We start from the raw sequence: 57,671 nt of genomic DNA on the forward strand, positions 1-57,671 counted from the left end.
CGGAAGAGCCCGCTCGAGTCCACGGTGACCTGTGGTCCGGGAATCTGCTGTGGACGGCGGACGGCGCCACCCTCATCGACCCGGCCGCGCACGGCGGGCACCGCCTCGAGGACCTCGCGATGCTGTCCCTGTTCGGGGCGCCCTTCCTCGAGGAGATCTTCGAGGGATACGAGGCCGAGCACCCGATGCCGGGCGACTGGGAGCAGGACCTCTGCGCGCACCTGTTCTTCGGCCTGCTCGCGCACGTCCACCTGTTCGGCGAGGCCTATGTGGACCAGGCCATCGCCACGGCCGAGGCGATCACCGCCCGTGCCGACCAGCTGGGCTTCTGAACCAGCTGGGCTCCTGAACCAGTGGGATTACCGAGTCAGCTGGGCTTCTGAGCGCCGCATTCTCGTCAGCGTGCAGGATCGGTGCGCGCATCGTGCAGATCCGTCCCGGCTGAGCGTGGGCGCCGGCCCGCTCGACTAGATTTCGAGCGTGCCCAGCCCCACCCCGCCCCGCCGCGCCCTCGCCGTTCTGCGGCCGGCGCCCTGGGCCATCGCGCTCACCCTGTGCGTCGGTGCGCTGGCGGTGCTGATCTGCGTGGGCCTCTGGGCGAGTCGCCTCGGCGATCCTCCGGCGTGGGCGTTCGACTGCGATGACACCACCTGCACCGACCTCTGGATCGACGCCCGACGCTACTACCTCGGCGTCTCCGCAGGGGCCGGTGTCGCCGCGGTCCTCGGCTGGCTGCTCGGAGGATTCGCCGTGCCCGCTCGTCCGGTGCCTGCTGCCCCCTCCGTCGCTGCCCCCGAGCCGGTGCTCCGCGCCGACGACGCCCCGGCGTCGGCTCCCGCTCCGGCACCGGCACCGGCACCGGCACCGCCATCTCCCGCGCCGCGCGGGCGCCGTGCGACCGAGGTCTGGCGACTGCTCGGCGTGATGCTCCTGGCCGGAGCGCTGCTCGTCGGTGCCGGATGGCTGGCGATCTCTGTGTCGCGGCCGATGGGCCTCGCGGGGGCCGGCGTCGCAGTCGCCGTGGCCGCGGGCGGCGCCTGGCGCTGGATGCGGCCCGGCGCAGCGTCCGATCGGACGGCGTACTGGATGGCGGGCGCCGGGACGGGCGTCCCGCTGCTCGTGCTGGGGCTGGTGTGCCTGCACCCGGTGGCGTTCGTGGTGACGATGCTGGTGGTGGCCGCCCCGCTGCGCGGGATCCCGATGCTCAGCGCACTGCTGCTCGCCGGGGCGGTCGTGACGGGCCGGCTGCTCCCCCGGCAGGCAGCCGTGGAGAGCAGGGCGTCCGGCGGTGCTGCCCGGCCGGTGCCCGCACGACCCGACGCCGGCAGGCTCGTCACGGCGTTCGCCGTCGTCGCACTGCTGGCGCTCGGGGTGCGGGCGGCCTGGCCGGTCGACGCACCTGCCGACGATGCCTGGGTCGACGCGGCGAGGTCCGAGGCCCCCGAGGGGGCGGGCACGGAGGTGGGCCCCGGCGGGCGATCGGACAGCGACGGATCGGCCGACGGCGGCAGCACGTCAGGCGACGGCTCGACCGGTTCGGGCGAGGGAACGGCGGACGGGACGCTTGCGGGCCGGCCCCGGGATCCCGAGTCCTCCCCTCCCATGGACGCCTCTGACCTGCCCGAATGCGCCGCCGGGAACCTGGCGATCAGCGCCGGCGGCTGGGATTGGTGGACCGGCAACTCGGCCGGCGCCCTCACCGCGACGAACGACGGCGAGGAGGCGTGTGCTGTGCGCGGCACCCCGGAGCTGACCCTCACGCAGGGCGGCGAGGAGATCGCCCTGCGTCCGGAGCCCCTCACGCACCTCGAGGCCACGGAGCAGCCGGAGGACGGCATCGGACTCCGCCCCGGCGACTCCGCGCGATCGCTGCTGTACTGGCCCGGGTATCGCACCGCCGCCGATCAGGAGACCCCGCAGACCCTGACCCTGCGCCTCGCGCCCGGGGGCGCGCCCCAGTCCGTCGACCTCTCCGGCTCCGGGAGCGATGATCCGGAGACTCCTGGATCGGGCGACGACGCCCCGGCCGCTGCCGCCCGTGATGAGGTCGGGCCCGGGGAAGCGCCTTTCGATCTCGTGTCCGGGGTGCCCGGAGGAGCCGTGATCGAGGTCGGCCCCTGGGAACGCGTGCCTGCCCCGGCAGGCTGAGAGGCTCAGTCCGGCGGGGCAGGCATGCGGCGACGTCAGTGGTCGTGGCCCTCGTGGCCTCCGCCATCGCTGGTCTCGTCGTGGGCGTGGTCGGCGTCCTCGTCGTGGTCGGCGTCCTCGTCATGGTCGTCGTGGTCATCCGCGCCCGGCGTGATCTCGTACTCGCCCGAGGCGGTGCCGGTGGCGACCTGGATCTCGTGCGGGACCACGGGCAGGTCCAGCTCGCGGTAGACCTCGCCGCTGGCGATGTCGACCATCGTGAGCTTCTTGGCCTCGGGGTCGACCACGAAGGCGGTGCCGTCGGCCACCGACATCATCGGGCCGGCCTCCTGCCAGTTGTCCGGCTCGCTCCACTCCTCGGTCACCGGGACCTCGTGGAGGATGTCGCCGGACTCGGGGTCCAGGATGTTCAGCTCGCCGTCGGTGGTGAGCACGAGGGCCTCGCCATCCGGTCCGCGATCCAGCGACCGGAACCAGTACTCGGATCCGAGGTCGACGATCTGCTCGGTGTCGTCACGGGTGTCGATCAGGGCGATCTCGGTGGGGCGCTCGATGCCGCCCTCGGGGTCGGCCTCGACCTTTCGGTCGGCCAGCACGATCGGGGAGTCCTCATGGCCCTTCTGATTGCCGGAGCGCTCGTAGTCGCCCTCGATGTCGACCTTGTGGAACTCACCGTCGCGGTAGATCACCGCACCGTTCTCACAGCCCAGGCTGATGACGTCGCCGGACTCGGTGGGCTGGGCGGCGGCCTCGCCGTGCACGCCCGGGCAGTCGTCGGTCTCGGCGGTGACCTCGCCGTCGGCGTCGAGCACCTGGACGGTGTGGCGCTCGTCCTCGGTGCCCTCGGTGCGCAGCAGCCCACCATCGGACAGCGGCACCGCGACCCCGTGGTGAGGATCGGCTGCGGCGGTCTCCTCGACCACGCCGAGGTCGCCGTCGGCGAGCTTGCTCGGGTCGATCACGGTGATGCCGCCGGTGCCGTCGGCGAACAGAGCGGTGCGATCGCCTTGGGGGACGACGTGCCCGGGCATGGGGGCGTCGAGCGACAGCTCGGTGAGCGCCGGATCCTGCGTGTAGTAGTGGAAGTGGTCGCCGTGGGCCTGGGAGATCAGGCCGGTGTCGTACATGGTGATCGCGTCCGACGCGCTGACTGCGACATGGCGGCCGTCCCCGGCGGGATTCAGGCGCACGAAGCCGTCGACGTCAGCCGTGCCGAGGGTGCTGCCGTCGGAGGAGTCGAGGGTGGTCACGCCGCCGTCGTGGGCGAGCACGATCCGCGGGGACAGCGCGCCCACCTCGGTGCGGTCCGAGGCCGGAGCCGCCTCGCCGCCGCCGTCGGAGGCACCCTCGTCGGCGGCGCCCCCGCTCGGGCCGCCGCACGCGGACAGCGCGAGCACGCCCGCGCCGAGCAGGGCGACAGCACGTCGTTTCATGACAATGGTTCTCATCTGATGCATGAAAGGAACACTAACAGTTCCTGAGAACCATTCTCAGCGAGAGGGTGGTGTTCCAGGTCACAGAATGCACAGGCGCACGCACGAGGGCCCTCCCGTGCCGCCGACCTGCACACGCGCAGGGAACGGCACGGAAGGGCCCGTCATCGGTCGACCGCCGGACGGACCGGCGGCGCGACCAGGAGGTGTCGGCTCAGATGACGCCGAAGGCGATCATGGCGTCGGCGACCTTGCGGAAGCCGGCCACGTTCGCGCCGACCACGTAGTCGCCGGGGCGGCCGAGCTCGTCGGCGGTCTCCACGCACGTCGTGTGGATGCCCTTCATGATCTGGGTGAGGCGCTCCTCGGTGTGCTCGAAGCTCCAGGCGTCACGGCTCGCGTTCTGCTGCATCTCCAGCGCGCTGGTCGCGACGCCGCCGGCGTTCGCGGCCTTGCCGGGCCCGAAGGCGACGCCCGCCTCGCGGAACACCGAGACGGCCTCGGGGGTGCAGGGCATGTTCGCGCCCTCGGAGACCGCGCGCACACCATTCTTGACCAGGGTGCGAGCGGCGTCGACGCCGAGCTCGTTCTGGGTGGCGCTGGGCAGCGCGATGTCGACGGGGACGTCCCAGACGCTGCCGCCGGCCACGAAGCGGGCACTGTCGCCACGACGCTCCGCGTACTCGGCGATGCGGCCGCGCTCGACCTCCTTGATCTGCTGGAGCAGCTTGAAGTCGATGCCCTTCTCGTCGACCACGTAGCCGGAGGAGTCCGAGGCGGTCACGGGAGTGCCGCCGAGCTGCCTGATCTTCTCGATCGCGTAGATCGCGACGTTGCCGGAGCCGGAGACGGAGACCCGACGCCCGTCGACTGCGGCGCCGTGGACCTTGAGCATCTCGTCGGCGAAGATGGCGGCGCCGTAGCCGGTGGCCTCCTTGCGCACGAGGGAGCCGCCCCAGTCCAGGCCCTTGCCGGTGAGCACGCCGGCCTCGTAGCGGTTGGTGAGGCGCTTGTACTGGCCGAAGAGGTAGCCGATCTCGCGGGCGCCCACACCGATGTCACCGGCGGGAACATCGGTGTACTCGCCCATGTGGCGGTGCAGCTCGGTCATGAAGGACTGGCAGAAGCGCATGACCTCGCCGTCGGAGCGGCCGTGCGGGTCGAAGTCGGAGCCGCCCTTGCCGCCGCCGATGGGCAGGCCGGTCAGGGAGTTCTTGAAGATCTGCTCGAAGCCGAGGAACTTCACGATGCCGAGGTTCACCGAGGGGTGGAAGCGCAGGCCGCCCTTGTAGGGGCCGAGGGCGGAGTTGTACTCGACGCGGAAGCCGCGGTTGATCTGCACGGTCCCCTCGTCGTCGACCCACGGGACGCGGAAGATGATCTGACGCTCCGGCTCGCACAGGCGCATGATGATGCCCTCATCGTTGTACTCCGGGTGGCGACCCTGGATGTACTCGAGCGACTCGAAGACCTCACGCACTGCCTGGTGGAACTCGGGTTCACCCGGGTTGCGGTGCAGCACCTGGTCATACGTGTTCTGGAGCATCGAATCGATCATCGCGGTCCTTTCAGGGTCCTCTGGAGAGGAGCGTCTGCGGCGACTGCAGGCGTGGCACGCCCGCGGCGCCCTGCGGTCAGAGCCGTTCCAGAGTACGCAGTCATCCCAGATGTTGGAATACGGAGTCCGAGCGGTGGGCAGGCGCCGGGAGTACTTCTGGTCCAGATCAGCAGAAGTCCCTGCTCGGCCGGGTTTTCTGCTGGCCGGACGCTTTCGCGGCGAAGAGAGTCGAGGATCACTGTCGACATCCCGCAGCGCCGCTGCGTACGCTCGTACGCATGACTGCTGTCCTCCCCGAGGTGCGTCGTGCCCGGGGGGCCGTCGCCGCCATGTTCCTCACCAACGGCGCCCTGATCGCGAACATCCTGCCCCGGTATCCGGAGATCAAGGGCGAGCTGGGTCTGGCGAACTCCACCTATGGCCTGGTGCTCGCCGCGTTCCCGGCCGGCGCGATCCTCGCCGGGCTGGGAGCCGGAGCCCTGATCCGCCGATTCGGCTCGGCCCCGCTCGCAGTCGTCGGCACGATCCTCACGGCGCTCGGGCTCATCGCCGCCTCCTGGGCCCCGGTGGCCGCCGCCCTCGCCCTCGCCCTGCTGGTCGCCGGCGCCTGCGACGCGATCACCGACGTCGCGCAGAACGCCCACGGCCTGAGGGTGCAGCGCGGCTATGGACGCTCGATCATCAACTCGTTCCACGCCGTGTGGTCCATCGGCGCGGTGCTCGGCGGCTCGATGGCCGCCGCGGCGATCGCGCTCGAGGTGCCGCTGCGGGCGCACCTGGCGGTCTCCGGCACCCTGTTCGCCGCGACCGCCCTGGTGGCGCTCCGCTTCGCCCTGCCGGGCAAGGATCCGGAGAACCCCGCCTCCGCGGTGGGAGCCGACGGCGCGCCGGGAGCAGCGGACGCAGCGAGCGCCGCGGAGGCAGCGGGCACCGCGGGAGCAGCCACGTCGGCCCCCGTGATGCGCCCCGGCCGCGGCCGCACCGCGTTCCTGCTGGGCGCGCTGGTCGTGATCGCCATCGGCGGCACGCTCGTCGAGGACTCCGGGAACTCCTGGGCCACGCTCTACCTCTCGCGGGATCTCGGCGCCCCGGCGGCGATCGCGGCGACGGGCTTCATCGCCCTGGTCGGAGCACAGTTCGTGGGCCGGCTGCTCGGGGACACGCTGGTGGACCGCTTCGGGCAGCGCACCGTCGCCCGGGCCGGCGGCGGGATCATCGCCGTCGGCATGGCCACGGCCCTCGCAGTCCCCTCCGTGCCCGGAACCATCGCCGGCTTCGCCCTGGCCGGGCTCGGCAGCGCGACCCTCGTGCCGGCCGCGATGCAGGAGGCGGACGACCTCCCCGGCCTCCGTCACGGCACCGGTCTCACCGTGGTGTCCTGGTTGATGCGGCTGGGGTTCCTGGTCTCGCCACCGCTGGTCGGGTTGATCGCGGACCACGCCGGCCTGCGCACCGGTCTGCTGGTGCTTCCCGTCGCCGGGATCCTGGTCCTCGTGTTCTCCGGGGTGCTGAGCGGCCGGCGCCGAGGCGCTCACCAGAAATCCGAGCAGATCTCTGCGGCGGTGTGAGGCCCGCGCGCGATCAGTCGGGGCGGGCCAGGCGCCCCAGCGCCCCGCGGATGAGGGCGGCGGCCGAGGGATCGGTGTGCAGCGCGCGATGCAGGGCGAGGCCCTCGTTCAGCGCGTCGAGCATGACCGCGGTGTCGGCGTCGACGAAGGCGGCCAGCGTCGCCCGCGTGCGCGCCATCCAGCCGCTGGTGATGTCCCGGAACTCCGGCCGACGGGCCGCCAGGGTGTAGAGCTCCTGGCTGATGACCAGATCGCGCTGGGTCCCGAAGACGTCCTCGTCGATGTTCACGGCGAACGCGTCCAGCGCCTCATCGAGCGTCGTGGCGGAGGCCATGCGGCGCTCCACCACGGCGGCACCCTGGTCCGCGTACCGCAGGAAGGCCTCGCGCAGGAGGTCGTCCATCCCGTCGAAGTGATAGGTCATCGACCCCAGCGGCACATCCGCCCTCGCCGCGACCCGACGATGCGAGGTGCCCGCGACGCCGTGGTCCGCGATCACGTCGAGACAGGCGTCGATGATGCGATCGCGGCGCTGCGGATCGTGGCGACGGGGGCGGGCTGGCATGCACCGACCCTAGCGGGAGCCCGGAGGCACGCACGTCAGGACGACGGCGCGGTCTCCGCCAGGCCGAACTCGCGGATCTGCACCCACTGACCGCTCGGATTCTTCCCGGTCACGCGGAGTCGGCCGAACCGGGCGTCGACCGGTTCGTCCAGCGCCACCTCGAGCACGGGGGTGCCGTCGGTCGCCCCGACCTCCTCCCAGCTCTCCCCGTCGGCCGAGAGCTCGAGGACGCCCTCGTGGATCTGATCGCCCGCGGTCGTGTCGCTCCCGGCCATCTGCACCTTCACGGCCCGGATCGGATGGGACCCGTCGAGCTCGACCTGCACCACGTCGTCCACCTTCGGGGCCCTGCTGGACCAGAACATGGTCGCCAGGTCCCCGTCGACGATCCGCTCGACGGCGTAGTCCTGGTAGGTGTCCAGCGTCGTCGTCGCCGTGCCCGGCAGGCCGCGGAAGGGCAGGGAGGGGTCCTCGGGGAGCACCTCGCGCAGCTCCTCCCAGGCACGGGCGAGGAAGCCCTCGAACACGCCGTCGCCCACGCTCGGGACGATCTGATCCTCCTTGTAGACGCCGTCCTCGCGCTGGTCGGGGACGGTCGCCTCGCCGGCGGCGGCCACATGCTGCGCCACCTCCGCCGCCGCATCCGAGGCGTCCTCGAGCCGGTCCTCGAGCAGCGCCAGGAGCATCTCGTGCTGGGCGAGGAGGGCGCGGGCCCAGTGACCGCCGGCGACGATCCACGGCAGGGTGTCCTCGTAGAAGCCGGCCGAGGCCATCGGCGCGAGCGAACTCTCCAGGTCGACGATCGCCTCCAGCCGGGCGACCAGGGCGGAGTCGTCCTCGCCCTCGTCGTACGCGGCCCAGAAGGACTCGACGTCAGCCGTGAGCGCGGGGGCTGATGGAGACCCCTCGCGGTACGGCCAGTTCTGGTGGAGATCCGTGAACACGCGCAGGGCCTCGCGCACCTCCGGCGCGGATCCTGCGAGCTCGTCCACTGCCGCCTCCCAGGAGTCCTCGGCGTCGTAGACCGGCGGGTTCCAGCAGTAGTCGGCGTAGTTCGCCAGCGAGATCAGCGAGGCGTAGGGCTCGATCATCGGGTTGGCGGTGAAACCGGCCAGATGCTCGTGCAGGGTCGGGGCCCGGCCCTCGAGGGGGTTGAGGAACAGTCGGTCGCGGCGGCCGTCGTTGACCGGGAAGTTGTCCCAGATGTACAGGTGCTCCGTGTGGTACGACGCCACCGCGGTGACCACGGACTCCTCCGTGATCGACGGCGAGAAGACGCCCTCCCCGGTCCATTGGATGCGGATCTCCGGGTGGGCGCTGGTGCCGAACTCCGTCTTGTAGTCGCTCGGGTCGGATCCCGAGTAATGGGTGGGGACGGTCTGGAGCGGGGCGAGGTCATGGGCCTCGACATAGTCCGTCTGCACACGGTTGAGGTAGTGGATCTGGGCTTCGGCGAGGGAGCTGAACTGCGCGGCGTCGTCCTCGCCGAGCTCGGTGGGGATGTCGTCCAGGGCGATGTAGAAGCTGGAGACGCCCAGTTCGCGCAGCTGCTCGAACTTCGTGACGGTGGCCTCGAAGTCCTCGTCGCTGCCGTAGGTGATGTCGTTGCCGGGCGAGAGGGCGAAGGTGAAGTCCACGTGATGGGCGTTCGCGGCCTCGACCAGCTCGGCGAGCTGGTCGAGATCCTCGCCGGCGTAGAGCTCGCGCCACTTCGAACGCAGCAGCAGGTCGTCCTTCGGCGTATAGATGTAGGTGTTCAGCTTGTGGGCGCCGTAGAAGGCGAAGTGGTCCAGACGCGACTGATGGGACCACGGGATCCCGTAGAAGCCCTCGATCGCTCCGCGGATCTCCATGAGCGGCTCGTCGCGCACCTGCACGGCGGGCAGACGGGTGCCGCCGGCCAGGAGCTGACGCAGGGTCTGGACGGCGTAGTAGGTGCCCCGGGCGTCGTGCCCGGCGAGGACCACCACGGCACCCTTGTCCTTCGCCGCGGCCAGCACGTAGCCGTCGGCCGCGAGATCCTCCGGGCCCGGCACGCCGACGACCTCCAGGGCGGCGGGGAGCGTGGGATTGTCCTCCGGGCTGCCGAGGTGGATGCGGGTGCCGGAGGCGGTGGTGCCCGCGTCGTCGGCGAGGACGGTCGCGACCGTGCAGCCGTTGGCCTCGAGCAGCTCCGTGAGGTCCTGCAGGGCGACCTCGTCGGTGTCCTCGCCGACGATCACGGAGACCGTGCGGCCGAGCGCCACCTCGCGCTCGGTGCGCTCGAGGGCGCTGGGCTGCGGGCGCACCACGCGGTCGCCGGGGCGGGAGCCCTCGCCGGCGGCGAGCGCACCGCTCATCGGGAGCGCGATCGCGCCTCCGGCGGCGAGGCCGAGTCCGAGAGCGGCACGGCGGGTGAAGGAGGCGGGCAGGAGCTGATGACCGGCAGTGTATCGATTCACAACAGGGACCTTCCGAGGCCTCGCAGCAGGAGGCGCGGGGTGGGGGACGCGGGACGACGCACACCACGATGCTGTGACGTGCGCCATAGGGTCCCGCCCAACGTACCAGGAAGGAGGGCACGGGTCTCGGGTTCTCAGCGCCGGGCCCGAACAGGGTCGTCGGCGCCGCCGCGAATTCTTGACCACCCTCGCGGCCGGAGGTACCTTGCGGAAACCGTTCTCGACCTCGCGACGGCACTGTGGCAGGCGCCCCCGGAGATGGAGTGAGTGCATCGCATGGAAAGGTCAGACTCCGAGAAATCCCCCCGACCCCGAGGCCCCGCACCGGAGATCACCGAGGCGTTCCGCGCACTGAGCTCCGAGCTGTTCGGCAGGGTCGTCGACTCGGGACCCCGCACCATCACCGAGCTCTCGGAAGGGCTCTCCGCGAGCCGGCCCACCGTGCGCCGCGCCCTGGACGGACTCGAATCCCACTCGTTGATCCGCGCCGCCGGACTGCGCGCCTCCGATGCAGGGCGTCCGGCGGTGCAGTACGAACGCGGCCCGGGCACCCCCGGACTCGTCGGCATCGATGTGCGCCCCCTCTCGACCCACATCATCTGCACGAGCACGACCGGTCGAGTGCACGGCCGCCAGGATCTGCCCCATGAGCACGTCGACGACGACATCCGCCTGGAGCAGGTGTTCCGATCCGTCGAGGCGCTCATGGACGAGGTCGCGAACGATTGCGGCACCGGTGGACCGCTGGCCGTCGTGCTCGGGGTGCCGGGCATCGTCGACCCCTCGGGGACCGTCCGACTCTCGCGGATCATCCCCTCCTGGACCGGTCTCCCCCTGCGCGACATCGTGTCCGCACGGTTCCCCACGGCGCAGGTTCGAGTGGAGAACGACATGAACCTGCGCGCCCTCGCGGCGATGCACGACGGCTCCGCCCAGGGGCTGCACGACTTCGTCTACCTCACCGACAACGGCCATCTGCGCCCGGCCGTCGTCCTCGGCGGCCATCTGCGCCGGGGCGCCCACCTCACGCTCGGCGAGGACAACAGCTTCACCCACGTCGGACTCGTGCCCAGCACCCTCCGCCATGACGGGCTGGAGGTCGAGTTCCGACGCATCGCCCTCGGACTCGAGGACGGCACGCTCGATGCCGGCTGGCTGGCCGTCCTCCAGGACGCCCTGGTCGACATCCTGCTCGCCATGCGCTACATGCTGGATCCCCAAGCGTTCATCATCGACGGACCGCCTGCGACGACCGGGCCGGCCGAACTCGAGAGCCTGCGCGAGCGACTGGCCGAGCGCACCACCATCGGCGACGCCCCGCTCATCCTCACCGATCAACGGGGGCAGGACGCGACGCTGCACGGTGCGCTCACCCTTGCGCTGCGCGACGTCCTCACCACGACACTGCAGGTCGACGACCCTCCGATTCCTCAGATCCTCGACCCGCGCGCGCCGCTGGCCTAGTCCGACCGGCCGCCCCGACGTCCGAGCCCGCCGCCCCCGCGTCTTGCATTACGTAAGTCATTTGCATATCGTGTGTGCGAAATCACCCCTGGGTGCTGCTGCCCGTCCGGTCACCGCAGCCCGGAGGGGTCGCAGCACACCGACTCCGGTGCGCGCCGAGCGGAAGAAGGTCGATCGATGAACAGCGTCATCGCGCCGGGCCGGACCGTCGGCACGCAGCCGGCGCAGGCTCTCCCTCGGCGCGGCGGACGCTTCCGTCGCCGGGTCCGCAACTCATGGCAGCTGTGGATCCTGGTCCTGCCCGCCGTCGTCTTCTTCTTCGTCTTCAAGTACGTCCCCATGTACGGCGTCCAGATCGCGTTCAAGGACTTCATCGCCTCGAAGGGCATCTGGGGCAGCGAGTGGGTAGGCCTCGAACACTTCCAGCGCTTCTTCAGCTCGTTCTACTTCTGGCGGCTGCTGCGCAACACCCTCGGCCTGAGCCTGTACCAGCTGCTCCTCTTCCCGCTGCCGATCATCCTCGCGCTGTCGTTGAACGAGGTGAAGAACCGCTTCTTCAAGCGCTTCGCCCAGACCCTGACCTACGCCCCCCACTTCGTGTCCGTCGTCGTGGTCGTGGGAATGATGGTCGCCTTCCTCGATCCACGCATCGGGATCGCCAATCATTTCCTCGGGCTCATCGGGATCGACTCGATCCCCTTCATGCAGGAGGCCGGATGGTTCCGCCACCTGTTCGTCTGGTCGGGCGTATGGCAGTCGCTCGGGTGGGGGACGATCATCTACCTCGCGGCCCTCGCGGGGGTGAACCCGGAGCTCCACCAGGCCGCAGAGGTCGACGGGGCGACCAGGCTGCAACGCATCCGCCACGTGAACATCCCCGCGATCCTGCCGACCGTCGTCATCCTGTTCATCCTCGACTTCGGCTCGTTCATGTCAGTCGGCTTCGAGAAGGTCCTGCTCATGTCGAACTCGCTGAACGCCGAGACCTCGGACATCATCCAGACCTTCGTCTACAAGTCCGGTCTGCTGCAGGGGCAGTACAGCTACGCCGCCGCGGTGGGGCTTTTCGACTCGGTCATCAACATCCTCATGATCGTCGGCGTGAACCACCTGGCTCGCCGTATCTCCGATACCAGTCTGTGGTGATGCCATGAGCCTCCCGACCCGACAGAACCCTGCTGCGAAAGCGCCGCTCGACGGGAGCGCGATCCTGCACCGGCCCGTCCGACGGATCAGCGATCGTCGCTTCGACCGCGTGAACATCGTCTTCCTGATCGTCGTGATCCTCGTGATCGGCTACCCGCTGTGGTTCGTCATGATCGCGTCGATCTCCGACCCGCAGGCGGTGGACACCGGGCGCGTGTGGCTGTGGCCCGTGGACATGACGCTCGACGGGTACCGACGCGTCTTCGCGGAGTCCTCCATCTGGATCGGCTATCGCAACACGATCGTGTACACGCTCGTCGGCGTCGCCGTGCATCTCGCGATCGTCCTGCCGTGCTCCTACGCGCTGTCGCGCACCCAGTTCGTGGGCCGCAAGCTCGTGACCTGGTACATCCTGTTCACGATGCTGTTCTCCGGCGGTCTCATCCCCACCTACCTGCTGGTCAAGGACCTCGGGATGCTGGACACCCTGTGGGCGGTGATCCTTCCGGGAGCGGCCGGTGCCTGGGCGATCCTCGTGGGCCGAGCCTTCTTCACCCAGACCGTGCCGGAGGAGCTGAACGAGTCCGCGAAGGTCGACGGCGCGAGCGACTTCCAGGTGTTCTTCCGGATCGCGATCCCACTGTCCGCGCCGATCATCGCGACCCTGGCACTTTTCCACGGCGTAGGCCTGTGGAACGAGTACTTCAACGCGCTCATCTATCTCTCCGATCGCGACAAATATCCCCTGCAGCTCGTCCTGCGCGAGCTGCTCGTCGTCTCCCAGGACGCCTCGCAGGGCGGTGGCGACGGCGACTCCGCGGAGTCGCTCACTGAACAGCTGCGACTGGCGTCCCTGATCAAATACGCGGTCATGATCGTCTCGTCTCTGCCGCTGCTCGTGATCTACCCGTTCCTGCAGCGCTTCTTCACCCAGGGCGTGCTGATCGGATCGGTCAAGGAATGAACACGGCCTCTCGCACCACGTGGACCGCGCCCCGCTCCGGCGGCCTGCTCGCGGGCATCGATCTGCTGCTGGGCTGGGTGGTGCGGCTCGTCTGGCTGAACTTCTGGTGGCTGCTGCTGAGCCTTGCAGGCGGCATCCTCCTCGGGATCGGCCCCGCGACCGTCGCCGCGCATCAGGTCGCCGCCACGTGGGCACGGGGGCAGGAGGTCCACTCCGTCCCCCACGTCATGACGTCCATCTGGCGACGCTGCTGGTGGCCCGCCAACCGGGTCGCCCTCCTGGCCGGCGCTCTGGTCGGGGCGCTGGCCCTGACATGGCTGCTCTCACGCAGCGGGCCCCCGTTGCTCGCCGCCGGGGCCCAGGGCGCATGTCTGGTCGGCCTGCTGGTCATGGCCGCGATCATCCCGCACCTGATCTGGCTGAGCGCGGCGGAGCTGCGCGAGCGCGAGAGCGGACGCGCACCAGGCGTCGCCCGCGTCTTCACCGCTGCGCTCGCCGTGGCCGTCTCCCGGCCCGTGCTCACCGTGCTGATGGCCGCGACATGGATCGTCTGGCCCGTCGCCCTGGTGCTGGCGAGGTGGCCGGGTCTGCTGCCCGTGTGCGGGGCATCGGTCCCGCTGCTCGTCGGCGCCTGGTGCTTGGCCCGGGTATCCGTCGCCCCCGATGACGACCCGCCTCCTTCCTCCTCGCCCCCGCGCCCGCTGACGGGCACGACTGGCACGACTGGCACGACTGGCACGACCATCCCCGAAAGGATCTGACCCATGCGTCCCATCACCCGACGTTCAGCCCTCGCCGGAGGCGCCGCCCTGGCCTCGACCCTCGCCCTCACCTCGTGCGGCGGCGGAGACGACGAGATCGACACCGAAGGAGCCATCGAATCCCCCGACGAGAACGTCATCACCGACACCGACGATCCGAAGATCGTCAAGGAGAAGACGACGATCTCGCTGATGTCCGGCCGCCCGCCGACGACGGCGGAGGACTGGGACGACGTCGCCTGCGTGAAGCTCGCCGAGGAGACCACCAACCTCCACATCGATTTCGGTCTCGTCCCCCTGGACGGCGTCGGGGAGAAGCAGAACCTCTCGCTGGCGAGCGGCGAGTACCCCGAGGCCTTCTACCGCACCAGCATCAGCAACGGTGACCTGGCCAAGTACTCCTCGCAGGGCACGTTCATCGCGTTGGACGACCTCATCGAGAAGTACATGCCGAACCTCTCCGGCATCATGACGGAGAATCCGACCATCCGCGACGGGCTGACGCAGCCCGACGGCCACATCTACTCCCTGCCGCAGATCTACGACCCCGAGTTCCTCGGCATGAGGTACATGTTCAAGCTGTGGGTCCGGCAGGACTGGCTCGACCGCTTCGGCATGGATACGCCCGATTCGCTCGACGCCTACGAGGCCTACCTCGAGGAGTCCGTCAAGAACGGCCCGAAGGAGGCCGGGGCCGGGAACGGTTTCGTCGCCGACGGGATCAACACCCTCATCGAAGCGCTGCTGGGGACCTTCGAGATCGGCAACCAGGGGACCGACGTCGGGACCATCGACGAGGATCCCGATTCCCCGGGGACCGTCCGCTTCTACCCGGTCACCGACGGATACCGCGACCTCCTCACCTACCTGAACAAGCTGTACTCCAACGGCCTGATCATGAAGGACATCTTCAGCACCGACGCCCAGAAGGTGAACGCTCTGGGGTCCGACGGGCTGGTCGGCAGCACCTACACGCAGACGCCCGCCGGGTTCTTCGGGAAGGAGGGCGAGGCGTACACCGCTCTCGCTCCGCTCACGCGCGAGGGCAATCCTGACCCTGCCTGGCACGCAGTGCGCTCGGAGGTCGCCTCGATCGGGCAGTTCGCGATGACCGATCGCTGCTCGCATCCGGTCGAGCTCGCACGCTGGATGGACTGGTGGTTCTCCGACGAGGGCGCCAAGGCGTTCTTCATGGGGATCGAGGGAGAGAGCTACGAAGAGGTCGACGGCCGCTACGAGCTGCTGCCGGAGATCACCGAGGCGGGCTCCATCGACGAGGGTCTCGAGCCCTACGCCCTCTACCTCGGCGGCCGCTATCCCGGTCTCGCCAACGACACCTGGTTCCGCGGTGTCGAGACGACGGATCAGGCCGTCGCCGGCTCCGAGCTCGTCGAGCCGTACGCCCTCGAGGAGGTCTGGCCGAAGTTCACCTTCACCGAGGAGGAGTCGCTGATGCTCAGCTCGGTCGGCAACGACCTGACCAAGCATCTGGAGGAGTCCCGGTCGGCCTTCATCACCGGGAAGAAGCCCCTGTCCGAGTGGGACGACTACGTGGCCCAGTTCGAGAACATGGGGCTCGAGGAGTACGTCCAGGCGCACCAGGCGTCCCACGACAGGAGGAACGGCTGAGCCCCTTCCCGCACGAAGGGCGAGGGCGCCGACGATCAGCAGGATCGGCGCCCTCGCCTTCGGGGCCGGTGGGGCAGGGCCCCTGGGCGTGCTCCGCCTCAGCGGCCCCGCACGTCCAGCTCGTGCTGCACCCATGCCGGGTCATCGGTGGTCACCGACGCGACGCCGCAGGCGAGGGCGACGTCAAGCTGCTCGGGCGAGTTGATCGTCCACGGGTTCACCGCCAGCCCCGCCTCGCGCGCGGCCGCGGCGGCGCGCAGCGAGAGCCCCTTGACCGAGGGGCCGATCCCGGCGGCACCGAGCTCTCTGGCAGTGGCCAGCTCCTTCTCCCCGACCTGCTCCACGAGATAGGAGACGGGGGTGTCGGTGGTGCGGCGGATCTCGGCGAGTGCGTCGGCGTGGAAGGAGATCACCGTGGAGGCGGCCGCCGGGGAGCCGGCGGGCAGCGCGCGCAGCTGCTCGGCCACGGCCTTCGCGGCGGCGGCGATCTTGACCTCGATGAAGACCGGCACGGTCGTCATCTCCAGCAGCTCCTTCAGCGACGGGACCTTCTCGCCATCCTCCAGCAGCACGGTGTCCAGCTCGGCCCGGGTGAGGTCACCGATCGCGCCCGTGCGCAGCGGGGAGTCCGCAGCAGCGGTGCGGTCGATCGTCTCGTCGTGCATGACCACCACCTGGCCGTCCGCGCTCAGGTGGACGTCGCACTCCAGCAGCTGGGCGCCGTCCTCGATGCCGCGGCGGAAGGCCGCCAGGGTGTTCTCGGGCGCGTGCGCGGAGGCTCCGCGGTGCCCGACGATCGCGGGGCGCTGCGCGGACGAGGTGGGCTGCTCAGACATGACTCTCCTGGTGAGGGGCGGATCTCCGGCCGCTGGTGCTGCGGCCGGTGCTCACGGCGGACCGTGGGAGTTGTTGCACCCTATCGGTGCTATGGGTCACACCGGGCGCAGCGCTCCGACGCGCGCCGCGCCTGTTCGCGGCATCGGCTGACGTGCCGGAGCAAGGAGGGTTCCCGAGGCGCGGAGGGCTCTCGAGATTCGGGCGGAGGGCTCACTGCCCGTCCAGGTGCTCCTCGACCACCCGTCGGGCGCGGGCCGGATCATCGGCGCCGATCTCGGGGACGCCGAGGTCGATCGCCTGGCGGATCTCCTCGTCGCTGCGCGCGGCCCAGGCCGACGGGGTCAGGCCCACCCCGCGGATCCGCTCGAAATCTCCGTCCCGCACGTCGGACAGACGGATGCCGAGGATCTCGGCCTTCGTCTCCATCGCGGCATCGAGCACCTCGTCCGAGAGCTCCCTGGCGAGCAGCCCGCGCGGCACGTCGGGCGCCTTCTCGAGCGCGATGCGCAGGGCATCGGCGTGGAAGGAGATGATCCGGGCCGGGGCCGGCTGATCCGAGGACCACGCCGCGGCCTCGAAGGTGTCGGTGAGGATCCGGGCGGCGAGCGCTGCGGCGGCCGGGGCCTTGATCTCCACCAGCACCGGGGCGCGGGTGCCATCCTCGCGCACCGCGGCATCGAGCACCTGGCGGAGTGTGGGGATGTGCTCGCCCTCCCCCACCAGCACCTCGTCGAGCTCGGCCCGGGTGAGGTCCGCGACCGTTCCGGTGCGCCGCGGGGAGTCCTCCTGCGCGGTGCGGTCGATGGTCGCATCGTGGATGATCACGTCGCGCCGGTCGCGGCTGAGGTGCACATCGCATTCGAGCTGGTCGGCCCCGTCGGCGACACCGCGGCGGAAACCCGTGACGGTGTTCTCCGGGGCGACGGCCGCCGCACCGCGATGACCGGTGATCAGCGGGGCGTGGGGTCGACGTCGGGTCATGGCTGCACCAGCTCCTCCAGTCGGGCGGACGCCCAGGCGGGGTCGTCCACGGTGAGCGAGTCGCAGCCGAGCTCGAGGGCCCGCGCCAGCTCCTCCTCGGAGCGAGCGGTCCACAGGTTCAGCCGCACGCCGAGGTCCCGCGCCCGCTCGACATCGGCCTGACGGGCGTCCGCGATCCGCACCCCGACCTGGGAGACCCCGAGCTCGCGCGCCGTCTCGAAGAACTCGGGCGAGGTGGCGGTGGTCGTCAGCAGCAGCGGGATGCGGGGGTTCTCCTCCGCGGCGGTCCGCAGCGCCTCGGGATGGAAGGAGATCACGTGGGCGGGGGCCGATGTGGCGCTCGCATCCTTCCAGGCCTGCGCGTTCCAGGTCTCCTCGCCGAAGTACTCGGTGAGGATCCGGGCGACCGGGCGGGCCGCTGCCGGGGCCTTGATCTCCACCAGCAGCGGCACCCGGGCGCCGTCCTCGCGCACTGCGGCGTCGAGCACCTGGCGGAGGGTGGGGATGTGCTGCCCCTCCCCCACCAGCACTCGGTCCAGCTGCGCGCGGGTGAGGTCCGCGACGGCGCCGGTGCGCAGCGGGGAGTCCTCCTGCGCGGTGCGATCGATGGTCGCGTCATGGATCACGGCGTCCACGCCGTCGCTGCTGAGGTGCACATCGCACTCCAGCAGCCGGGAGCCCTCGGCGATGCCGCGCACGAAGGACGCCACGGTGTTCTCCGGGGACACCTCGGCGGCGCCGCGGTGACCCACCAGTGCAGGCAGGTCGAGGCGCACCTGCGGGGTCCCGGTCGGGCCCGGCGTGCGCGCGGGGGCGGTCACTTCCAGCCCTCGAACGCGATGGACTCGTAGTCCTCACGGTTGTCGTCGAGGACTTCCTGCAGGGTCGGGGCCAGGGCGTCCAGGGCCTCCTTCGCCGGGGTGCCGTCGCCGTAGACCGCCGCCTGGGCGGCCGAGATCTCGGTGACCGCACCCTGGTTCCAGTTGGTGTAGTCCGCAGTGCGGGCATTGGCGAGCTGGTCCAGGGCGACCCCGTAGTTCGGGTTGCTCGCCACCTGCTCCTTGACCTGCGAGGTCTCCGCGGCCTCCTTGACGATCGGCACATAGCCGGTGCCGAGGTGCCAGGTCGCGGACTGCTCGGCGCCGCCGAGGAACCGGAACAGCTCCGCGCAGGCGTCCTGGCGCTCCTTCGACTCGCTGCGCACGATCGACAGGCCGGAGCCGCCGGTCGGGACCGCCTTGTCCTCGCCCTCCTTGGAGAGCATGAACGCGGTGCCGAGCTCGAACACACCCTCCGTGGCGGCGGTCGTGCCGGTCAGGCCGGCGGTCGATCCGCGCATGCCCGCGGCGATGCCGGAGGAGAAGTCGGTGCTCGCATCCTTGGCGAGGTAGCCGAACCCGTCGCTGATGAACTGGCGCTGCCACTCCAGCCATTCGATGCCTGCGTCGCCGTTGATCGTGACCTCGAAGCCGTCGGTCGAGTTCGCGCCGCCGAAGCCCCAGATGTCGGCCTGGCCGTGCCAGGCGTCCCCGGAGAGGGCGAGCGCGGACAGCGGGCGGCCGTCCACGTCGAACGTGGCCAGTTCGGGGGCGAACTCGGCGAGCTCCTCCCAGGTGGAGGGCCCTTCCTCGGGCAGCCCGGCCTCGATGTAACGGGACTTGTTGTAGTAGAACAGCGGCGTGGACCGGGCGAAGGGCACCACGTAGGTCTTTCCAGCGGCCTTGCCCTCGGCGATGTAGTTGGGCAGGAAGCTGTCCAGGCTCCAGGTGTCGTCGAAGTAGTCGTCCAACGGGGCGAGCGCGTCGGAGAAGTAGAACTGGAGCCACTGCATCTCGGGGAAGCAGACGATGTCGGGCACGGCGCGCGCCTGGAGCGCCGCGGTGAACTTCTGGTTCAGGTCCGCGTAGCTGCCGACGGACTCCGCGATCGCGACGATCTCGTCCTGCGACTCGTTGAAGTCCTGGAACAGCTGGGCGAGCACCGCGTAGGTGTCGCCGGTGAACGGTGCCCAGAACAGGATCGGCGTGCGGCCCTCGTACTCGCCGGGCACGGTGAGGTCCGCCTGGGTGAAGCCGTCGCGCACGGGGCCGGAGGCCTCGTCGCCACCGGCAGGTGCACCGCAGGCGGCGAGCCCCGCGGCACCGGCGCCGAGGCCCATGGCGGCCAGCAGGTGCCGACGGGAGGGGGTGTGGAGGGTGCGAGACATGCGGGTGGCTCCTTGGTGACGGATCGAGCGGGAGGAACGGGAGGGGCTGGAGGTGCGGGACAGATCGCGAGTGCCGGCGGGATCGGGCATGCGGGAGGGGTTCACTTCAGGGCGCCCGCGGTGAGCCCGCCGATGATCCGCTTCTGGGCGAGGAAGAAGAGGATGAGCATCGGCAGGGAGACGAACACGGCGCCGGCCATGATCACGCCCCAGTTGCTGTAGCCCTCCTGGCTGCGCAGGAACAGCAGGCCGACGGGCAGGGTGCGCATGCTGGCCGTGCTCGTCACGATCAGCGGCCACACGTACTCGTTCCACTTCCCGACCATCACGATCAGGGTCGCGGTGAGGATCATGGGGCTGGTCAGCGGCACCACGATCGTGAGCATCCGCCGCAGGTGGCCGGCCCCGTCGATCTCGGCGGCCTGCAGGATGTCCCGGTCGATCGTGCGCATGAACTGGTAGAGCAGGAACATCGCGAAGGCGCTGGCGACCCCGGGCAGGACGAGCCCGGCATAGGAGTTCAGCCAGCCCAGGTTCGCCACGGTGATGTAGTTGACGATCAGGGTGACGTGGCCCGGAAGCATCATCGAGGCGATGATCAGGCCGAAGGCGATCTTCTTGTACCGGAAGTCGACGAACACGAACGCGTACGCGCACAGGATCGCGAGCGAGATCTCCAGGAACGTCCCCGCCCCGGTGGTCACGATCGAGTTGAGGAAGAACCGGTCGAAGGGCGCGGAGCTCCAGGCCTCGGTGAAGTTGTCGAACGTCAGCGACCCGGGGATCCAGTGCAGCGGCCAGGAGTAGATGTCCTGGTGGGGCTTCAGCGACGAGGAGAACAGCCAGTACAGCGGCACCAGGAACAGGGCGATGGTGCCGAGCACTCCGGCGGTGAGCAGGATCGTCGCCCACAGGGGACGGCGCGGGCCACGGCTGCGGCCCCGGTTGCGCGGTGTCGGGGCGCCCGTCCTGGGGGCGGCATCGGCGGTCAGGGTGCTCATGATGCGTAGTTCACCTTCTTCTCGCCGTAGCGGACCTGCACGAAGGTGATCACCAGGAGGAGCACCAGCAGCACGGTGGCGGCCGCCGAGGCGGAGCCGATGTCGAACTTCTTGAAGGCCTCCTCGTAGATCATCCAGCTGAGCGTGGTCGAGGAGACTCCCGGGCCGCCGTCGGTCATGATCGAGATGATGTCGAAGGCCTGGGCGGCGGAGATGATGCCGGTGACCGAGAGGAAGAAGGTGATCGGGCTCAGCAGCGGCAGCGTGAGGTTCAGGAACAGCTTCCAGCCGTGCGCCCCGTCCAGGGCCGCAGCCTCGTAGAGGTCCTTGGGCAGGTCCAGGATCGCGGTGTAGCAGATGACGGTGACGAAGCCGAGGCGCTGCCAGGTGTACGCGATGGTGATCGCCCACAGGGACCAGTCCGAGGTGGTGGTCCAGTCCGGCGAGGCTGCTCCCACCAGCGAGAATGCCCACCGGGACAGCCCGTAGTTGGGGTCGAACATGAACAGCCACAGGATGCCGACGGCGGCGCCGGGGAGCATATGGGGTGCGAAGGCCATGGTCTGCGCGAAGCCTGTCAGCGGGACCTTGGTCGCCAGCAGGCTGCCCAGCAGCAGGCCGCAGATGATCGAGCCGACCACGCTCACGCCCGTGAAGATCAGCGTGTTCAGCAGCACCTGCCCGAAGCTCGGGTCGGTGAGCAGGTCGCGGTAGTTCTCCAGGCCCACGAATTCGGGGGTCGGTGCGACGAAGTCCCACTCGGCGAAGCTGAGGCCGATGTTGTAGAGCGCCGGGTAGTACGAGAAGACCATGATCGCGATGAGGTTCGGGGCGATCAGAGCGCCGAACAGGAGCGCGTCGCGGCGACGGCGTCGGCGACGCTGTGCCGAGGGCCGGCGGGGCGCGACCGGGCGGTGCGTCCCGGTCCCCGCGGCGGACGCACCGGACGGCGCCGAGGGACCGCCCTTCCCCTCGGCCCTGTGCGGGGCCGACGAGCCCCGGTGGGGCTGCGGTCGAGCGACGACTGTCATGGATGCGTTCCCAGCTTCCTGGTCGAAGGGCCGGTCCACCGCAGGTGGAGGGGCCGGTGAGAGAAACGGGCCGCGGTGCGGCCGGGCGATCGACGGGGTGCAGCCGACGGCTGCTCCCCTCGTCGTCCCCGCTCACCGTAGGGAGGCCTCGACCGGCATGGCCAGCGCCCCGACACCCCGGTGAACCAGACCTGAACTCACGGCATCACTGCAGGTGAGAGCGGACATGACGGACGCTCCGCAGAGTCGTCGGCAGCAGCTCCGAGGGCTTCTCGGGCCGCGGTCCACCGACTGTTCATCGCCCGGTCCGCAACTGTTCCCCGCAGGCCCCGCCGTTCGGAGCATCGGCGCACCGAGGCTTCACCCGGCAGTCACCCGTCGGCCTCGATGGGCCTGCACTCCCCTGGTAGGGGCCGCAGTATCGTTTCCGGCCGTGCTCTTGAGGCCGTGCCGCGCTCACGCGGTCATCCGCCAGGAGAGAGCTTGACGTCTCTTCTCTGGCCACCGGCCGGGAGCAGAGCTGCTCCGGCGCCGGGTGTGTGAGGGACCCGAGTGCTCAGGTGCCGATCACCTTGTCGCACGCCCTGGCGACGTCAGCGGCCTCGAGGAGGACCATCTCGGCGGGGTCACCGTAGCCGTCCGAGTGCAGGCGCAGGTCGCGATGTTTCATCGCCTCATCGAGGAGATTGCGCATCTCGCGTGCGTTCCCCCAATGCTTGTCGGTGAAGCGCCCGGACTGCTCTGCGGCCTCGAGCCGATCGGCCAACAGCTCGGATGCGTCATCGCGGAGCTGCTGCCCGCCTCTGCGAGCCATGACTTCTGCGATGCGAGCCAGCTCCTGGGCACCGTAGGACAGGAACTCAATGGTGGTCGTGAATCGAGACGCCAGTCCGACATTGTGGTTGACAAACCGACGCATCTCCTCCGGGTACCCCGCCGCGATCACCACGAACTTGTTCTTGTCCTCCTCGAGACGCGGCACCAGCGCGGTGATTGCCTCGCCACCGAAGTCGTGTGAGCCAGTCGGGACGAGCGCGTACGCCTCGTCTATGAACAGGATGCCTCCCATCGCCTCGTCGACCTTCGCGTTGGTCCGTGGTGAGGTCTGCCCGACGTACTCGGCGACGAGTCCGCTCCGGTCGACTTCGACGAGCTCTCCCTTCGGGAGCAGTCCGAGGGCGCGGTACAGGCGCCCGATGAGCCGGGCGACCGTCGTCTTCCCCGTGCCCGGCGGGCCGACGAACAGCAGATGCTCCAAAGGGACGGGCCCGACGGCAAGCCCCGCTTCCTTCCTCCGCGCCGCGAGCTCCGCCTGCGCGACGAGTGCGCGAACCTGCTGCTTCACCTGCTGCTGCCCGACCTGCGAGTCCAGCTCGGCGAGAGCCTCCTCGACGCTCTCCCGTGCAGTGTCCGCAGCGAAATGCTCCCGATCGCAGGCCGCGATCATGTCCGCCTCGGTAACCGTCACCAGCGACGTCGCATCGAGGGAGGACAGGTCAGCATCACTGAGCCGCAGATCGCGCAGTTGCACGGCCCTCATCAACAACGTGCGGACCGACCGCGCGTTGCCCCAGTCCTTTGCGGTGAATCTGCCGTTCAACTCCATAGCGCGGAGCCGCTGTCTCAGCACTCTCACCGCCCCGTCTGTGAGCGTCTCCGCTTTCGCGGTCGCCATGATCTGCGCGATCTGCACGAGCTCGTCGGCTGTGTACGACAGGAACTCGATGGTCGTCGTGAACCGAGAGGCGAGTCCGACGTTCGATGCGACGAACTTCGCCATCTCGTCTGGATACCCGGCTGCGATGGCGACGAAGCTGCCCCGAGAGTTCTCCAACGCGGGCAGCAGGGTGTCGATCGCCTCCTGGCCGAACCCGCTGTCTCCGCTCGACACCAGCGCGTAGGCCTCATCGATGAACAGAACCCCGCCCATCGCCTCGTCGATCTTCTCCCTGGTCCGGATCGCGGTCTGCCCCTTGTAGCCCGCGACGAGGACCTCCTGAGTCACTTCTACGATCTCCTCATTGGGCAGGATGCCCAGCGCACGGTGCAGGCGGGCGATGAGCCGCGCGATCGTCGTCTTGCCCGTGCCAGGCGGTCCGACGAACAGCAGATGCTCGAGATCGACGCTGTCGGCGAGACCATGTTCCTGCTTCGCGCTGCGCACCTTCGCCTGCGCGATGATCGCCCGAACTTGGTGCTTCATCTGCGGCTGCCCGACCTGCGCGTCGAGTTCAGCCAGCACATCCTCGGCGGACTCGGTCCGCCCGACAGCTCGACCGATCCTGACGTCGTCGCACGCGTCGGCGACATCGGGCGCGGTGATGGTCATGAGTGATTCCCTGTCACTGGCACCGGACAGGCTAATCCGTACATCGCGATGCACAGCGGCCTGTTCGACGATGTTCCGGACGGAGCGTGCGTTGCCCCAATCCTCCTTGGCGAAACCGCCTCGGCCTTGTTCATCAGCGAGACGCCGGGACAGTTCGGCCACGCCGTCGGGATCGAGATCGTTGTCCGAGCCGCGCGCCATGCTCAGAGCGATCTGAGTGAGCTCCTCTGGTGTATACGCCTCGAAACTGATCGTCCTCGGGAATCGTGAGCGCAGTCCCGGATTGGCCGCCATGAAGTCTTTCATGCGGTCTGTGTATCCGGCAAGGATGCACACGAACGAGTTCCGGTTGTCCTCCACCGCCTTCAGCAGCGCCTCAATCGCCTTCGGCCCGAAATCGTTACTCCCCTGCTCGGCCGCGAACGCGTAGGCTTCGTCCACGAACAGCACGCCACCCTGCGCGTTCTCGATGGCCTCACGCATGTTCTTCTCCGTGCCGCCGATGTTCTCCGAGACAATCTCGGTACGGGAGACCTCGACGACCTCCTCGTGCTCGAGCACGCCGAGTGAGTGATACAGCTTCGCGATGAGCCGGGCGACGGTGGTCTTGCCTGTTCCAGGAGGCCCGGCGAACACCATGTGCGCGCCCACTTGACTCGCCTTGAGTCCTTGCTCCTCGCGCTTGAGGTTGATCCCGACCTGAGTTCGGAGCGCTTTGACCTGCTTCTTCAATGATGGCTGGCCGATGATGCCGTCCAACTCGTCGAGGACGGTATCGGTGGGCGCAGCCCGGCCTGGCTGCTCCACCACGGCGTCTCCGGGCTCGGGATGCGCCGTGTCCTCGGGCTGGCTCCCGGGGCCTGCCGACGCCCCCGTCAGGATGAAGCAGTCCAGAGCGCTGTACTGAACGGGCTCCGTCCTGCTCGCCCCGTAGAGCTTGAGCCTTTCTTCCGAGACCATCTCGAGTATCGCGGTCGGCAACTTGAGGTTCGTGACCGCGTCCACCGCAGCGGAGAGGGCTGTACTCGGGACGACCATCCGGCATGGTGGCAGCGACGCGACCACTGGCACGGTTCCCAGAACGTCGGCCCCCGACAGCACGGTGATCTGCTCCGATTCCAGAGCGATGATCAGCGGCGCTCCGTCGGGCGCGCCTCGAAGAACAGCAGCGAGGTCTTTGCCGCGCATACCGATGATGCCGGCGGACTCCTGCACAGTCGACATCTCCCTGCAGGCATCGAGCTGCGTCTGGTCAGGCCACAGCGGCTGCGCGAGGCTCTCCTGCGCACCGATGCGCCGTGCGAGGAGCGTCATCGACTTTCGCAGTCCCAGCTCGAGAATGTCGGAGCGTCCGAACGCGCCGCGGAGTGCAGCACCCCATCCCCCCGGGACCACTGCTGTCCCTCGGGCTACCTCGCTTCGGGCCTCGAACGTCACCGGGGTCGTGGAGAGCAGGATCTGGTCCGTGGCCCAGATCGTGAGCGCGCCGTCAGCGACGTGCAGCATGACGCCGCTCAGCGATGAGTCCTTGCGCGGATGGCGCGCGCTCTCGACCTTCTTCAGGGCGGAGAGGAGGTCACCTGCGCGGACGGTGCCGAGTTGCTCCACGCCCCGCCATCCTGTGTCGGTCATGCGCGCCCTCTTCTGTGCAGTCGTGTCGAGCAGGGGTGATCGTGGACTGCGGCTACCGCCGCGGTCGAGAGGCCTTCGCCTCCCGCGGCCAGGTCCTGGCGTCGCGCTGATACTTCCTGCGGACGGCCGACGCAACGATCGCCCAGACCAGCAGACCCCCGATCGCGAGGTAGAGGAAGCCGGGCCACCAGAGCTCGCTGAGCCCTATCAGCACGAGCACGGCGGAGACGATCGCACCGGCGATCGTCCAGCAGCCACCTTTGACCGACACCGCCATCTGCTCCGCGTGATACGCCCGCCTTGTGGCGAGCGCCCGTGCGATGTCAGCATCTCGAAGTCCCATGGACTCGACTTCGGTGATCGCCCCGCCGTAGTGCTCGGCCTGTGCAGTGTTCAAGATCGCGATGGAGTCAGGTCCGATCTTCGCCAGCTTCGCATCGGCATCGAGCAGCCGCGCCCAGGCATAGCGCCGTCTGACCTCTACATCCTCCGGGAAGCGGGAAAGGAGCTCGCGGGCCTGAGCGAGTGCCTCCTCCGGCTGCCCGTTTTCGCAGAGCTTGGAGATCAGAAAGCTCATGGTCAGTCGGGGTCGCTGCGCTTCCGGATGAGCATCCAGGAGGAGCCAGGCGCTGGCGATGGCTGTACCGATCTCCCCGAGTGCAGCGAGCTGCTCGATGGCCAGTACGGTCTGACGCATGTTCTCATCGACCCCCGGGCGCGCCCGGAGCAGTCGCTGCCCGATCTGCAAGGCCTGCTGAGGCCGGTTCTGCCCACGGAACCGCTCGCACGCGGCCCACAACAGCTTGGGCGGGAAGTCGTCAGCGGGGAAGCGGTCCCGCAGTGCCCAGGCCTGCTCTACCGCCACGTCGGTTCCGCCGGCCTCGAACACCTTCTGCGTCACGAAGCGCATCGTCGTGAGGGTGTACTCGCTGTCCGGATACCTCGCGAAGAGCCGTTTCGAGTGGGACAGCGCGACGGTGCTCTGGCCATGCTCCGCCAGGGCCTCGACCGAGATCACTGCCTCGAGCAGAGTGGCGTCGACATCCGGCTCGTGGTCGAGCAGGCGCTCGGCAACGGAGAGGGCCTCGGCAGGCTGCTTCTGCTCCCGGAGCCGGGCGCAGGCGACGCGCAGGACTCGCGGCGGGAACTCGTCATCGGGAAAGCTCTCGACCACGGACCACGCCTCAGCGATCGCCTCGTCGATTCGCCCCTGGTCGAGAACCGCCCAGGCCGCCCGCGCTCGAAGGTATGCGGAGCCCGAGTCGCGCTGTACCGCCTGACGGAAGAACTTCTCCGCGTCGACGGGACGTCCCATGCGGTCCAGGAGATCCGCGCGGTACTGAAGGTTCGCGACATTCGGCACGCGATGCAGGAGTTCGGCGGAGGCGAAATCGGCGTCGTCGTACTGCTCGAGCGCCTCTGCCGCACGCGTGTACATCAGCCACGACGTGGTGTCGTCTGGGTCGACCTCCGTCCCGCGCTTCGCGGCACGGAGAGCATTCCTGGGGTCCTCGGCGCCGAGGTACTGCTCGGCGCGACCGCCCCAGTTGGTCGATGCGCCCGATGCAGACCTCGGCGAATGGGGCGTGGAGGCCCCGGCTCGGCTCTGCGCCGCGAGCGCCTCGTCGTACTCCGCACGAGCCCCCGGATCCAACAGAATCTCCTCAGCCCGTCCGATGCGATCCATCCAGGTCTCAGCCCGCCGACGGCGCTCCAGATCCGGGCTCCCCGTCTGCTGACGCCACCGCTTGCGGGTGGCTCTGAGGGTCGTCCTGATCTCGTCGGCGTCGGAATCGGAGTCGATCTCGAACAGTTCGTAGAGGTCCTCGTGCGCCGCGGAGGCTGCGTCGTCCATCGTTCTCCTGGTCAGTTCATCGCGGTCGGGGGCGGGGGCGCACCCTGCGCTGTCCCGACGGGGTCTTGTCCCACAGCCGGCTTCGTCTCGAGGACCTTCTCCGGACCGGCGGGCTTGGCCCCGGGAAGCACGTCCGGGAAAATATCGCGGAGCTTCTCCGCGGAGGCGGCGATCTCTGTCTGCGTCATGTTCGCGACGCGATCGATCACGAATGAACCTGCGGAGGTGTCCTCCGGCAACCGGTAGACCTCGACGTGCACGGTCTGGTCGACGTCGTAGCGGTAGCCAAGCCTGAACGGCGTGCCTGCAGGCCACGTCCCGCCGAGTTCGATCTGGCCCTGGCCGATCTCTGTGACGAGCTCCGGATCGGGATCATCGCCCTGGGTCATGTCGATGATCAGGTGATCGGCGTCGAATCTGATCTGCAGCTTCCGCGATCCCTGCGCAGGGATCGGTGCGTTCTTCGGGATCACGACGAAGTTCGCGTCCGCCTCTGTGTCCGAGTCGAGAGCGATCGTGCCCAGCGCGTGCGAGGTCACGTCCTGCACCAAGATCTCGCCCAGCCCCGTTGCGGCGGCGTCGCCGCTGCTCAGCCCGGCCTGTATCGCGGCCCCCAGCGCGACCACCTCGTCTGGATTCACCCCGTCGGCAGCCGCTCTGCCGGACACCCGCTCCAGCAGCTCGTGTACAGCGGGCATTCGTGTCGAGCCCCCGACGAGCAGGATCTGGTCGAGGTCCTCCCACTCGAGTCCCGAATCGTCGAGGGTGTCCTCTACGATCTCCTGCGTGCGTCTCAGCAGACCGCCGGTGATCTCCTCGAAAGTGCGGCGGGTGATCTCGACGCTGTGATCACCAGTGTCGAGAGGGACTTCGACGGTGGTGATCTCGGAGTAGCTCAAAGCACGCTTGGCCTGCTCGGACTTGACCCGCAGTACTGCCATCGCCTCAGGATCGTCATAGAGGTCTTGCACGCCTTGCTCCTGCAGCTCTGCGGCCACGTGGTTCATCAGAGCGTTGTCCCAGTCGAAGCCACCGAGATTGCGGTCGCCGTCGGTTGCGAGCACCTCGAAGTTTCGTCCCTCGATGCCGAGGATCGTGACATCGAAGGTGCCGCCTCCCAGGTCGTAGACGAGGAGGTAGCCGTCCTTCTCAACACTTACGCCATACGCGAGGGCGGCCGCGGTGGGCTCGTTGAGGACGCGGAGCACGTTCAGGCCCGCGATGCTCCCTGCCTCCTTGGTCGCCATGCGGCGCGCGTCATCGAAGTATGCCGGCACCGTGATGACGACGTCCTCGACCTGCTCTCCGAGCTGTGCCGATGCCGCCTGCACGAGATGTGCCAGGATGACCGCCGAGACGTCCTCAGCGCGGTACTCCTCGTCGTTCGAGGAGTCGAAGCGCCAGGACGGATCACCCATGAACCGCTTTACGTACTCGACCACATCGTCCGGGCGCACGCTCGCCTGCCGTCGCGCCGGGGTCCCGACAACTGTCCGGTCCTTGCCACCAGCGTTCTTGAACAGCACCACCGACGGTGTCGTCGGCTTCCCCTCGCCGCTGGCAACAATCTCCGGCTGTCCCGACTCTCCCATCACGGCGACTGCAGAGTTCGTCGTGCCGAGATCAATGCCGAGTGCACGCGCCATCGTCGGTCCTGTCCCTCGTCGGATCCTTCGCACCTGGGGTCCGGCCAACGACTCAGGCGGCCCTCGCGCATCGCCGACACCCCCAGGCAACGTCACGGTCAGGCTAGCCACAGTCGAGGTTGCCTGCAACTTCCTCAAGGGGAACGCCCCCTCCCTGCGCTGCCGGTCAGAGCCTCATGAGTGAGGAGCCGCCCACTCCGACAGCAGGGGGCAGACCGTACGCGAGGGGCCCGGAGCGTGATTCTCGCACACTGCTGGCCGGCGACCCATGGGGATCGACGCCTCATCTGCCGCTGACCCCGCATCCCTCCGCGAAGAGAGGATCACCACCTCGTCACGGGCGGCGAGGTAAGCCTGCCCAAACCGCATCATTGCAGGTCAGGGAAGCCTTTCCATGGATGACAGGGGTGCCGAAGGCGGCTATCGTCAGTGCCATGAAGATGAGCAATGACCTTGAGAAGAAGTTCCAGGCCCAGATCACCCTCGAGTTCGAGGCCTCGATCACCTACCGCCAGCTCGCCATCGAAGCGGACGAGCAGGACCTCCCCGGCATCGCCGCGTGGCTGCGCCACCAGGCCGACGAGGAGATCGTGCACGCCAACAAGTTCATCCAGCACGTCTCCGACCGCGACAACCACGCTGCCATCGGCGCCATCAATGCGCCGGCCGTGCGCCCCGGCCTGTCCGTGCTCGAGATCTTCGAGGCCGCTCTCGCCCACGAGCAGAAGGTCTCCGAGTCGATCCGCGAGCTGTACCGCAGCGCCGACAAGGAGGGCGACTACGATTCCCGCCCGCTGCTGAACTGGTTCGTCGACGAGCAGATCGAGGAGGAGGCGACCGCTTCCGAGATCATCGGCCGCGTCAAGCTGATCGGCAACGACGGCTCCGGCCTCCTGCGCCTGGACGCCGAGCTGGGTCGTCGGCCCGCCGAGTCCACCGAGGCCGACGAGAACTGACCCGCCCACGCAGAAGCGCGCGCTACCCGGTTCGGGTGGCGCGCGCTTCTCGTCGTGCGATGGCTCAGCTGGCGCTGATCGGAGCGTCCTCACCGATGGGAGCATCCTCGTCGGGCTGAGCATCCCCGTGGGACTGGGCATCCTCGTGGGACTGACGATCCTCGTCGGCCTGAGGATTCCTGCTGGCCTGCGGGCCCTTGGCCGCCCGAGGCCCGCGCCCGCTGATCAGCGGATCGCGGCGCAGCATCATCACCAGCGAGACCGCGAGCGCGAGGATCACGAAGATGAACGGGGCCGCCGAGAGCATCACCGCCGTCTGCAGCGCCTCCAGACCGCCGGCGTAGAGGAGCACGGCGGCCGTCGCCCCGGTGAGCACGCCCCACATGCCCATCAGCGGGCGGCTGGGATGCAAGCGGCCGTCGGAGGAGATCACCGCGAGCACGTAGGTGTTGGAGTCCGCACTGGTCACGAAGTACATGATCACCAGCACCACGGCGACCACCGAGGTGAGCCCCGTCAGCGGCAGCTGGTCGAGCAGTGCGAAGAAGGCAGTGTTCACGTTCTCCGTCGCGGCCTCGCCGATCCCCGCATCGCGCTCGAGATCCATGAACATCGCCGAGCCGCCGAACACCGTGAACCAGGCGGAGAAGATCAGGCTCGGCACGCCGAGCACGACCAGCACGAACTGCCGGATGGTGCGACCGCGCGAGATCCGGGCCAGGAAGATGCCCACGAAAGCGCCCCAGGAGATCCACCAGGCCATCATGAAGTAGGTCCAGGCCTGCATCCATTCCACGTCCGCGCCGTCGGTGGGCAGCATCAGGCTGATCTCGACGAACCCTCCGGCGTACCCGCCGAGCGAGCGGAGGAAGAGGTTGATCAGCCAGCTGGTGGGGCCGGTGGCCAGGACGAACAGCAGCAGCGCGGCAGCGATGACCATCGTGGTCTGGCTCAGGTAGCGGATCCCGCGCCCGATCCCGCTCATCGCCGACGCGGTGAACAGCACCGTGACCAGCGCGATGATGATGAGCTGCACGCCGGTGGTGGTGAGGTCGAGGCCGGTCATCCGGCTCATCCCCTGGCTGATCTGGGCAGCGCCGAGTCCCAGCGAGGTCGTCGTGCCGAACAGGGTGGACAGGATGACCAGCACGTCGATCGCCTTGCCTACCAGGCCGTCGGCGTGACGACCGATCAGCGGCCGCAGGATCGGCGAGACCAGCCCCTTGTTCCCGAGGCGGTGGGTGGAGTACCCGATCGCCAGGCCGAAGGTGGCGAACACGGCCCAGGCGTGCAGGCCCCAGTCGAGGAACGTGAAGCGCAGGGCGTCGACCACGGCCTCCTGGCTGCCGGGCTCGGCGAGGCCGTGCGGCGGGGAGACCAGGTGGGAGACGGGTTCGGCGACGCCGTAGGTGACCATCCCGATGCCCATCACCGCGCCCAGCAGCATCGCGATCCACGCGAAGGTGGGGTATTCGGGCCGGGAATCGTCCGGGCCCAGCCGGATGTCGCCGAAGCGGGTGCAGGCGAGGACCAGCAGCAGCGCGATCAGGCACAGCGGGATCAGCAGCAGCGACCAGCCGCCGGTCGTGGTCACCCACTGCATCGCCGCGCCGGCGGCGGAGCTCATCTGCGCCGGCCAGAAGCCGGCGGCGATGAGGAGGGCGACGATGAGCGCGACCGCCACCCATACCACGGCGCCGCGGGCACTGCCGGGGACCTGCGGGGCGCTGGGGAAGCGGTCGGCCTCGCGCCGGGCGCGGCGTGGTCCGGGGTCGTCGTCGGCGTCGGCCGGGAGGTCGGCGGCCGACGATCGGTCGGCCGGGCGAGGCTCAGCGGGAAGTGGGTCGGCAGGGGCGTCCAGCGACATGGCGCGGTCCGATCGTGAGGGCGCTGCCGCGCGAGGAATGCAGGAAGGCATGAGGGCGGGCAGCGAAAGATGAGGGGGCTGCGACGGTCGACGAGCCGACAGGCATGCGGCGAGGTCCGGTCGCGGAGCGCCCCACCCTAAGGGGAAGAAGGCCCTGCGCCGGGTGCTCTCGCGGAAATATGGGGCGCAGGTCTCGTCCGCGCCGACTCACGACCGGAGACGGCCAGGGCGGCCAGGGCGGCCAGGGCGGCCAGGGCGGCCAGGATTGCGCCGCCACCGTCTCGCCGGTCGCCGCGACGAGCTCGTCGATACCGCCGACCCCATCTGTTTTATTTATCAATCATCTTGTAGGCTGAGCTCATGCGAGCCTTCGGATTCCTCAGCTTCGGCCACTACGGCGGCAGCCCCGCGCGGGGAGGTCTCAGCGCCCGTCAGATGCTCCACGACGCAATCGACATCTCCGTCGGCGCGGACGAGCTCGGCGTGAACGGCGCCTACTTCCGCGTGCACCACTTCGCCCAGCAGTCCGCCTCCCCCATGCCCCTGCTGTCCGCGGTCGCCGCGCGCACGCAGCGGATCGAGGTCGGCACCGGGGTCATCGACATGCGCTACGAGAATCCGCTGTACTTCGCGGAGGAGGCCGCCGCGCTGGACCTCATCGCCGACGGTCGGGTGGCCCTCGGCGTCTCCCGTGGGAGCCCCGAGCCCGCCGAGCGCGGCTGGGAGTCGTTCGGCTACACCGGCTCCACCGACCCCCGCGGCGCCGACATCGCCCACGCGAAGTTCGACGCCTTCCTGCGGGCCATCCAGGGCGAGCCGATGGCCCGTGCCGCCGAGCAGCCCTACGGCGCGCCGGTCCAGCCCGGCCAGGGCCTGCGCATCGAGCCGCACTCCCCCGAGCTGATCCGTCGGATCTGGTGGGGCGCCGGCTCCCGGGAGACCGCCGAGCGCACAGGCACGCAGGGCCTGAACATGATGAGCTCGACGCTGCTCACCGAGGCCACGGGCGCCGCGTTCGGCGATCTCCAGGCCGAGCAGATCGACGCCTATCGCACAGCGTTCCGCGAGGCCGGGCACGCCCACACCCCGCGCGTCTCCGTCTCCCGCAGCGTGTTCCCGATCGTCACCGAGCAGGACCGGATGATGTTCGGCCTGCGATCGGGCGACGGCGCGGACCAGATCGGCATCATCGACGGCCACCGCTCCACCTTCGGCAAGACCTACACGGGCGAGCCGGACCAGCTCATCGAACAGCTCAAGGGCGATGCCGCCGTGCAGGAGGCCGACACGCTCATGCTCACGATCCCCTCGCAGGCCGGCGTGGAGCTGAACCTCCACATCCTCGAGAGCTTCGCGCAGCATGTCGCGCCAGCGCTGGGCTGGGTGCCGAACACCGACGGCCCCGTCCAGGGCGAGGCGGTGCACTCCGCCTGATCAGCGGCCCGGTCTACGCCAGGTGGTGAACCACCTCAGCACGTACTCCGCCGGGCCGTAGCGGTGACGCGTCAGCCACCAGGCGCTCACGGCCGCCTGGCCTGCGAAGACGACGACGGCAAGCAGGAGCAGCATCGGCGGGGACACCCGTCCGGCGAGCCCGAGACCGACACCGGTGAACACGATGATCCCCACTGCCGACTGCGCCAGATAGTTCGTCAGCGCGACGCGACCGACCGGGGCCAGGACCGAGCGCACCCACGCAGCACCAGGAGAGTGCATCAGCCGCACCAGGGTCGCGACATACGCGGCGGTCAGGAACGGGGCGGTCAGGACGCTCACCGCAGTGGCCCAGGTGCTGCCGTCGGCTCCGAGCGCGGCGTAGACGGCGCCGCCGGCCAGTCCGACCGGGAAGCAGATCCACTGTGTTCGACGCAGGAGTGAGGCCTGATCGCCGACGTCCGAGAACAGGCGCCGCCGGGCGGCGACCATCCCCAGCAGGAACATCGCCAGCGCCGTCGGCCCCTGAAGGGACACCGCCTGAACGACGAGCAGGTCGAGGCCCCCGACGTGGTGGCCGATGATGTCGGCCGGTGACCCGAGCATGGCCTGCGTCTGCGCGGCCGCTGCGGCGAGTGCCTCGTCGTGCTCGGGCATGAACGCGGACCGATCGAGGAACAGGGCGCTTCCCACGAGAGAGGCGATCACCACCGCATAGATCACGCCGGCCGTGCGCAGGGCCACCTTGTCGCTCACCCGGTGCATGGCGAGCAGCACGAGGCATACCACCGCGTAAGTGGTCAGGACATCCCCTCCGTACAGCAGGACGACGTGCGCCGCCCCGAGCACGAAAAGACCTAGCACCCTGCGCAGCATGCGCGGCACGAACGCCGTGCCGACGCGCTCAGCGGCATTCATCTGCAGGACGAAGCTGTAGCCGAACAGGAAGGAGAAGAGCAGGTAGAACTTCATCGAGAACAGGGACGCCACCGCGAACCGGGCTGCGTCGTCGAGAGGCGAGGAGAACGCCGGATCGTCGACCAGATTGCCCGGATAGGCCGAGGCCATGAACGTGATGTTGACGGCGAGGATCCCCAGCAGGGCGAACCCGCGGAGGGCGTCGACATCATGGACCCGCCCGCTCACCACGGGCCTGCGCGCGACTGTTCGAGAAGTCATGCGCCGAAACCTAGCACATAAACTATATGGCATAGAGTTTATGTGCTCGGTGCTGTGTAGGCTCAGGCCATACCAGCCGGAGGAGTGATCGTATGAACGACGTGTCCGTGCCCGACTTCTTCCGGCGGCTCTGGCGCCTGCCGGTCGCCCCTCACCGGATGGGCCGCAAATCCACCCTGGATGTCGAGGCAGTGGTCAGCACAGCCGTCCGGCTCGCCGACGCGGGCGGCCTGGAAGCGGCGACCCTGCCCAGGGTGGCCGAAGAGCTGGGCGTGACAGCAATGTCGCTGTATCGGCACGTCGGCTCCAAGCACGAGCTGCTCCAGCTCATGATGGATGCGGCGAGCGAGCCGGGCGCACCCGCGCCGGACGATTCCACCGGATGGCGCGACGGACTGCGGCGGTGGGCCACCGACCTCTGGTCCCTCTACCAGGACCGACCATGGATCCCCCGCGTCCCCATCTACCGCGCACCCTCGGGCCCCCATCAGATCGCGTGGCTCGAGCGCGGTTTCGAGCTCTTGGAGTCGACGGAGCTCGACTGGGACCAGAAGCTCACGGCACTCACACTGCTGAGCGGCTTCGTGCGCCAATCCTCATTGCTTCAGCACGAACTGGAGGAGGGTCGCGAGGCCGGCCAGGCGCAATCCGAGAGCGAGCGTGAGTACGGGGAGGCCCTGCATAGCCTCGTCGACGCGGAGAGGTTCCCGCAGACGGCCGCGATGCTCGCATCCCAGGTACTCGCGACCGACAGGACCGGAGCCGACGAGGCCGATCGGGACTTCCTCGCAGGACTGGAGATCCTTCTGGACGGGCTGGCGGCGCGGGCCGCGTTGCCTAGTCCGTCGGGCGAGCCGCACGATACGCACGGGGCCTGGCTCCCGGCTCATCCCGGAGCCGGCGGCTGACATTCGAAAGGTTCGCGAAGCCGGGGAGGGCACTTGCCTGACCAGCACGTAGCCTCGGGGGATGCTCCGCATCGCGACCGCCAACATCAACGGGATCCGGGCTTCCCGCCGCCGAGGGTTCGACGACTGGCTGGCCGGGCGCGGCTGCGATGTCGTCGCGCTCCAGGAGGTCCGGGCCCAGGCCGACAAGATCCCCGACGGGTCGTTCGGGGACTACCACGTCGCCCTCGACACCGGCACGCTGCCCGGCCGCAACGGTGTCGCCGTGCTCACCCGCCACCCGCCTGCTGCCGTCCGGACCTGGGGCGGGACCGCATTCATGGGCGTTCCTGCGGCGTCGGATGCTCCTGCGGAGGTGGTTGCTCGCGCGGAAGTGGGTGCTTTCACGGAGACGGGTGCTTTCGCGGAGGCGGTGGGGCCGACGGGCCACGTCCCGGATCCCCCGGGGCGCGACGCGGTCACGGGCGGGCCGCTGGTGACGAGCTCTGGCGATATTGCCAGAGCGCCTCACCAGCGGCCCGCCGACGACAGCAACCCGGCCCCATCAGCACCGGGCACGGCCCCATCGACGCAGAGCACGGCCCCATCAGCATCGGGCTTGGCCCCATCGATGCAGAGCACGGCTCCATCGGCACCGGGCAGGGCCCCATGGGCGCCGGACATGGCCTTATCGGCACCGGGCTCCGCCCTCTCAGCGCCGGGCTCGGCCGAACCGGCGGACCGGCCGGACTCCTCCCCTGCTCCTGCCCCCGTCGCCTCGCCCGATCATGTCCCGCTCGCACGCGGTCTCGGCCCGTTCGCCGACCAGGGCCGCTATCTCGAGGTCGACCTGGCGGACGTGCCGGTCACGATCGCGTGCCTCTACCTGCCCAAGGGTGGCCTGCCCGCCCACCTGCAGCGGCCGGGGCGGATGCGCGAGGCACCGGACGGCGGGGCGCGCTATGCCCGGAAGATGAGGTTCATGGCCGCGTTCTCCCGCTACCTGACGCGGACCCGTCGAGCGGCTGCCGCAGCGGGCCGCGAGTTCCTGCTCATGGGTGACCTCAACATCGCCCACACCACGCAGGATCTCGCCGCGTGGCGCCGCAACCAGAAGAACGACGGGTTCCTCCCGGAGGAGCGCGAGTGGTTCGGGCAGCAGCTCTCCCCGCGCACACTCGTCGACGTCGTCCGGAGCCTGCACCCCGACGAGGACGGTCCGTACTCGTGGTGGTCGTGGCTGGGTCAGTCCTTCGCGAAGGACGCAGGATGGCGCCTGGACTACCACCTGGCCACGCCGCATCTCGCGCGCAGCGCGGTCCGCGCGGAGGTGGATCGGGAGTTCCGCGGTGTGCGGCTCTCGGATCATTCGCCGGTGGTCGTCGACTACGACCTGCGCTGAGCGTCACGTTCCGGCATCCGTCATGGCCGCCCCGGATCCCGGTCGTCCATGGCGCGATCGTGAACGCCTGCGTGGCGCACGATGACCACTGGATGACCATCGATTCAACCCTGCGCAGATCGGTCTGTGACCTGCAGTGTCCATGGTCAGGATGGGAAGCCCGCGCCCCTCCTGAACAGGATGATCATGAGCGATCTCTCCGGCGGCCTCCTCGGCGAAAAATCCCCTGAGTCCCCTGAGCCCCCTCAGCCCACCCGTTTCATCGCCCCGGACCGTCGGGCGAACCTCGCCCGCCAGCGCCGGATGAGTCGACGCATCTTCACCGGCACCGCCCTGACCTCGCTCGCCACCGCCGGTGTGCTGGGCGCGCTGCCGGCCACGGCCGAGGTGACCTGGCGGGAGAAGGACCCGTTCACGCTCGGGATCGCCTCCGGGGACCCCACCAGCAGCTCGGTGGTGCTGTGGACCCGTCTCGCGGTGGATCCGCACGTGCTCGACGGCCGCGGCGGCATGCCGAACGTGCCGGTCGAGGTGCGCTGGGAGCTCGCGTCCGACGAGAGCTTCCGGTCGATCCTGCGCCGCGGCACGGAGACCGCCCGGCCCGAGGAGGCGCACAGCCTGCATGTCGAGCTCGAGGACCTGCCCGCCGGGAGCGAGTTCTTCTACCGCTTCCGCGCAGGGCGTCACGTCTCCCCCGTCGGCCGCACCCTGACCACGCCCCCGCCCGGTGACACCCGCTCGCTGCGCATGGTGCATCTGTCCTGCTCGCACTGGGAGGGTGGCTGGTTCACCGCCTATCGCCGTGCCGCGGAGGACCGTCCCGACCTCGTCTTCGGGCTGGGCGACTACATCTACGAGGGCGGCCCCGGGAAGTCCGACATCCGCACGCACCCCCACAAGCTGTGCACCACGCTGGAGGACTACCGGCTGCGGTACGCGACCTACAAGACCGATCCCGATCTGCAGCTGCTGCACGCCACCGCGCCCTGGATCGTCACCTGGGACGACCACGAGATCCAGGACAACTGGGCCGGCCAGTACCCCAAGGACGGCGTGCCCACCGACGCCTGGGTGGCACGGAAGATCGCGGCCGAGCAGGCGTATTACGAGAACATGCCACTGCGCCGCTCGAGCGCTCCGAACGGTTCCTCCATCCAGCTGTTCCGTCGGCTGAGCTGGGGAGACCTGGCCACCTTCCACGTGCTGGACACCCGTCAGCACCGGGACCTGCAGGCCTGCCACGACGGCGGGAAGACCTGGTGGTTCACCGACTGCGAGGAGCAGCTCGATCCCTCGCGCACCATGCTCGGGGACCGTCAGGAGCAATGGCTGCTGGACGGCATGACGGAGTCGACCGCGACCTGGAACCTGATCCCGCAGAGCGTCTTCTTCGCTCGGCGCGACAATGCCGCCGGCCCCACCTCCACGCTCTCCTCGGACGGCTGGGACGGCTACCGGCCCAGCCGCGACACCCTCGTGGACGCCTTCTCCGAGCGGCAGATCGCCAACCCCGTGGTGCTCACCGGGGACGTCCACGTGCACTTCGCCAACGAGATCAAGTCCGACTTCCTGGATCCGGACTCCCGCACCGTCGGCGTCGAGCTGGTGACCACGTCGATCACCTCGGGCGGGGACGGCGGCGACACGGTCAACGGCGAGGAGGTCGTCTACGCCGAGAACCCGCACATCAAGTACATCCGGGGCCGGCGCGGGTACGTGCTCTCGGAGTACTCGACCGACGAGCTGCGCGTGGATTTCAAGACCCTGCCCGCCGTCACCCGGCCGGACGCCGAGATCGGCATCGATCGCACCTATGTGGTGCCCGCGGGTGAGCCCGCACTGCACGAGGCGTGACGGCACCGGACCCGCGCTGACCTGCAGGGCCGACGGGATCCGGGCACTGCGCCGGTCCGTCGGCCCGGGCAGGGCGGCCTGCGCGGATCACACCCGCCCGGCCTGGTCGACGACCGTTTCCTCCCGTAAGATGAGGCCTCGTGAGTGCCGGTCGGAGCGCTCGCTCCGCACCGCTCACGGAGGATCGATGCCCACGCCGCAGCACGCCGCCGCGCCTGCTGCCCCTGTTCTCGCGGCGCCGCCCGCCTCGAGCACCGGCACCGATGCCTCCCGGCTCCTGCTCCAGCCCGACACGGGCGCCCGGGACCTCGTCCTGTGGGGTTCCTCCTCGATGAGCTCCGAGGGCGGCGGCGACGCCACCCCGCTGCCGATCCGCATCCACGAGCACCTCGCCCTCTCCGCCGCGCCGGCCGCCGTGCATCCCTTCGGTGTGGGCGCGACGAATTCCTCGCACACGCTGCTCATGCGCGGCCTGGACTCCCCCTCCCTGCTCACGATCGGCTCTCCGGACCCTGATACCGCCCGGGTGCAGGTCACGCTCGACCCGGGGCCGGCTCCGGCCGGTCCGATCACGATGCCCGGCACGGTCGACGGCGTCGCGGGGACGCTCGACGGCAGCACCGGCACCTGGTGCTTCACGCCCGACGACGGCTCCACCGCGATCACCGGCGGCACCTTCACCTCCTCGCTCGCAGAGGTCGCCCAGGACGCCCGCCAGGTGCTGTGGATGGGCAAGAACAACATCCTCGATGTCGACGGCGTGCTCGAGGACACCCATCGCATGTGGGAGGCCACCCGCAGCCCGGAGACGGACACCCTGGTGCTGGGTCACTGGTGCACCGAGGTCGATGCCCGCGGCTCGCTCACCGGCGACGCCGTCGCGGACGTCAACTCCGAGCAGGCCTCCCGCTACGGCGACCGCTTCCTGGACGTGCAGCGACTGCTGACCGGCGAGGACGGTCTGCGCTGCTCGCCGCTCGCACCCCTGCAGCTGCTGGACCAGGGCGCCACGCAGGACGCCCTGGAGCGCGGCGTGGTCCCTCCGCTGCTGATCGCCTCGGACGGCATCCACCTCAACGGCTGGGGAAACCTCGCCGTGAGCTGGGCGATCGTGCGCCGGATGAGGGAGCTGCAATGGCTCTGAGACGACCCGCCGCCCCTCGCCTCCACGCCGGCAGCCCGGGCGTGCCCGTCGCGCCCGCTCTGCCGGCCCCTGCGGCCCCACCGGTCGAGCCGGCCGGGCCCGCTGCTCCGACCGTGCCCGCCCGGCCCGTCACGCCCGCAGCTCCGCCGGTCACGCCCGCAGCTCCGATCGCGCCGGCCGAGACGGTGACGGCTGCCGAGCCGACGGCGACTCCGGCGGCAGCGCCCCCGTCCGCGTCAGCGCCCTCCCCCGCGCCCGCGCCACCGTCCGCGTCGGCGCCCCGCACCGGCGAACGGGGCATGCGTCGCCGTACGGTGCTGCTGGCCGGCGCAGCGGCCGCCGCGGTGACCGGTGCCGTCTCCGCCGGAGCACTGCTCACCCGCGGCGAAGGGCGCTCGCTCGCCTCGGCCCCCGGCGGCTCCTCCTCGAGCCCGTTCTCCGATGTGGACGATGGGGCCGACGACCTGGACGCCATGGTCTGGGCCGACAGCGTCGGCGTGCTCCCCGCCCTCGCGGACGGCACCTACGCCCCCTCCTCCGGCGTCACCCGCGGCGACGTCGCGGTGGCGCTGCACCGCTTCGCCGGCGGCCCCGAGGTGCCCGGCGGCCTGCCCGCGCTGATCGTCGACCTGGGCGACGTGCCCGAGCAGGCCGCTGCTCTGCTGTGGCTCCACGGCCGCGGCGCCCTGTGGGGCGACGCCGATCTCAAGGTTCATCCTGAACGGTCCGCGACCGTCGCCGACGCCTCCGGCCTGCTCGCCGCCCTGCTGCGCCCGGTGCTCGACGGCGAGGGCCTCATGGACGGCGCGTCGGCCGATACCGACTGGCTGCAGGAGGCGGGCATCGCCCCGTCGCCCGCCCCCGGGGCTGAGCGGGCCGATCAGTCAGCTCCCGCCGGCGACTCCGATCTCACCGGCGACTCCGACGCGACCCGCGCCGGCCTGGCCGCCGCGCTGCACCGCGCGAACACGGTGATCGTCGACGCGCTCGACTGAGCGGGGACAGGCCGGGATCCGTCGGCCTCGGCGCGAGAATTCGTCTGGACGTGTCTCCGCTCACGCCTAGCATGGGGCCATGCCTTCGACTCCCGCTCATGCCGCCTATCTCCGCCACCCCGATGTCCACGGGGACACGATCGCCTTCACCGCCGCGAACGACGTGTGGCTCGCTCCTCTCGCCGGCGGGCGGGCCTGGCGCCTGACCGACGAGGGCGCCCCCGTCGCCTACCCGCGCTTCTCGCCCGACGGGACGCAGGTCGCGTACACCTCCCGCACCTCCGGCGGGCCCGAGGTGTGGGTCATCGCCGCGGAGGGCGACACCGCTCCCCAGCGCCTGACCGCCTGGGGCAAGGCGTCCACGAAGGTCGTCGGCTGGCTGCCGGACGGCCGGATCGTCGCCTCGACCAGCTACAACGCCCCGGTCGCACGGGATGCGCAGCTGTGGGCCGTCGACCTGGACGGCAACGCCGAGGTGCTCCCGCTGGGCCGCAGCGGCGAGGTCGCGATCCATCCGTCCGGCACCACCGTGGTCGCCACCCCCTGGCGCCGCGAGCAGTCCGCCTGGAAGCACTACCAGGGCGGCACCGCCGTGAAGCTGTGGCTCTCCGAGGAGGACGTGGCGCTGGACGCCCCGGTCTCCGCGCACGCCGCGCGCTCCTGGTCACGGATCCTGCAGGACGTGCTCGCCTCGACGCTGAGCATCTCCTGGTACGGGGACCGCCTGATCTTCGCCTCCGACACCCCCGGCCCCGGCGCTGCCCGCACCGACCGTGCGAGCGCGAACCTGTGGTCGGTGGCCCTGGACGGCTCCGACCTGACCTCCCACACGGCGTTCACCGGTGAGGACGGCTATCTGCGCGAGCCCTCGACCGACGGCAGCACGATCGTGTTCACCTCCCGCGGGCGCCTGTTCGCGATGGATTCCCTGGACGCGGAGCCGCGCGAGGTCGAGATCGCCGTCTCCGGCGTGGGCGCCGCCCGCGTGCCCCGCCCGGCCTCGGCAAGCTCGAACCTGCTGGCCATGCGCCCGGTGCACGACGCCCGTTCGAGCGTGGTCGAGTGGCGCGGCGGCGCTCATGCCCTCACCCACCGCGGTGGCCCGGCGCGCCTGCTGGCAGGCACCTGCGGGCTGCGGCTGCGCGAGGTGCGGCCGCTCGGCCGCACGCCCTTCGCCGTCTTCGTGACGGACGTCGAGGCGCTCGCGGACCGCGAGAACGGCGGTGTCGGCTCCGACGTGCTGGCACTGGCCCGCCTGGACGGCGGCGGCGATGAGGTCCGCTTCGACCTCGGCGACGTGGGCCGCATCCTCCATGCGATCCCCTCCCCCGACGGCTCGAAGATCGCGATCTCCACCCATGACAACGTGGTGCGCCTGGTGACCCTGCGGGGCGTCACCGACCCGGCCACGGTCTCCGTGCCCGCCCCGGACGACGCCTCCGCCGCGGCGGAGCCCGCACCGGCCTCGCCGCGCCTGGACCATGTGCGCGAGGTGGGTCGCTCCACCGGCGGCGAGATCGCCGATCTGGCCTGGTCGCCGGACGGCCGCTGGCTGGTGTGGACCGAGCCGAACTCGTGGATGCTCAGCCGGCTGATGATCTCGGACACCGAGGATGCCGAGCCGACGGGCCGTGCGCTCACCTCCGGCAAGTACCAGGACTCCGCTCCCGCTTTCAGCGCCGACGGCAAGCACCTGGCGCTGCTGTCCCTGCGCACCTTCGAGACGGTCTACGACGACATGGTCTTCGACCTGGGCTTCGTCAACGCCGAACGGCCCTTCCTGATCCCCCTGGAGCGATCCACGGCCGACCCCTTCGGTCCCCATCCGGACGGCTGGGGCCCCGGCGCCGAGGATGACAAGAGCGGCAAGGATGCTCCCGGCGCTCCCGCGGGATCGAGCGCCGCGGCGACCACGGATGCTGCGGCGCAGGATGCCGCGTCGTCGGCCGGGTCTGCGCCGGGATCTGCAGCAGCGGCTGCCGCGGGTGCAGTGCATCCGGCGAGCGCGTCGAGCCCCGCGGGGTCCGAGGACGCCACGAAGCCGCCGGCCACGATCGTGGACCTCGAGTCGGTCGAGGCCCGCCTGGTGCCCTTCCCCGTCGTCTCGGGCTCCTACTCCGACCTCACCGCGGTCACCGGCGGCTTCGTCTGGCTGCGCCACCCGCAGCAGGGCGTGCTCGGCTCCGCGCGGGCGGGCGTGGAGGGCGAGGCCCCCGCGCCCACCCTCGAGCACTGGAGCCTCGCGGACCGCAAGCTCACCGTGCTCGCCGAGGGCGTCACCGAGCTCGCCGCCTCCGGCGACGGCACCACCCTCGTGATCAAGCAGGGCGAGAACTGGGTGCAGATCCCCGCCGGCCGCAAGGTCGAGGACGAGGACGAGGATCCGGCGCGCATGGTCATCGACACCGGGCGCCTGCGCCTGTTCGTCGACCCGGTCAAGGAGCGTCGCGGGATGCTCTGGGACAACTACCGGATCATGGCTCAGCAGTACTGGCGCGCGGACATGGACGGCATGGACTGGCACGCGATGACCTCGCGATACGACCCGGTCATCGAGCGCGTCGTCACCGACGATGACTTCCAGGACCTGATGTGGGAGGTCCAGGGCGAGCTGGGCACCTCCCACGCCTATGTGCAGGCCACGCCGTACCAGGCGGACCCGCCCATGCTCCCGGCCTATCTCGGCGCGGACATCGAGCATCGGGACGGCCGCTGGGTGATCACCCGGATCCTGCCCGGCGACTCCTCCGATCCGGACGCCCGCTCCCCGCTGCTCGCGCCCGGCGTGGCCGCAGAGGTGGGCGACGCGATCGTGCGTGTGGACGGGCGCCTGATGGGCGAGGCCGGGACCGGCGTGCAGGGTCAGCTCGTCGGCTCGGCGGGCAAGCCCACCGAGCTGGTGCTCGAGCGCGACGGGGTGGAGCGCCGCGTCGCGGTGACCCCGTTGGCCGACGACGCCCCGCTGCGCTACCAGGCCTGGGTGGCCTCCCGTCGCGCGCGGGTCGAGGAGCTCTCCGGCGGTCGCCTGGGCTACCTCCACATCCCCGACATGGTCTCCTCCGGCTGGGCGCAGATGCACCGCGACCTGCGCGAGGCGACCACCAAGGAGGGGCTCGTGGTCGACGTGCGCTACAACAGCGGCGGCCACACCTCGCAGCTGGTCACCGACCGGCTGGCCCGGCGGGTGCTCTCCTGGGACTACCCCCGCCACGAGACACCGGGGACCTACCCGCAGTTCGCGCCGCGCGGTGCGGTGGTGCTGGTGACCAACCAGGAGGCGGGCTCCGACGGCGACATCGTGAACGCCGTCTCGAAGGCCATGAAGATCGGTCCTGTGATCGGCACCCGCACCTGGGGCGGCGTGATCGGCATCGACGGTCGCTACGACCTGGTCGACGGCACCGGGGTCACCCAGCCGAAGTACGCCAGCTGGTTCGAGGGCGTGGACTGGAGCATCGAGAACTACGGCGTGGATCCGGACATCGAGGTGCACCTGCCGCCGAACGCCTGGGTGGGCGGCCAGGATCCGCAGCTCGAGCGCGGCGTCACCGAGGCGCTCGCGCTGCTCGAGCAGACGCCGGCCGCCGTCGCACCGCCGCTGCCGGCGCCGCGCTTCGGGCACGCGAAGGGCTGAGCGCGATCGCAGGGCCGACGGGGCGACTCGCGCATCCGTCGGCCCTGCGCGGTCGTCACCGCAGGGCGTGGGCGGCGATCTCCGGGTAGCGCACGGCCAGGTCCTGGCGCTGCACCGGCGCGTCGGCCGCGTCAGCGTGAGCGCCGCGCGCGAGAGCACCGGGCGCCGCAGTGCGGGCGACGGGATGGATGTCGTCGGGCTGGAGGTCACGGGCGATGATCTCGTTGCCCAGCGCGATGCGCTCGAGCGGGGTCAGAGGGATCTCCTCGAGCGCGCGCGGCGCGGCGATCCGGGCGGCGAGCAGACGGGTCAGCGACCCCAGGGCGACGGTGACGAGGGCGATGAGGAGGATGAGGGCGATGCCGATCAGTGCGGAGACCATGCATCGATCCTGCGTCGACCCTCTCGTAAGGACAAGCGATGATTCGCACCGTTCTGTTCAGCATCGCTGAACAGAGGTAGTGTCTTTCCATGCTCGATCCCGTGAAGCTCCGCGTGCTGCGCTCCGTCGTCGAGACAGGCAGCATCCGCGCGAGCGCCGATGCGCTCGGATACACCCCGTCGGCCGTCAGCCAGCACCTCTCGGCCCTGCGCCGGGAGACCGGCCTGGAGCTGGTCGAGCGGTCGGGACGCGGCATCCTCGTCACCGCCCATGCCCGGCTCCTCGGGGCGGAGTCGGGACCCGCTCTCGACGCGCTCGGCGCGCTCGAGCGCACCGTGAGGGACCTGCGCTCCGGTCGCACCGGCACCCTGCGCCTCGGCTACGCGACCTCGATCGCGGCGACGTGGGTCCCCGAGCTCGCCCGCGACGTACGACGCGCCTACCCGGATCTCGGCCTCGAGCTGGCCCTGCGAGACTGCAGCTGCGAGGATCTCGCCGAGGCCGGGATGGACATCGTCGTCGGCGAGGGCGTGGGGCCCATCGATTCCGTCGACTGGGAGATCCACGAGGTCCTCGAGGAGGGGTATGTCGCGCTCGTGAGCGCGGACCACCCGCTCGCCGAGCGGCCGACGGTGCGGCTCAAGGACCTGGCCGAGGAGTCCTGGGTGACCGACGACCCGATCGACTCGTTCTGGTTCGATCGCATCGGCGCCGCGTGCCGGGCCGCCGGGTTCTCCCCGTGCGTCGACGTGAACCCCTCGGACTTCCCGACCGTGCTCGGGTTCGTGGCCACCGGGGATCACGTGAGCGTGCAGCCCTCGGTGATCGCCCAGAACCTCCGTGCGGACATCGTCGCGATCCCGCTGGCTCCCCCGGCCCCGCGCCGGCGGCTGCGCGTCCAGGTGCGACGCACCGTCGCCCGGAACCCCGCGGCGCAGTACATCGTCCAGCGCATCCACGCCGTCGCCGCCAAGCGCTCCGCTGAGATCCCCGGGCTCATGCACCTCGTCGGGGACTCTGCCTGAGGCCCCGGGCCTGTTCACCCGGGTGGACAATGGCCTCACGTCTCTCGCGCCGCCCGTGAGGCCGCGCCCGGAAGGAGCACCCATGAACGCAGCAGACATCGACCAGCGGATCGCCGACCTCCCCGTCGCCGTGGATCTCACCGAAGACGCCGTCATCCTCGAGGTCGACCTCTCCGGCACGGCTGACCAGATCTGGGCGCACCTGACGGACCCCGAGCTCCTGGCCACGTGGTCGCCGATCATCCCGGAGCACGCACTGGACGAGGTGGGGCCGGTGCTGTCCCGCGAGACCCCGGAGGCGGACCCGGTGACCACGGACGTGCTGGCCACGGCCGGCGGTCACGCCCTCAGCCACCGTTGGGGAGACGACACCCTGGAGTGGCTGGTCGACGAAGCGCGGCTCACGCTGCTGATGAAGCTCGCCGAGCCCCGCTACGCACCGACCTCCATCGCCGGCTGGCAGGTGTGCCTCGCGGTGCTCGACGCCCGCCTGGCAGGCGTCGAGCAGGAGCGCATCGTGGGCAGGGATGCGCTCGAGCACGGCTGGGACGAGCTGCGCACCCGCTACGCCGAGGAGCTCGATCTGCCGGACCAGCCGGGCGTCTGAGCACGACGGGACCTTCGCCCGTGCCGGCAGTGGTCCGCAGGCCTACCATGGAGGTGTCGGCGACGGACTCGACTCGGGGGCGTCGTCGTCGACCCTCGGGAACCCCCGGCACTGGAGGTTGAGATGCACGACGACGACATCCGCACTTCGGATCCGACCACCCCGTATGTCCCCGCGGCCAGGCCGCTCGGCGTGATCGTCGGGTACGACGGCTCGGACCAGGCGAACCAGGCGCTGCACTACGGAGCGCGCGCGGCGCAGGGCCTCGGTGCCCGCCTCACCGTCGTCGCCGCGTACACGGTGCCGTCGATGATCTACGTCAACATGGCCTCGATGCCCGTGGTGCCCGAGGACGTCGCCGCACTCGACGCCGCGAAGCAGCTGCTCGCGGAGGCCCGCGAGCAGCTCGCCGGCTATCCCGGCGAGGTCGAGCTGCATGCCGAGAAGGGCGACGCCGCCGGCGTGCTCGTCCACCTCTCCTCGCGGGCGGAGCTCGCCGTCGTGGGCGCCCGCGGGCGCGGCGGTTTCGTCGGCCGACTGCTCGGATCCGTCTCCTCCGCGCTGCCGGCGCATGCGCACTGCCCCACCGTCGTCGTCCCCCGGCAGTACGAGGAGGGCACCGGCGAGGGTGCGGACCGCTACGCCCCGTTCCAGGGCGACGCCCCGATCGTGGCGGGTGTGGACCACTCCGATCACAGCCACGCGGCCGCGCGGTTGGCGGCCCAGGCCGCGCACAACCGCTCGGCTCCGCTGCTGCTGGTCACGACGATGCAGCCGCCGGAGGACTGGGGCTCCTGGTACACCGCGATGGCGCCGGACCAGAGCGTTCTGGAGCAGCATCGCGAGCGGCTCCTGGCGGACCTCGAGAACTTCGCCGAGGACAGCCTGCGCCCCGCGTTCCCCGAGCTGACGGTGACCTGCGAGGTCGAGCTGGCCGACCCCACCACCCAGCTGGTGGACCACAGCAGCCGGGCGCAGCTGACCGTGGTCGGCACGCGGGGCCACGGGCGGATCGCCAGCGTGCTGCTGGGCTCCGTCTCCCGGACCCTGCTGCAGCGCGCCGAGGGCCCCGTGATGGTGGTGCCCCCGCTTTCGCACGGCAGCGGTGAGCACGACCCGTCTCGTCCGCGCTGAGTGTCCGCGCTGAACGGGGCACAATAGGGGTCGTGACCCCGAGCCGTTCCCCCCTGCGCCTGGTGCGCGGGGGCATCGCCGCGACGCTGGCCACCGTGATCGCCCTGGGCGGTCACCTGGTGGGCGGCGGCGCGGTGCCGTCGTGGATCGGTATCGCCCTGCCGTGGTGGCTGTCGGTCGCGGCCTGCACCGTGCTCGCGGGCACCCGTTTCTCACTGCCGCGGATGACCGCGGCCGTGCTGGCCAGCCAGGCCCTGTTCCACGGGCTGTTCCTCGCAGGCACCCCGGGCGATCCCTCCGTGCAGCTGGTCGCCCCGCCCGGCTCGCATCTCGGCCATGGCGCGCACGCCGGCCACGGCGGGCAGCTCACCGACGCGTCGGCCTCCGTCGGGGCCCATGCCGCGCACGCGGGCCCCTCAGGGGTGGGCGCCGCAGCCGAGCACGCCCTGCACGGCAGCCACGGCGATCTGCGGATGCTCCTGTGGCACGTGGTCGCCGCGCTCGTCACCGCGGTGCTGCTGCATCGCGGTGAGTCGATCGTGCTGGGCTCGTTCGCGCTGGCCGCACGCCTGTTCGGTGCGCTGCGCCGACCCGTCGCCGCGGTCTCCGCCCCCGCTCTCGTCCTGCCCGCCCCCGCGCGGATCCTCGCCGTCGGCGTCCCCGTGCGCCCCGTGCGCCGGGCGGTGGCCGCACCCCAGCTGCGGCGCGGCCCGCCTCTGGTCCTGGCCGCCTGAGACCTGCCGACGCCCAGCGTCGCTCCTCCGGCGGCCCTTCGGTCGATCATCCTGCCCGGCCCCGATGCCCCGGCAGGCTCCCCGCGCATCGCGCCCTCCGCACCCTGACGTGCCCGGGGCCGCCCTGCGCCTTCCGAGAGGACCTCTCATGTCCCGCACCACCCGTACCGCGTTCCACCCCGATGCCCGTTCCGTCGCCCGCAGTGCCGGCCGCGCTCCTGCCGGTCCCACCAGCGGCGCTGCTGCCCGCGCCGTGCCACGTCGCGCCGCGCTCGCCTCCCTCCTCGTGCTCCCCCTCGCCGCCTGCAGCGCCGGCGGAGCCGACGGGGGCGACGGGGCCGACGGGGACGACGACTCAGCAACCGGCGCCTCCGACGGCGGTGCCGATGCCACCGCGTCGGGCTCGATCACTGTCACCGACCCCTGGGTGAAGGCCGCCGACGACGGCATGACCGCAGCATTCGGCACCGTCGTCAACGGCACCGGGTCCGACCTCGTGCTCACCGCCGTCACCACCCCGGCCACCGACATGGTGCAGCTGCACGAGACCACGTCGGACGGCTCCGGCGGCATGAGCATGCAGGAGAAGGAGGACGGCTTCGAGCTGCCCGCCGGCGCCGAGCTCGTGCTCGAGCCGGGCGGGGACCACATCATGCTCATGGACCTGCCCGAGCCCCTCCAGCCCGGCGACGAGATAGAGCTGACCCTGGTGTTCTCCGAGGGCACCGAGTACCCGTTCACCGCGACCGTCAAGGACTTCACCGGCGCGGAGGAGAACTACGCCCCGGGCGAGGGCGATGAGGCGTCCGACGGCGGGGGCGAGCACGACGAGCACGGGGCTCACGGGGATCACGGGGATCACGACGCGGAGGACGCACACTCCGACCACGCTGAGCACGAGGAGGACCAGTGACCTCCCGGCCGCCGAACGCGCCCGGCCCGGACAGACGCCAGCTGCTGCTCGCCGGCACGACGGGCGTCGGGGTGCTCGGCGTCGGCGCCGCAGCGGTCGGCCTGGACCGTTCTCTGCGGGACGAGGGCGCGCCGGCCGCGTCGGCCGCCCCGGCCCTGCATGGCGGCGACACCGTGCCCTTCCACGGCGAGCACCAGGCGGGGATCGAGACCCCTGCGCCCGCCTCGGCCACGCTCCTCGCGCTCGATCTGCACGAGGACGTGGATCGGGACGGGATCGTGCGCATGCTCCATCTGCTCACCGATGACGCCGCCCGGCTCACCCAGGGCCGCGGCGCCCTCGCCGACACCGAACCGGAGCTGGCCGCCGAGCCGGCCTCCCTCACGGTGACCGTGGGCTTCGGCCCGGGGCTGATGGAACGGGCGGAGCGGACGCCGCCGGCCTGGCTGGCCCCGCTGCCCGCTTACGACATCGACGACCTCGAGGACGATCTCAGCGGCGGCGATCTGCTGCTGCAGATCGCGGCGGAGGACCCCCTCACGGTCTCCCACGCCGCACGGATGCTCCTCAAGGACGCCCGCTCCTTCGCGGCCGTGCGCTGGGTGCAGCGCGGCTTCCGCCGCTCACCGGGCACGCAGGCGCCCGGCACCACGATGCGGAACCTCTTCGGGCAGTTCGACGGCAGCGCGAACCCCGAGCTGGGCAGCGACCACTTCGCGCACGTGGTGTGGATCGACGAGGGTCCCTTCGCGGGCGGCACCTCGATGGTCGTCCGACGGATCCGCATGGACCTCGACGGATGGGATCGGGCCGACCGCACCGCCCGGGAGCAGGCCACCGGCACCCGGATGTCCGACGGGGCGCCGCTCAGCGGAGGCACCGAGTCCTCCCTCGCCGACTTCGAGCAGGTCTCGGACAACGGCTTTGCGGTGATCCCGGAGTTCTCGCACCTGCGACGGGCCCGCGGGGTCGACGACGGCGAGCATCAGGAGATCTTCCGCAGGCCGTACAACTACGACGTGCCGCCGCCCGCGCGGTCGACGGCGGTCTCGGAGTCCGGGCAGCTGTTCATCTCGTTCCAGGCCGACCTGGCCGGACAGTTCCTGCCCATCCAGCAGCGTCTCGCGGAGCTGGATCTGCTGAACGAATGGACCACTCCGATCGGCTCGGCGGTGTTCGCGATCCCGCCCGGCTGCGCCGAGGGCGAGTACCTCGGCCAGTCCGTGCTCGAATAGCCACGTCTCGTCCGTGCCGTCTGACGCGTCGACAGGAAGCCGCTGCTGCGACGCGTCAGACGGCACGGAGGCTCCGCTCGGGCCGGCCTGCACCATGCACCCAGCACCCAGCACCCAGCACCGAATACCGTGCGTGACGAGCGTGAGAGTCACCGGACACGCACCGGAGTGGACGCGTCGTGCCGGTGGCAACCCGTGGCGCAGTCCGGACGGTGGGACGGACCGCTCGTATGCTGGTCCGACGCCACGCGCTCACGCATCGGTGCCCGAGGGAGCGCAGGCAACACATCCGATCCGCAGGAGACAGCCATGCCTCGCTTCAACATTTCCGCCGACGACGCCCACGGCCCGCTGGTCGTCGGGATCGACATCGGCTCCGGCGGCACGCGCGCCGCGGTGTACGACGTCAGCGGCCGCGAGGTCGGCAAGCTCACGCACAAGGAGCCGCACGAGTTCACCGTCGGCGCCGACGGCACCAGCACGATCGATGCCGACGTCGTCGTGCGCGAGATCCGCGACTCCCTCGCGGCGGTCCTCGGGGGCGACCTGCCGGGCACCGTGCGCGCGATCGGCTTCGACACCTTCGCCTCCTCGTTGATCGCGGTCGACGCCTCCGGCAATGCGCTGACCCCCTGCATCACCTACGCGGACACCCGCTGCTCGGCGCAGGTCGACGTGCTCGCGCGATCGCTCGACGTCGATGACCTCCACGAGCGCACCGGTGCACGGATGCACTCCTCGTACACCGCGCCCCGGCTGGTCTGGCTGCGCCAGGCGCATCCGGACGTCTTCGCCCGCACCGAGCGCTTCATGGCGCTGGGCGAGTACGCGGCGCTGAAGCTGCTGGGCACGAGCGCGCTGGGCACCGCGTCCGCCGCCTGGTCGGGCATGATCGATCGCCGCACCGGGCAGTACGTCCCCGAGCTGCTCGAGGCCGTGGGCGTGGACCCCTCGGCAATGGGCACGGCGCTGGATCCGTCCGACGCCCTTCCCGTGGCCGGCACCCCCCTGGCCTCCGAGTTCCCGCAGCTGAAGGACGCCGTCTGGCTCCCGGTGATCGGGGACGGCCTGGCCGCGAACATGGGCATCGGCGCGCTCGGCAGCGGCACCTGGGGCATCTCGACCGCGACCTCCGGCGCGATCCGTCAGCTCCTGGACACCGAGATCGCCTCGCTCCCCAGCGGCCTGTGGGCCTATCGCGTGGACCAGCGACGCACTCTCGTGGGCTCCGCGATGAGCGACTGCGGCCGCGTGCTCGACTGGGCCCGCTTCCAGCTCGGCATCCCCGAGGACATCTCCGAGACGGACACCACGACCCTGTTCTCGGCACCGCCGTCGGCCGGGACCCCGCTGGTCATCCCGTTCTTCTCCGGTGAACGCGGCACCAAGTGGCGCGGTTCCTCGCGGGCCCTGTTCGCGAACGTCGGCGCCTCCACCACGGCCGAGGACATGCTGCGCGGCGCGATGGAGGGCGTGGCGCTGTCGTTCCTGCGCATCGCCGAGCAGATGCGCGAGGCCGGCGGGGAGCCCGAGCGGATCGTGCTCTCCGGCGGTATGACCGAGGCGATCCCTGCCTGGCTGCACCTGCTCTCCGACGCCATCGGTGCGCCGATCGACCACGTCGCGGTGTCCCGCTCGACCATGCGCGGCTCCGCCGTGATGGCCCTCGAGCAGGCCTCCCCCGACACGAAGGTCGCCGAGGTGCCGGTGCTGAACCGGGTCGAGCCGGTCGCCGAGCACACCGAGTACTACCGCGAGCGTCTCGAGCGCTTCGAGAAGCTCGCCGACCTCGCCTAACGACGCGCCGCAGCCGACCGCTGCGGTGGGGCAGTTATCCGCGGGACGCGGGCCGCGCCCTACCCCCTGCGCTCGTCGGCCGTGCGCTCGTCGGCCGTGCGCTCGTCGGCCGTGCTCTCGTCCGCGTCCTCCTCGTCGTCCTGCTGCGTGAGGGGTCGGGCGATCGCCTCGAGCCCCTTGCCCTCGGCGGCGACGCCGAGGAAGACGGCCACGATGCCTGCGGCCACCATCAGGCTCGCACCGATCCCGAAGGCGATCGCGGTGTCGATCGGTTCGCCGGTCTCCACCATCTTCGAGAACAGCAGCGGGCCGCTGATGCCGCCGGCCGCGGTGCCGATCGCGTAGAAGAAGGCGATGGCCAGTGCGCGGGTCTCCATCGGGAACACCTCGGAGACGGTGAGATAGGCCGAGCTGGCGCCCGCGGAGGCGAAGAACAGGGCAACGCACCAGCAGGCGGTGAGCGTCACTGCGGTGAGCATCCCCGCGTTGAACATCCACGCGGTGGCCAGCAGGAGTGCACCCGAGAGCAGATAGGTGCTCGCGATCATCTGGCGCCGGCCCCAGGTGTCGAAGAGCCGCGACAGCAGCAGCGCGCCCAGGAAGTTCCCGGCCGCGATCACCGCGTAGTAGTAGCCGGTGCTGCCGGAGGGGACGTCGTAGAAGGTCGAGAGGATCGTCGCGTAGCCGAAGGTGATCGAGTTGTACAGGAACGCCTGGCCGATGAACAGGGAGAAGCCGAGCACGGAGCGCTTCGGGTACGTGCGGAACATCGTCGAGGCGATCTCGCCGAAGCCGATCGAGTGCCGCTGACGGATCTTCATGGAGCCGCTCGGCTCCGGGAACTCCCGGTCGGTGGCGGCGCGTACCTCGCCCTCGATGCCGGAGACGAGACGCTCAGCTTCTTCCTCGCGCCCGTGGATCACCAGCCATCGTGGACTCTCCGGCACCGTGCGGCGCACCAGCAGGATCGCCAGGCCCAGCACGAGGCCCAGGGCGAAGGTGAGGCGCCAACCGATGTCGATGGGGAAGATCGAGGTGTCCAGGGCGACGATGGAGAGCATCGAACCGCCCACCGCGCCGAGCCAGAACGAGCCGTTGATGATGATGTCCACCCGGCCGCGATGGCTGGCGGGGATCAGCTCGTCGACGGCGGAGTTGATCGCCGCGTACTCGCCGCCGATGCCGGCACCGGTGAGGAAGCGCAGGATGAAGAACATCCAGGCCTCCGTGGCCAGGCCCGTTCCGGCGGTCGCCGCGAGGTAGAGGATCAGGGTGACCATGAACAGCTTCTTGCGGCCCAGGCGGTCGGTCAGATAGCCGAAGAAGAGGGCACCCAGACAGGCGCCCAGCACGTACATCGCGGCGCCGGTGCCGGAGGCCTGGGCATCGGTGATGTCGATACCGCTGCCGGACTCGGACAGCCGGGTGGTCACATTGCCGACGATCGTGACCTCGAGGCCGTCGAGGATCCAGACGGTCCCGAGCCCGATGAGGATCTTCCAGTGCCATCGCGACCAGGGCAGGCGGTCCAAGCGTGCCGGTATGTCTGTCGTGACGGTCTTCAGCTCGGTGCGCGCCATCATGCCCTCCTCCTCGACCGCGGGCCATCGCCCGCCGACTGCGCCCCGGCGCGTGCCCCGCTCCGGTGGCCGTGCCGCGAGGTTATGCCCGACGGCGGGGCCGGACCAGCACGGCAGCCGTCCGCCCCACCGTGCGAATGACCAGGCCCGGAGCAATGCCGCCGATCAGAGCGGTGATCGGGAGCATTCACAGCGCGCTGACCGAGCGGTCGCGGTGAGCGGCGCTGTGGAGCCCGCAAGCACGCCCTCTCGCTGGCCCGCACGCAGTGCACACTGGCTCTGCTCCTGCCCAAAATCGCTACTCCCCGGTTATGAGCATCTGGCTTCCACCCATGGAACCAGCGCGCACATAACTCACCGGTAGCCCTGCGGGCACGGGCACGGGTACGGATAGGGGCATGGGCACGGGCACGGGGGCACCACGTTGCGAATGCACGAGCACCACGTGGCATGCACGGAGCACAGGCCCCTCCACAGGGGCTCATCATCCACAAGGCGGGCCTCCGAGCTTGCTGCTCTCGCGGCGCTCCCTAGCATCCAAGGTCATGACACCCCGCTGGTCCCCCAACCCTCGCAGTCTGTACAGCCGCGCCGAGCTCTTGGCCTGGGGCGTCCATCCGCGGCGGCTCGCCTCACGTGAGTTCCATGAAGCTGTTCCCGGCTTCTTCACCCCGTCAGCCGCCCCGGCCTCTCTCGAGCTTGCGGCGAGAACCCTGCAGCAGAAGGCCGTCCCCGGTGCGGTGATCAGTCACGCCTCCGCAGCGGAGATGCTCGGACTGCCCCTTCCCCGGCACCTGGAATACGCCACGTCTCGAACTGTGCACTGCTCGGTCCCCACCGTCCGCAGGCGCCGCTCGGGCCACGGAGCGATCATGCATACGACCGCGGACGATCATCCGGCCTCACGCATACGGGGCGTGCGTCTGAGCGCGCCGGTGACCATGCTCCGCGAGCTCGCCGGGATGCTCGACCATACGCAGCTCGTCGCTTGCTGCGATCATCTCGTCGGCCCTGCGTCTCGCGTGAGGCCACGACTCTCACTCGCCGACCTCCGGCAGCTGGTGCACGAGGCCACGGCGGGCTATCGAATCAACGACGTGCGAGCTGCGGTGAGGGATTCCCGAGAGAGGGTCGAGTCGCCCAAGGAGACCGAGACACGGCTGCTCCTCCGAGAGGCTGGCTTCGCGGAGCCGGTCGTGAACCTGACCGTCCGTGCACCGGGCACTGGTGAGACCTTCCGGCTGGACCTCTCCTATCCCGAACAGAGGCTGGCGATCGAGTACGACGGATTCTGGCACAGCACCGACAGAAGACGTCACCGCCGTGATCGACGTAAGGACGACGTGCTGCACGAGCTGTCGTGGAACGTCGTGCGGCTCGCGGACGCCGATCTGGAGAGCCCCGGGATGTTCTTGGGCCGAATCGCGCACCTCGGTGCTCCGAGAACCTGACGCCGGGAAGCCCCCAGGGACCGGCCCGCGCCCGCGCTACCAATCAGTGCTGGCACGAGTCGCTGGCGGGCTACCTCCCAGTTCCGGACGCCAGACACCGCCGGGCTACCCCGCAGTGGCGGGCGCCACTCAGTGCCGGGGACCGGTCACCGCCGGGCTACCACGCAGTGCCGGGGACCAGTCACTGCCGGGCTGCCTGCATGCGCCGGGCTACTCACCAGTTATGTGCACCTCTCTGCCATGGTTGGAAGAGAGGTGCACATAACTGCTGGGTAGGCCTGGGTAGGCCCAGAGCAGCCCCGTGATGGACGGGGCGAAGGGTCGTTGCCCCGCACTGGCTTCGTGGCTGGTCACCGCCGGAGTCACGGAGTCACGGACGGGGCCACCGCCGGAGCCCCCGCCGGAGTCACGGCCGGGGCAGGCGGAGCTCCTCGGCGACGACGGCTGCGACCAGGGGGTCTCCGGCGGGCACGTCGAGCAGGGCCAGCAGAGCGGTGACCCGCTCGGTCGGGTCCTCGATCGCGGCGGCGGTCGCGATCTCGTCGGCCCTGGGGTCCTTGACCTCGGCGCCGGCGCGCACGCGGTCGGTGACCCAGGCGGTCCAGGCGGCGACGGCGGCGACCTCTCCGGGGGCCTTCTCCGGGCCGCCGAGCTCGGCGATCACCGGCAGGGCGCGCACGGGGAGCTTCACGGAGCCGTCGGCCGCGATGCGGATCAGGTTGTCAGCGAGGCGCGGGTTGCGGAACCGTGCCTCGAGCGCGTCCGTGTAGGCGTCGAGGTCGGCGGCGGGCAGGTCGAGCGTGGCCCGGGCCTCGGACCACAGCTGCTCGACCAGGGCACGCACCTCGCGGTGGCCGATCGCCTCGTCGACCCGCTCGACGCCGGCGACCTGGCCGGCATAGGCCATGAGGGTGTGGGCCCCGTTGAGCAGGCGCAGCTTGCGCAGCTCGTGGATCTCGAGATCGTCGGTGAACTGCACGCCGGCCTTCTCCCACTCGGGGCGGCGGCCGCGGAAGCTGTCCTCCACGACCCACTCGGTGAAGGGCTCGGTGACGACCGGGACCGTGTCGGCGAGGCCCGTGCGCTCCTGCACGAGATCGGCTGCACCCTCGTCGGCCGACGGCGTGATCCGGTCGACCATCGAGGAGACCACGTCGACATGGTCCTCGAACCAGGCGCGGGTGTCCTCGTCCGCCGCGGCGAGCACGGCCTCGCGCAGCACCTCTCCGTTGCCGGTGAGGTTGTCGCAGGAGACCAGGGCGATGGGCTCGGTGACCCCGGCCTCGCGGCGGGCCTTCAGGCCCAGCGCCAGGCGAGCCGGGGCGGAGGTCGCGGGGTCGTTGCCGGCCGCGTAGCCCTTCTCCGTGATGGTCAGGGTGACCACGGCGGTGAAGGGGTCGGCGACCAGACGCACCAGGGCGTCGACGTCGTCGGCCGGGAACACCTCGTCGATCACGTCGACGATGCTGACCTCGTCGTCCTCGGCGCCGCGCACGATCAGGCCGTACTGGCCGCTCTGCGCGTTCAGCGCGTCGGCCATCGCGGCGGTGCGACCGGTGAAGGCGCTCACCGACCAGCTGCCGGCGCGCTGCGTGGCGACCAGGGTGTGGGCGCGGGCGAAGTTGCCGATGCCGAGGTGGACCAGGCGGCCCTCGTCGGAGGGGCTGGGAGCGCTCATGAGTTCTTCTCTCCTGCGGCGCCGAGGCGGAAGACCTCGCGCGGCTGCTGATCGGGCAGGGTGGCGACGAGCTCCAGGGCATCCTCGTGCCGCATCCGGTGCTCGGCGACCAGTCCCGCGAGGTGCGTCGCGTCGAGGCGACGGGACATGTCGTGGCGGGCGGGGATCGAGCAGAACGCCCGGGTGTCGTCGATGAATCCGCTGGTGCGGCTGTAGCCGATGGTCTCGGACACGGCGCGGCGGTACCGCAGGATCGCATCGGGCGCATCGATGAACCACCACGGGGCACCGGCGTACACCGAGGGGTACACGCCGGCCAGGGGGGCGATCTCGCGGGAGAACACGGTCTCGTCGATCGTGAACAGCACGGTGCGGAAGTTCGGGTCGTGGCCGACGTCGTTGAGCATGGGCGCCACGTGGTGGACGAAGTCCACGGCGACGGGGATGTCGAAGCCGACGTCGGGCCCGAACTTCTGGAACATCTTCTCGCTGTGGTTGCGGTACACGGCGGGGTGGAGCGTCATGACCAGGCCGTCCTCGGCGGCCAGGCGGGCCTGGTCGCCGAGCAGGTGACGGCGCAAGGCGACG

Annotated in this window: 42 protein-coding genes and 2 pseudogenes (2 of these 44 only partly in view); 25 read left to right on the forward strand and 19 right to left on the reverse strand. The window is 70.3% G+C overall.

Annotation, left to right across the window (positions count from 1 at the left end):
- Positions 1 to 332, forward strand: the 3' end of a protein-coding gene (locus CIK71_RS08225) for a fructosamine kinase family protein (RefSeq protein WP_096164701.1). 457 nt of this gene lie to the left of the window's left edge; only the last 332 of its 789 coding nucleotides appear in the window; the start codon falls outside the window, past its left edge; the stop codon is at positions 330 to 332.
- Positions 333 to 480: 148 nt separating this feature from the next.
- Complete coding sequence (locus CIK71_RS08230; RefSeq protein ID WP_096164702.1) at positions 481 to 2,148, forward strand: DUF4232 domain-containing protein; 1,668 nt, start codon at positions 481 to 483, stop codon at positions 2,146 to 2,148.
- Between the two features lie 35 nt (positions 2,149 to 2,183).
- Here the strand turns inward: CIK71_RS08230 and CIK71_RS08235 are convergent, their stop codons facing one another.
- Both CIK71_RS08235 and gdhA read right to left on the reverse strand, forming a co-directional pair.
- Positions 2,184 to 3,581 (reverse strand): hypothetical protein, encoded by a 1,398-nt coding sequence (locus tag CIK71_RS08235; protein WP_096164703.1) that lies wholly within the window; start codon positions 3,579 to 3,581, stop codon positions 2,184 to 2,186.
- Between the two features lie 214 nt (positions 3,582 to 3,795).
- On the reverse strand, positions 3,796 to 5,139 hold the full coding sequence (gene gdhA, locus CIK71_RS08240) for an NADP-specific glutamate dehydrogenase (RefSeq protein ID WP_096164704.1): 1,344 nt from the start codon (positions 5,137 to 5,139) through the stop codon (positions 3,796 to 3,798).
- Between the two features lie 278 nt (positions 5,140 to 5,417).
- On the opposite strand from gdhA, the gene CIK71_RS08245 reads away from it, so the two are divergent.
- Positions 5,418 to 6,707: an MFS transporter gene (locus tag CIK71_RS08245; RefSeq protein ID WP_096164705.1), complete on the forward strand. Its 1,290-nt coding sequence runs from the start codon at positions 5,418 to 5,420 to the stop codon at positions 6,705 to 6,707.
- Between the two features lie 13 nt (positions 6,708 to 6,720).
- Here CIK71_RS08245 and CIK71_RS08250 read toward each other — a convergent pair whose 3' ends face one another.
- Positions 6,721 to 7,272 carry a TetR/AcrR family transcriptional regulator gene (locus CIK71_RS08250; protein WP_096164706.1) on the reverse strand — a complete coding sequence of 184 codons (552 nt, stop codon included), beginning with the start codon at positions 7,270 to 7,272 and terminating at the stop codon, positions 6,721 to 6,723.
- 35 nt (positions 7,273 to 7,307) lie between these two features.
- On the reverse strand, positions 7,308 to 9,713 hold the full coding sequence (locus CIK71_RS08255; RefSeq protein ID WP_096164707.1) for a glycoside hydrolase family 84 protein: 2,406 nt from the start codon (positions 9,711 to 9,713) through the stop codon (positions 7,308 to 7,310).
- 276 nt (positions 9,714 to 9,989) lie between these two features.
- Between CIK71_RS08255 and CIK71_RS08260 the strand changes: the two genes are divergently transcribed.
- The 5 genes from CIK71_RS08260 (at position 9,990) to CIK71_RS08280 (ending at position 15,677) form a co-directional block, all read left to right on the forward strand.
- The gene (locus CIK71_RS08260; RefSeq protein WP_096164708.1) at positions 9,990 to 11,177 is read left to right on the forward strand and encodes an ROK family transcriptional regulator; all 1,188 of its coding nucleotides are present in this window, start codon (positions 9,990 to 9,992) and stop codon (positions 11,175 to 11,177) included.
- Positions 11,178 to 11,354: 177 nt separating this feature from the next.
- The gene (locus CIK71_RS08265; protein ID WP_096164709.1) at positions 11,355 to 12,323 is read left to right on the forward strand and encodes an ABC transporter permease; all 969 of its coding nucleotides are present in this window, start codon (positions 11,355 to 11,357) and stop codon (positions 12,321 to 12,323) included.
- Positions 12,324 to 12,327: 4 nt separating this feature from the next.
- Positions 12,328 to 13,287 (forward strand): carbohydrate ABC transporter permease, encoded by a 960-nt coding sequence (locus tag CIK71_RS08270; RefSeq protein ID WP_096164710.1) that lies wholly within the window; start codon positions 12,328 to 12,330, stop codon positions 13,285 to 13,287.
- Complete coding sequence (locus CIK71_RS08275) at positions 13,284 to 14,048, forward strand: YesL family protein (RefSeq protein WP_096164711.1); 765 nt, start codon at positions 13,284 to 13,286, stop codon at positions 14,046 to 14,048. The genes CIK71_RS08270 and CIK71_RS08275 overlap by 4 nt, the downstream gene beginning before the upstream one ends.
- A 3-nt stretch (positions 14,049 to 14,051) precedes the next feature.
- Positions 14,052 to 15,677 carry an extracellular solute-binding protein gene (locus CIK71_RS08280; RefSeq protein ID WP_096164712.1) on the forward strand — a complete coding sequence of 542 codons (1,626 nt, stop codon included), beginning with the start codon at positions 14,052 to 14,054 and terminating at the stop codon, positions 15,675 to 15,677.
- Between the two features lie 98 nt (positions 15,678 to 15,775).
- Here the strand turns inward: CIK71_RS08280 and CIK71_RS08285 are convergent, their stop codons facing one another.
- From CIK71_RS08285 to CIK71_RS08325, 9 genes are all read right to left on the reverse strand, one after another.
- The gene (locus tag CIK71_RS08285) at positions 15,776 to 16,513 is read right to left on the reverse strand and encodes a glycerophosphodiester phosphodiesterase (protein WP_096164713.1); all 738 of its coding nucleotides are present in this window, start codon (positions 16,511 to 16,513) and stop codon (positions 15,776 to 15,778) included.
- A gap of 211 nt (positions 16,514 to 16,724) precedes the next feature.
- Complete coding sequence (locus tag CIK71_RS08290) at positions 16,725 to 17,495, reverse strand: glycerophosphodiester phosphodiesterase (RefSeq protein WP_096164714.1); 771 nt, start codon at positions 17,493 to 17,495, stop codon at positions 16,725 to 16,727.
- Positions 17,492 to 18,316 carry a glycerophosphodiester phosphodiesterase gene (locus CIK71_RS08295; protein ID WP_241963915.1) on the reverse strand — a complete coding sequence of 275 codons (825 nt, stop codon included), beginning with the start codon at positions 18,314 to 18,316 and terminating at the stop codon, positions 17,492 to 17,494. Before CIK71_RS08295 ends, CIK71_RS08290 begins: the two co-directional genes overlap by 4 nt.
- Positions 18,313 to 19,701: an ABC transporter substrate-binding protein gene (locus tag CIK71_RS08300; protein ID WP_096164715.1), complete on the reverse strand. Its 1,389-nt coding sequence runs from the start codon at positions 19,699 to 19,701 to the stop codon at positions 18,313 to 18,315. Before CIK71_RS08300 ends, CIK71_RS08295 begins: the two co-directional genes overlap by 4 nt.
- A gap of 101 nt (positions 19,702 to 19,802) precedes the next feature.
- Positions 19,803 to 20,702, reverse strand: coding sequence for a carbohydrate ABC transporter permease (locus CIK71_RS08305; RefSeq protein ID WP_096164716.1), 900 nt, complete (start codon positions 20,700 to 20,702; stop codon positions 19,803 to 19,805).
- A complete protein-coding gene (locus CIK71_RS08310) occupies positions 20,699 to 21,733 on the reverse strand; it encodes a carbohydrate ABC transporter permease (protein WP_096164717.1) in 1,035 nt (344 codons plus the stop codon). The genes CIK71_RS08305 and CIK71_RS08310 overlap by 4 nt, the downstream gene beginning before the upstream one ends.
- A 556-nt stretch (positions 21,734 to 22,289) precedes the next feature.
- A complete protein-coding gene (locus CIK71_RS08315; RefSeq protein ID WP_096164718.1) occupies positions 22,290 to 25,694 on the reverse strand; it encodes an AAA family ATPase in 3,405 nt (1,134 codons plus the stop codon).
- 52 nt (positions 25,695 to 25,746) lie between these two features.
- Positions 25,747 to 27,132, reverse strand: a complete 1,386-nt coding sequence (locus CIK71_RS08320) for a tetratricopeptide repeat protein (protein WP_176485590.1) — start codon at positions 27,130 to 27,132, stop codon at positions 25,747 to 25,749.
- A gap of 428 nt (positions 27,133 to 27,560) precedes the next feature.
- Positions 27,561 to 29,333 (reverse strand): Hsp70 family protein, encoded by a 1,773-nt coding sequence (locus tag CIK71_RS08325; RefSeq protein WP_245857396.1) that lies wholly within the window; start codon positions 29,331 to 29,333, stop codon positions 27,561 to 27,563.
- 296 nt (positions 29,334 to 29,629) lie between these two features.
- Here CIK71_RS08325 and CIK71_RS08330 point away from each other — a divergent pair, with 296 nt between their 5' ends.
- Positions 29,630 to 30,151 carry a ferritin gene (locus CIK71_RS08330; RefSeq protein WP_096164721.1) on the forward strand — a complete coding sequence of 174 codons (522 nt, stop codon included), beginning with the start codon at positions 29,630 to 29,632 and terminating at the stop codon, positions 30,149 to 30,151.
- A gap of 64 nt (positions 30,152 to 30,215) precedes the next feature.
- Here the strand turns inward: CIK71_RS08330 and CIK71_RS08335 are convergent, their stop codons facing one another.
- On the reverse strand, positions 30,216 to 32,018 hold the full coding sequence (locus CIK71_RS08335; RefSeq protein WP_245857398.1) for a BCCT family transporter: 1,803 nt from the start codon (positions 32,016 to 32,018) through the stop codon (positions 30,216 to 30,218).
- A 360-nt stretch (positions 32,019 to 32,378) separates the two neighbouring features.
- Here CIK71_RS08335 and CIK71_RS08340 point away from each other — a divergent pair, with 360 nt between their 5' ends.
- Positions 32,379 to 33,452: an LLM class flavin-dependent oxidoreductase gene (locus CIK71_RS08340; protein ID WP_096164722.1), complete on the forward strand. Its 1,074-nt coding sequence runs from the start codon at positions 32,379 to 32,381 to the stop codon at positions 33,450 to 33,452.
- Here the strand turns inward: CIK71_RS08340 and CIK71_RS08345 are convergent, their stop codons facing one another.
- The gene (locus CIK71_RS08345) at positions 33,453 to 34,631 is read right to left on the reverse strand and encodes a DUF418 domain-containing protein (protein WP_096164723.1); all 1,179 of its coding nucleotides are present in this window, start codon (positions 34,629 to 34,631) and stop codon (positions 33,453 to 33,455) included.
- Between the two features lie 92 nt (positions 34,632 to 34,723).
- Between CIK71_RS08345 and CIK71_RS08350 the strand changes: the two genes are divergently transcribed.
- The 7 genes and pseudogenes from CIK71_RS08350 (at position 34,724) to CIK71_RS08375 (ending at position 44,547) form a co-directional block, all read left to right on the forward strand.
- Positions 34,724 to 35,539 (forward strand): TetR/AcrR family transcriptional regulator, encoded by an 816-nt coding sequence (locus CIK71_RS08350; protein ID WP_096164724.1) that lies wholly within the window; start codon positions 34,724 to 34,726, stop codon positions 35,537 to 35,539.
- Between the two features lie 61 nt (positions 35,540 to 35,600).
- Positions 35,601 to 35,783: pseudogene (locus tag CIK71_RS18265) on the forward strand (exodeoxyribonuclease III); the annotation flags it as partial.
- Between the two features lie 525 nt (positions 35,784 to 36,308).
- Positions 36,309 to 36,920: pseudogene (locus tag CIK71_RS18270) on the forward strand (exodeoxyribonuclease III); the annotation flags it as partial.
- A 186-nt stretch (positions 36,921 to 37,106) separates the two neighbouring features.
- Positions 37,107 to 38,774: an alkaline phosphatase D family protein gene (locus CIK71_RS08360; RefSeq protein ID WP_245857399.1), complete on the forward strand. Its 1,668-nt coding sequence runs from the start codon at positions 37,107 to 37,109 to the stop codon at positions 38,772 to 38,774.
- A 187-nt stretch (positions 38,775 to 38,961) separates the two neighbouring features.
- The gene (locus CIK71_RS08365) at positions 38,962 to 39,918 is read left to right on the forward strand and encodes a hypothetical protein (RefSeq protein ID WP_096164728.1); all 957 of its coding nucleotides are present in this window, start codon (positions 38,962 to 38,964) and stop codon (positions 39,916 to 39,918) included.
- A gap of 299 nt (positions 39,919 to 40,217) precedes the next feature.
- On the forward strand, positions 40,218 to 40,913 hold the full coding sequence (locus tag CIK71_RS08370) for a hypothetical protein (protein ID WP_096164729.1): 696 nt from the start codon (positions 40,218 to 40,220) through the stop codon (positions 40,911 to 40,913).
- A 79-nt stretch (positions 40,914 to 40,992) separates the two neighbouring features.
- On the forward strand, positions 40,993 to 44,547 hold the full coding sequence (locus tag CIK71_RS08375) for a S41 family peptidase (RefSeq protein ID WP_096164731.1): 3,555 nt from the start codon (positions 40,993 to 40,995) through the stop codon (positions 44,545 to 44,547).
- Between the two features lie 55 nt (positions 44,548 to 44,602).
- Here CIK71_RS08375 and CIK71_RS08380 read toward each other — a convergent pair whose 3' ends face one another.
- Positions 44,603 to 44,929 (reverse strand): hypothetical protein, encoded by a 327-nt coding sequence (locus tag CIK71_RS08380; protein ID WP_096164732.1) that lies wholly within the window; start codon positions 44,927 to 44,929, stop codon positions 44,603 to 44,605.
- Between the two features lie 89 nt (positions 44,930 to 45,018).
- Here CIK71_RS08380 and CIK71_RS08385 point away from each other — a divergent pair, with 89 nt between their 5' ends.
- From CIK71_RS08385 to CIK71_RS08415, 7 genes are all read left to right on the forward strand, one after another.
- A complete protein-coding gene (locus CIK71_RS08385) occupies positions 45,019 to 45,954 on the forward strand; it encodes a LysR family transcriptional regulator (protein WP_096164734.1) in 936 nt (311 codons plus the stop codon).
- 82 nt (positions 45,955 to 46,036) lie between these two features.
- Positions 46,037 to 46,561, forward strand: a complete 525-nt coding sequence (locus tag CIK71_RS08390) for an SRPBCC family protein (protein ID WP_096164735.1) — start codon at positions 46,037 to 46,039, stop codon at positions 46,559 to 46,561.
- Between the two features lie 123 nt (positions 46,562 to 46,684).
- Complete coding sequence (locus CIK71_RS08395) at positions 46,685 to 47,695, forward strand: universal stress protein (protein ID WP_096164736.1); 1,011 nt, start codon at positions 46,685 to 46,687, stop codon at positions 47,693 to 47,695.
- Between the two features lie 32 nt (positions 47,696 to 47,727).
- Positions 47,728 to 48,429, forward strand: coding sequence for a hypothetical protein (locus CIK71_RS08400; protein WP_096164737.1), 702 nt, complete (start codon positions 47,728 to 47,730; stop codon positions 48,427 to 48,429).
- 148 nt (positions 48,430 to 48,577) lie between these two features.
- A complete protein-coding gene (locus CIK71_RS08405; RefSeq protein WP_096164738.1) occupies positions 48,578 to 49,342 on the forward strand; it encodes a copper chaperone PCu(A)C in 765 nt (254 codons plus the stop codon).
- On the forward strand, positions 49,339 to 50,577 hold the full coding sequence (locus CIK71_RS08410) for a Dyp-type peroxidase (protein ID WP_096164740.1): 1,239 nt from the start codon (positions 49,339 to 49,341) through the stop codon (positions 50,575 to 50,577). Before CIK71_RS08405 ends, CIK71_RS08410 begins: the two co-directional genes overlap by 4 nt.
- 309 nt (positions 50,578 to 50,886) lie before the next feature.
- Positions 50,887 to 52,374, forward strand: coding sequence for a gluconokinase (locus tag CIK71_RS08415; protein ID WP_096164741.1), 1,488 nt, complete (start codon positions 50,887 to 50,889; stop codon positions 52,372 to 52,374).
- 59 nt (positions 52,375 to 52,433) lie between these two features.
- Here the strand turns inward: CIK71_RS08415 and CIK71_RS08420 are convergent, their stop codons facing one another.
- Positions 52,434 to 53,957 (reverse strand): MFS transporter, encoded by a 1,524-nt coding sequence (locus CIK71_RS08420; protein WP_096164742.1) that lies wholly within the window; start codon positions 53,955 to 53,957, stop codon positions 52,434 to 52,436.
- Positions 53,958 to 54,499: 542 nt separating this feature from the next.
- Here CIK71_RS08420 and CIK71_RS08425 point away from each other — a divergent pair.
- Positions 54,500 to 55,405, forward strand: a complete 906-nt coding sequence (locus CIK71_RS08425; protein WP_245857401.1) for a DUF559 domain-containing protein — start codon at positions 54,500 to 54,502, stop codon at positions 55,403 to 55,405.
- A 406-nt stretch (positions 55,406 to 55,811) separates the two neighbouring features.
- On the opposite strand, the gene CIK71_RS08430 is transcribed toward CIK71_RS08425, so the two are convergent.
- Positions 55,812 to 57,083 (reverse strand): mannitol dehydrogenase family protein, encoded by a 1,272-nt coding sequence (locus CIK71_RS08430; RefSeq protein WP_096164745.1) that lies wholly within the window; start codon positions 57,081 to 57,083, stop codon positions 55,812 to 55,814.
- Positions 57,080 to 57,671 carry the 3' portion of a glucuronate isomerase gene (uxaC, locus tag CIK71_RS08435; RefSeq protein ID WP_096164747.1) on the reverse strand. It continues 848 nt past the right edge of the window, so 592 of the gene's 1,440 nt are visible here — the last part of the coding sequence; the start codon falls outside the window, past its right edge; it ends in the stop codon at positions 57,080 to 57,082. Before uxaC ends, CIK71_RS08430 begins: the two co-directional genes overlap by 4 nt.

This window comes from Brachybacterium alimentarium (assembly GCF_002332425.1).
Classification (GTDB): domain Bacteria; phylum Actinomycetota; class Actinomycetes; order Actinomycetales; family Dermabacteraceae; genus Brachybacterium; species Brachybacterium alimentarium.

Bases quoted from the DNA above. Each gene is read 5' to 3' on its own strand.
- CIK71_RS08235 (WP_096164703.1), bottom strand. From the start codon at position 3,581: ATGAAACGACGTGCTGTCGCCCTGCTCGGCGCGGGCGTGCTCGCGCTG.
- gdhA (WP_096164704.1), bottom strand. From the start codon at position 5,139: ATGATCGATTCGATGCTCCAGAACACGTATGACCAGGTGCTGCACCGC.
- CIK71_RS08245 (WP_096164705.1), top strand. From the start codon at position 5,418: ATGACTGCTGTCCTCCCCGAGGTGCGTCGTGCCCGGGGGGCCGTCGCC.
- CIK71_RS08250 (WP_096164706.1), bottom strand. From the start codon at position 7,272: ATGCCAGCCCGCCCCCGTCGCCACGATCCGCAGCGCCGCGATCGCATC.
- CIK71_RS08260 (WP_096164708.1), top strand. From the start codon at position 9,990: ATGGAAAGGTCAGACTCCGAGAAATCCCCCCGACCCCGAGGCCCCGCA.
- CIK71_RS08265 (WP_096164709.1), top strand. From the start codon at position 11,355: ATGAACAGCGTCATCGCGCCGGGCCGGACCGTCGGCACGCAGCCGGCG.
- CIK71_RS08270 (WP_096164710.1), top strand. From the start codon at position 12,328: ATGAGCCTCCCGACCCGACAGAACCCTGCTGCGAAAGCGCCGCTCGAC.
- CIK71_RS08275 (WP_096164711.1), top strand. From the start codon at position 13,284: ATGAACACGGCCTCTCGCACCACGTGGACCGCGCCCCGCTCCGGCGGC.
- CIK71_RS08280 (WP_096164712.1), top strand. From the start codon at position 14,052: ATGCGTCCCATCACCCGACGTTCAGCCCTCGCCGGAGGCGCCGCCCTG.
- CIK71_RS08285 (WP_096164713.1), bottom strand. From the start codon at position 16,513: ATGTCTGAGCAGCCCACCTCGTCCGCGCAGCGCCCCGCGATCGTCGGG.
- CIK71_RS08290 (WP_096164714.1), bottom strand. From the start codon at position 17,495: ATGACCCGACGTCGACCCCACGCCCCGCTGATCACCGGTCATCGCGGT.
- CIK71_RS08300 (WP_096164715.1), bottom strand. From the start codon at position 19,701: ATGTCTCGCACCCTCCACACCCCCTCCCGTCGGCACCTGCTGGCCGCC.
- CIK71_RS08305 (WP_096164716.1), bottom strand. From the start codon at position 20,702: ATGAGCACCCTGACCGCCGATGCCGCCCCCAGGACGGGCGCCCCGACA.
- CIK71_RS08310 (WP_096164717.1), bottom strand. From the start codon at position 21,733: ATGACAGTCGTCGCTCGACCGCAGCCCCACCGGGGCTCGTCGGCCCCG.
- CIK71_RS08315 (WP_096164718.1), bottom strand. From the start codon at position 25,694: ATGACCGACACAGGATGGCGGGGCGTGGAGCAACTCGGCACCGTCCGC.
- CIK71_RS08320 (WP_176485590.1), bottom strand. From the start codon at position 27,132: ATGTACACGCGTGCGGCAGAGGCGCTCGAGCAGTACGACGACGCCGAT.
- CIK71_RS08330 (WP_096164721.1), top strand. From the start codon at position 29,630: ATGAAGATGAGCAATGACCTTGAGAAGAAGTTCCAGGCCCAGATCACC.
- CIK71_RS08335 (WP_245857398.1), bottom strand. From the start codon at position 32,018: ATGTCGCTGGACGCCCCTGCCGACCCACTTCCCGCTGAGCCTCGCCCG.
- CIK71_RS08340 (WP_096164722.1), top strand. From the start codon at position 32,379: ATGCGAGCCTTCGGATTCCTCAGCTTCGGCCACTACGGCGGCAGCCCC.
- CIK71_RS08345 (WP_096164723.1), bottom strand. From the start codon at position 34,631: ATGACTTCTCGAACAGTCGCGCGCAGGCCCGTGGTGAGCGGGCGGGTC.
- CIK71_RS08350 (WP_096164724.1), top strand. From the start codon at position 34,724: ATGAACGACGTGTCCGTGCCCGACTTCTTCCGGCGGCTCTGGCGCCTG.
- CIK71_RS08360 (WP_245857399.1), top strand. From the start codon at position 37,107: ATGAGCGATCTCTCCGGCGGCCTCCTCGGCGAAAAATCCCCTGAGTCC.
- CIK71_RS08365 (WP_096164728.1), top strand. From the start codon at position 38,962: ATGCCCACGCCGCAGCACGCCGCCGCGCCTGCTGCCCCTGTTCTCGCG.
- CIK71_RS08370 (WP_096164729.1), top strand. From the start codon at position 40,218: ATGCGTCGCCGTACGGTGCTGCTGGCCGGCGCAGCGGCCGCCGCGGTG.
- CIK71_RS08375 (WP_096164731.1), top strand. From the start codon at position 40,993: ATGCCTTCGACTCCCGCTCATGCCGCCTATCTCCGCCACCCCGATGTC.
- CIK71_RS08380 (WP_096164732.1), bottom strand. From the start codon at position 44,929: ATGGTCTCCGCACTGATCGGCATCGCCCTCATCCTCCTCATCGCCCTC.
- CIK71_RS08385 (WP_096164734.1), top strand. From the start codon at position 45,019: ATGCTCGATCCCGTGAAGCTCCGCGTGCTGCGCTCCGTCGTCGAGACA.
- CIK71_RS08390 (WP_096164735.1), top strand. From the start codon at position 46,037: ATGAACGCAGCAGACATCGACCAGCGGATCGCCGACCTCCCCGTCGCC.
- CIK71_RS08395 (WP_096164736.1), top strand. From the start codon at position 46,685: ATGCACGACGACGACATCCGCACTTCGGATCCGACCACCCCGTATGTC.
- CIK71_RS08405 (WP_096164738.1), top strand. From the start codon at position 48,578: ATGTCCCGCACCACCCGTACCGCGTTCCACCCCGATGCCCGTTCCGTC.
- CIK71_RS08415 (WP_096164741.1), top strand. From the start codon at position 50,887: ATGCCTCGCTTCAACATTTCCGCCGACGACGCCCACGGCCCGCTGGTC.
- CIK71_RS08420 (WP_096164742.1), bottom strand. From the start codon at position 53,957: ATGATGGCGCGCACCGAGCTGAAGACCGTCACGACAGACATACCGGCA.
- CIK71_RS08425 (WP_245857401.1), top strand. From the start codon at position 54,500: ATGACACCCCGCTGGTCCCCCAACCCTCGCAGTCTGTACAGCCGCGCC.
- CIK71_RS08430 (WP_096164745.1), bottom strand. From the start codon at position 57,083: ATGAGCGCTCCCAGCCCCTCCGACGAGGGCCGCCTGGTCCACCTCGGC.